General features: G+C 63.2%; 64 protein-coding genes and 1 tRNA gene (1 of these 65 cut by a window edge). 30 read left to right on the top strand and 35 right to left on the bottom strand.

Annotation, left to right across the window (positions count from 1 at the left end):
• The 5 genes in view from def (OE747_RS13585) to OE747_RS13565 are tightly spaced (at most 13 nt apart) and all read left to right on the top strand, a layout consistent with a single transcriptional unit that may run on beyond the window.
• Positions 1-188 carry the 3' portion of a peptide deformylase gene (def, locus tag OE747_RS13585; RefSeq protein ID WP_263829127.1) on the top strand. Its footprint begins 310 nt before the window's first position, so only the last 188 of its 498 coding nucleotides appear in the window; its start codon lies off the left edge, out of view; its stop codon occupies positions 186-188.
• Positions 185-682, top strand: a complete 498-nt coding sequence (def, locus tag OE747_RS13580) for a peptide deformylase (protein WP_263829126.1) — start codon at positions 185-187, stop codon at positions 680-682. Before def (OE747_RS13585) ends, def (OE747_RS13580) begins: the two co-directional genes overlap by 4 nt.
• Positions 683-686: 4 nt before the next feature.
• Positions 687-1592, top strand: coding sequence for a methionyl-tRNA formyltransferase (fmt, locus tag OE747_RS13575; RefSeq protein WP_263829125.1), 906 nt, complete (start codon positions 687-689; stop codon positions 1590-1592).
• Positions 1593-1605: 13 nt separating this feature from the next.
• Positions 1606-1842 carry a hypothetical protein gene (locus tag OE747_RS13570; RefSeq protein ID WP_234139851.1) on the top strand — a complete coding sequence of 79 codons (237 nt, stop codon included), beginning with the start codon at positions 1606-1608 and terminating at the stop codon, positions 1840-1842.
• Between the two features lies 1 nt (position 1843).
• Positions 1844-2083 (top strand): GlsB/YeaQ/YmgE family stress response membrane protein, encoded by a 240-nt coding sequence (locus tag OE747_RS13565; RefSeq protein WP_011048904.1) that lies wholly within the window; start codon positions 1844-1846, stop codon positions 2081-2083.
• Between the two features lie 65 nt (positions 2084-2148).
• Here OE747_RS13565 and OE747_RS13560 read toward each other — a convergent pair whose 3' ends face one another.
• The 8 genes from OE747_RS13560 to OE747_RS13525 all read right to left on the bottom strand — a co-directional run bounded on the left by OE747_RS13560 (position 2149) and on the right by OE747_RS13525 (position 7307).
• Positions 2149-2778, bottom strand: a complete 630-nt coding sequence (locus OE747_RS13560) for a trimeric intracellular cation channel family protein (protein WP_234220614.1) — start codon at positions 2776-2778, stop codon at positions 2149-2151.
• Positions 2775-3242, bottom strand: coding sequence for a ribonuclease HI (gene rnhA, locus OE747_RS13555; protein WP_263829124.1), 468 nt, complete (start codon positions 3240-3242; stop codon positions 2775-2777). Before rnhA ends, OE747_RS13560 begins: the two co-directional genes overlap by 4 nt.
• Positions 3235-3828 carry a class I SAM-dependent DNA methyltransferase gene (locus tag OE747_RS13550; RefSeq protein ID WP_263829123.1) on the bottom strand — a complete coding sequence of 198 codons (594 nt, stop codon included), beginning with the start codon at positions 3826-3828 and terminating at the stop codon, positions 3235-3237. The genes rnhA and OE747_RS13550 overlap by 8 nt, the downstream gene beginning before the upstream one ends.
• On the bottom strand, positions 3825-4277 hold the full coding sequence (locus OE747_RS13545; RefSeq protein WP_263829122.1) for a DUF3429 domain-containing protein: 453 nt from the start codon (positions 4275-4277) through the stop codon (positions 3825-3827). The genes OE747_RS13550 and OE747_RS13545 overlap by 4 nt, the downstream gene beginning before the upstream one ends.
• Entirely contained in the window at positions 4274-4888 is a 615-nt protein-coding gene (locus tag OE747_RS13540) for a LysE family translocator (protein WP_263829121.1), read from the bottom strand. The genes OE747_RS13545 and OE747_RS13540 overlap by 4 nt, the downstream gene beginning before the upstream one ends.
• A gap of 67 nt (positions 4889-4955) precedes the next feature.
• Complete coding sequence (locus OE747_RS13535) at positions 4956-5585, bottom strand: glutathione S-transferase family protein (RefSeq protein ID WP_263829120.1); 630 nt, start codon at positions 5583-5585, stop codon at positions 4956-4958.
• On the bottom strand, positions 5582-6532 hold the full coding sequence (ispH, locus tag OE747_RS13530) for a 4-hydroxy-3-methylbut-2-enyl diphosphate reductase (protein ID WP_263829119.1): 951 nt from the start codon (positions 6530-6532) through the stop codon (positions 5582-5584). Before ispH ends, OE747_RS13535 begins: the two co-directional genes overlap by 4 nt.
• Positions 6533-6734: 202 nt before the next feature.
• A complete protein-coding gene (locus OE747_RS13525) occupies positions 6735-7307 on the bottom strand; it encodes a LabA-like NYN domain-containing protein (protein WP_263829118.1) in 573 nt (190 codons plus the stop codon).
• A gap of 134 nt (positions 7308-7441) precedes the next feature.
• On the opposite strand from OE747_RS13525, the gene folK reads away from it, so the two are divergent.
• The 10 genes from folK to OE747_RS13475 all read left to right on the top strand — a co-directional run bounded on the left by folK (position 7442) and on the right by OE747_RS13475 (position 15318).
• Positions 7442-8017 carry a 2-amino-4-hydroxy-6-hydroxymethyldihydropteridine diphosphokinase gene (gene folK, locus OE747_RS13520; protein WP_263829117.1) on the top strand — a complete coding sequence of 192 codons (576 nt, stop codon included), beginning with the start codon at positions 7442-7444 and terminating at the stop codon, positions 8015-8017.
• Positions 8018-8102: 85 nt separating this feature from the next.
• Positions 8103-8456 carry a DNA-directed RNA polymerase subunit omega gene (gene rpoZ, locus OE747_RS13515; protein ID WP_263829116.1) on the top strand — a complete coding sequence of 118 codons (354 nt, stop codon included), beginning with the start codon at positions 8103-8105 and terminating at the stop codon, positions 8454-8456.
• 28 nt (positions 8457-8484) lie between these two features.
• Positions 8485-10617 (top strand): RelA/SpoT family protein, encoded by a 2133-nt coding sequence (locus OE747_RS13510; protein WP_263829115.1) that lies wholly within the window; start codon positions 8485-8487, stop codon positions 10615-10617.
• 31 nt (positions 10618-10648) lie between these two features.
• The gene (locus tag OE747_RS13505; protein WP_263829114.1) at positions 10649-11305 is read left to right on the top strand and encodes a DUF2062 domain-containing protein; all 657 of its coding nucleotides are present in this window, start codon (positions 10649-10651) and stop codon (positions 11303-11305) included.
• A 35-nt stretch (positions 11306-11340) separates the two neighbouring features.
• A complete protein-coding gene (locus tag OE747_RS13500) occupies positions 11341-12087 on the top strand; it encodes a pyridoxine 5'-phosphate synthase (protein WP_263829113.1) in 747 nt (248 codons plus the stop codon).
• The gene (locus tag OE747_RS13495; RefSeq protein WP_263829112.1) at positions 12084-12926 is read left to right on the top strand and encodes a hypothetical protein; all 843 of its coding nucleotides are present in this window, start codon (positions 12084-12086) and stop codon (positions 12924-12926) included. Before OE747_RS13500 ends, OE747_RS13495 begins: the two co-directional genes overlap by 4 nt.
• Positions 12923-13369: a holo-ACP synthase gene (gene acpS / locus OE747_RS13490; protein ID WP_263829111.1), complete on the top strand. Its 447-nt coding sequence runs from the start codon at positions 12923-12925 to the stop codon at positions 13367-13369. Before OE747_RS13495 ends, acpS begins: the two co-directional genes overlap by 4 nt.
• Before the next feature lie 34 nt (positions 13370-13403).
• Positions 13404-14240, top strand: coding sequence for a signal peptidase I (gene lepB / locus OE747_RS13485; RefSeq protein WP_263829110.1), 837 nt, complete (start codon positions 13404-13406; stop codon positions 14238-14240).
• A complete protein-coding gene (gene rnc, locus OE747_RS13480) occupies positions 14237-14926 on the top strand; it encodes a ribonuclease III (protein ID WP_263829109.1) in 690 nt (229 codons plus the stop codon). The genes lepB and rnc overlap by 4 nt, the downstream gene beginning before the upstream one ends.
• A complete protein-coding gene (locus OE747_RS13475) occupies positions 14926-15318 on the top strand; it encodes an META domain-containing protein (RefSeq protein ID WP_263829108.1) in 393 nt (130 codons plus the stop codon). The genes rnc and OE747_RS13475 overlap by 1 nt, the downstream gene beginning before the upstream one ends.
• Here OE747_RS13475 and recO read toward each other — a convergent pair.
• Genes recO through era form a run of 3 tightly spaced genes read right to left on the bottom strand, consistent with a single transcriptional unit; the run spans position 15302 to position 17346 of the window.
• On the bottom strand, positions 15302-16027 hold the full coding sequence (gene recO, locus OE747_RS13470) for a DNA repair protein RecO (protein WP_263829107.1): 726 nt from the start codon (positions 16025-16027) through the stop codon (positions 15302-15304). The two genes, OE747_RS13475 and recO, sit on opposite strands and share 17 nt — an antisense overlap.
• Positions 16028-16086: 59 nt before the next feature.
• Positions 16087-16416, bottom strand: coding sequence for a DUF1491 family protein (locus tag OE747_RS13465; protein WP_263829106.1), 330 nt, complete (start codon positions 16414-16416; stop codon positions 16087-16089).
• A 24-nt stretch (positions 16417-16440) separates the two neighbouring features.
• Positions 16441-17346: a GTPase Era gene (gene era / locus OE747_RS13460; RefSeq protein ID WP_263829105.1), complete on the bottom strand. Its 906-nt coding sequence runs from the start codon at positions 17344-17346 to the stop codon at positions 16441-16443.
• 181 nt (positions 17347-17527) lie between these two features.
• Between era and OE747_RS13455 the strand changes: the two genes are divergently transcribed.
• A complete protein-coding gene (locus OE747_RS13455; RefSeq protein WP_263829104.1) occupies positions 17528-18913 on the top strand; it encodes a multicopper oxidase family protein in 1386 nt (461 codons plus the stop codon).
• Positions 18914-18966: 53 nt separating this feature from the next.
• On the opposite strand, the gene OE747_RS13450 is transcribed toward OE747_RS13455, so the two are convergent.
• Positions 18967-20661, bottom strand: a complete 1695-nt coding sequence (locus tag OE747_RS13450) for an acyl-CoA dehydrogenase family protein (protein ID WP_263829103.1) — start codon at positions 20659-20661, stop codon at positions 18967-18969.
• A gap of 143 nt (positions 20662-20804) precedes the next feature.
• Between OE747_RS13450 and OE747_RS13445 the strand changes: the two genes are divergently transcribed.
• The gene (locus OE747_RS13445) at positions 20805-21572 is read left to right on the top strand and encodes a sulfite exporter TauE/SafE family protein (RefSeq protein ID WP_404818318.1); all 768 of its coding nucleotides are present in this window, start codon (positions 20805-20807) and stop codon (positions 21570-21572) included.
• Positions 21573-21631: 59 nt separating this feature from the next.
• Here the strand turns inward: OE747_RS13445 and OE747_RS13440 are convergent, their stop codons facing one another.
• The 15 genes from OE747_RS13440 to OE747_RS13370 form a co-directional block, all read right to left on the bottom strand.
• On the bottom strand, positions 21632-22195 hold the full coding sequence (locus tag OE747_RS13440) for a hypothetical protein (RefSeq protein WP_263829101.1): 564 nt from the start codon (positions 22193-22195) through the stop codon (positions 21632-21634).
• Positions 22196-22202: 7 nt separating this feature from the next.
• On the bottom strand, positions 22203-22496 hold the full coding sequence (locus OE747_RS13435) for a hypothetical protein (protein ID WP_263829100.1): 294 nt from the start codon (positions 22494-22496) through the stop codon (positions 22203-22205).
• Between the two features lie 248 nt (positions 22497-22744).
• Positions 22745-23479: a sulfite exporter TauE/SafE family protein gene (locus OE747_RS13430; RefSeq protein ID WP_263829099.1), complete on the bottom strand. Its 735-nt coding sequence runs from the start codon at positions 23477-23479 to the stop codon at positions 22745-22747.
• 310 nt (positions 23480-23789) lie between these two features.
• Positions 23790-23865 (bottom strand) — tRNA-Val (locus OE747_RS13425).
• Between the two features lie 75 nt (positions 23866-23940).
• A complete protein-coding gene (modC, locus tag OE747_RS13420; protein WP_263829098.1) occupies positions 23941-25023 on the bottom strand; it encodes a molybdenum ABC transporter ATP-binding protein in 1083 nt (360 codons plus the stop codon).
• Positions 25020-25712 (bottom strand): molybdate ABC transporter permease subunit, encoded by a 693-nt coding sequence (gene modB / locus OE747_RS13415; protein ID WP_263829097.1) that lies wholly within the window; start codon positions 25710-25712, stop codon positions 25020-25022. Before modB ends, modC begins: the two co-directional genes overlap by 4 nt.
• A gap of 3 nt (positions 25713-25715) precedes the next feature.
• Entirely contained in the window at positions 25716-26468 is a 753-nt protein-coding gene (modA, locus tag OE747_RS13410; protein WP_263829096.1) for a molybdate ABC transporter substrate-binding protein, read from the bottom strand.
• A gap of 66 nt (positions 26469-26534) precedes the next feature.
• The gene (locus OE747_RS13405; protein WP_263829095.1) at positions 26535-26906 is read right to left on the bottom strand and encodes a winged helix-turn-helix domain-containing protein; all 372 of its coding nucleotides are present in this window, start codon (positions 26904-26906) and stop codon (positions 26535-26537) included.
• A 50-nt stretch (positions 26907-26956) separates the two neighbouring features.
• The gene (gene gap, locus OE747_RS13400) at positions 26957-27982 is read right to left on the bottom strand and encodes a type I glyceraldehyde-3-phosphate dehydrogenase (RefSeq protein ID WP_263829094.1); all 1026 of its coding nucleotides are present in this window, start codon (positions 27980-27982) and stop codon (positions 26957-26959) included.
• 146 nt (positions 27983-28128) lie between these two features.
• Positions 28129-29115: an ABC transporter ATP-binding protein gene (locus OE747_RS13395; protein ID WP_263829093.1), complete on the bottom strand. Its 987-nt coding sequence runs from the start codon at positions 29113-29115 to the stop codon at positions 28129-28131.
• A complete protein-coding gene (locus OE747_RS13390) occupies positions 29112-30107 on the bottom strand; it encodes an ABC transporter ATP-binding protein (protein ID WP_263829092.1) in 996 nt (331 codons plus the stop codon). The genes OE747_RS13395 and OE747_RS13390 overlap by 4 nt, the downstream gene beginning before the upstream one ends.
• Positions 30104-31228, bottom strand: a complete 1125-nt coding sequence (locus OE747_RS13385) for an ABC transporter permease (protein WP_263829091.1) — start codon at positions 31226-31228, stop codon at positions 30104-30106. The genes OE747_RS13390 and OE747_RS13385 overlap by 4 nt, the downstream gene beginning before the upstream one ends.
• Before the next feature lie 4 nt (positions 31229-31232).
• Positions 31233-32237 carry an ABC transporter permease gene (locus OE747_RS13380; protein ID WP_263829090.1) on the bottom strand — a complete coding sequence of 335 codons (1005 nt, stop codon included), beginning with the start codon at positions 32235-32237 and terminating at the stop codon, positions 31233-31235.
• Between the two features lie 60 nt (positions 32238-32297).
• Positions 32298-34337, bottom strand: a complete 2040-nt coding sequence (locus OE747_RS13375; RefSeq protein WP_263829089.1) for an ABC transporter substrate-binding protein — start codon at positions 34335-34337, stop codon at positions 32298-32300.
• A 37-nt stretch (positions 34338-34374) separates the two neighbouring features.
• Entirely contained in the window at positions 34375-35208 is an 834-nt protein-coding gene (locus tag OE747_RS13370) for a DeoR/GlpR family DNA-binding transcription regulator (RefSeq protein ID WP_263829088.1), read from the bottom strand.
• A gap of 220 nt (positions 35209-35428) precedes the next feature.
• Here OE747_RS13370 and OE747_RS13365 point away from each other — a divergent pair, with 220 nt between their 5' ends.
• Positions 35429-36796 (top strand): FAD-dependent oxidoreductase, encoded by a 1368-nt coding sequence (locus tag OE747_RS13365; RefSeq protein ID WP_263829087.1) that lies wholly within the window; start codon positions 35429-35431, stop codon positions 36794-36796.
• A 51-nt stretch (positions 36797-36847) separates the two neighbouring features.
• Here OE747_RS13365 and OE747_RS13360 read toward each other — a convergent pair whose 3' ends face one another.
• Positions 36848-38446 carry a phosphoenolpyruvate carboxykinase gene (locus tag OE747_RS13360; protein ID WP_263829086.1) on the bottom strand — a complete coding sequence of 533 codons (1599 nt, stop codon included), beginning with the start codon at positions 38444-38446 and terminating at the stop codon, positions 36848-36850.
• Between the two features lie 338 nt (positions 38447-38784).
• Here OE747_RS13360 and OE747_RS13355 point away from each other — a divergent pair, with 338 nt between their 5' ends.
• From OE747_RS13355 to OE747_RS13325, 7 genes are read left to right on the top strand one after another with little or no spacing between them, the layout of a single operon-like run.
• Positions 38785-39486, top strand: a complete 702-nt coding sequence (locus OE747_RS13355; RefSeq protein WP_263388635.1) for a response regulator transcription factor — start codon at positions 38785-38787, stop codon at positions 39484-39486.
• A gap of 32 nt (positions 39487-39518) precedes the next feature.
• Positions 39519-41228 (top strand): sensor histidine kinase, encoded by a 1710-nt coding sequence (locus tag OE747_RS13350; RefSeq protein WP_263829085.1) that lies wholly within the window; start codon positions 39519-39521, stop codon positions 41226-41228.
• A gap of 3 nt (positions 41229-41231) precedes the next feature.
• The gene (locus tag OE747_RS13345; RefSeq protein WP_263829084.1) at positions 41232-41702 is read left to right on the top strand and encodes an HPr kinase/phosphorylase; all 471 of its coding nucleotides are present in this window, start codon (positions 41232-41234) and stop codon (positions 41700-41702) included.
• Positions 41699-42580: an RNase adapter RapZ gene (gene rapZ, locus OE747_RS13340; protein ID WP_263829083.1), complete on the top strand. Its 882-nt coding sequence runs from the start codon at positions 41699-41701 to the stop codon at positions 42578-42580. Before OE747_RS13345 ends, rapZ begins: the two co-directional genes overlap by 4 nt.
• On the top strand, positions 42577-42969 hold the full coding sequence (locus tag OE747_RS13335; protein ID WP_263829082.1) for a PTS sugar transporter subunit IIA: 393 nt from the start codon (positions 42577-42579) through the stop codon (positions 42967-42969). The genes rapZ and OE747_RS13335 overlap by 4 nt, the downstream gene beginning before the upstream one ends.
• 16 nt (positions 42970-42985) lie before the next feature.
• Positions 42986-43255: an HPr family phosphocarrier protein gene (locus OE747_RS13330; RefSeq protein WP_164131213.1), complete on the top strand. Its 270-nt coding sequence runs from the start codon at positions 42986-42988 to the stop codon at positions 43253-43255.
• Positions 43256-43295: 40 nt separating this feature from the next.
• Positions 43296-44189: a lysophospholipid acyltransferase family protein gene (locus OE747_RS13325; protein ID WP_263829081.1), complete on the top strand. Its 894-nt coding sequence runs from the start codon at positions 43296-43298 to the stop codon at positions 44187-44189.
• Between the two features lie 69 nt (positions 44190-44258).
• On the opposite strand, the gene OE747_RS13320 is transcribed toward OE747_RS13325, so the two are convergent.
• Positions 44259-45134: a 3-hydroxybutyryl-CoA dehydrogenase gene (locus OE747_RS13320; RefSeq protein WP_263829080.1), complete on the bottom strand. Its 876-nt coding sequence runs from the start codon at positions 45132-45134 to the stop codon at positions 44259-44261.
• A 165-nt stretch (positions 45135-45299) separates the two neighbouring features.
• Between OE747_RS13320 and OE747_RS13315 the strand changes: the two genes are divergently transcribed.
• On the top strand, positions 45300-46130 hold the full coding sequence (locus OE747_RS13315) for a DUF6473 family protein (RefSeq protein ID WP_263829079.1): 831 nt from the start codon (positions 45300-45302) through the stop codon (positions 46128-46130).
• A 64-nt stretch (positions 46131-46194) separates the two neighbouring features.
• Here the strand turns inward: OE747_RS13315 and OE747_RS13310 are convergent, their stop codons facing one another.
• Both OE747_RS13310 and OE747_RS13305 read right to left on the bottom strand, forming a co-directional pair.
• Entirely contained in the window at positions 46195-47124 is a 930-nt protein-coding gene (locus OE747_RS13310) for an electron transfer flavoprotein subunit alpha/FixB family protein (RefSeq protein ID WP_263829078.1), read from the bottom strand.
• Positions 47124-47882, bottom strand: coding sequence for an electron transfer flavoprotein subunit beta/FixA family protein (locus OE747_RS13305; RefSeq protein WP_263829077.1), 759 nt, complete (start codon positions 47880-47882; stop codon positions 47124-47126). The genes OE747_RS13310 and OE747_RS13305 overlap by 1 nt, the downstream gene beginning before the upstream one ends.
• A 198-nt stretch (positions 47883-48080) precedes the next feature.
• On the opposite strand from OE747_RS13305, the gene OE747_RS24585 reads away from it, so the two are divergent.
• Both OE747_RS24585 and OE747_RS24580 read left to right on the top strand, forming a co-directional pair.
• A complete protein-coding gene (locus tag OE747_RS24585) occupies positions 48081-48260 on the top strand; it encodes a hypothetical protein (protein WP_318527314.1) in 180 nt (59 codons plus the stop codon).
• A gap of 24 nt (positions 48261-48284) precedes the next feature.
• Positions 48285-48446 (top strand): VOC family protein, encoded by a 162-nt coding sequence (locus OE747_RS24580; RefSeq protein WP_318527313.1) that lies wholly within the window; start codon positions 48285-48287, stop codon positions 48444-48446.
• Positions 48447-48793: 347 nt separating this feature from the next.
• Here the strand turns inward: OE747_RS24580 and OE747_RS13295 are convergent, their stop codons facing one another.
• The 4 genes from OE747_RS13295 to OE747_RS13280 all read right to left on the bottom strand — a co-directional run bounded on the left by OE747_RS13295 (position 48794) and on the right by OE747_RS13280 (position 51196).
• On the bottom strand, positions 48794-49366 hold the full coding sequence (locus OE747_RS13295; protein ID WP_263829076.1) for a cob(I)yrinic acid a,c-diamide adenosyltransferase: 573 nt from the start codon (positions 49364-49366) through the stop codon (positions 48794-48796).
• Positions 49367-49369: 3 nt separating this feature from the next.
• Entirely contained in the window at positions 49370-49570 is a 201-nt protein-coding gene (locus OE747_RS13290) for a twin transmembrane helix small protein (RefSeq protein ID WP_263388624.1), read from the bottom strand.
• 78 nt (positions 49571-49648) lie between these two features.
• Positions 49649-50476: an SDR family NAD(P)-dependent oxidoreductase gene (locus tag OE747_RS13285; protein WP_263829075.1), complete on the bottom strand. Its 828-nt coding sequence runs from the start codon at positions 50474-50476 to the stop codon at positions 49649-49651.
• 75 nt (positions 50477-50551) lie between these two features.
• On the bottom strand, positions 50552-51196 hold the full coding sequence (locus tag OE747_RS13280; protein WP_263829074.1) for an SH3 domain-containing protein: 645 nt from the start codon (positions 51194-51196) through the stop codon (positions 50552-50554).
• A 215-nt stretch (positions 51197-51411) separates the two neighbouring features.
• On the opposite strand from OE747_RS13280, the gene OE747_RS13275 reads away from it, so the two are divergent.
• Together OE747_RS13275 and OE747_RS13270 are read left to right on the top strand one after the other, a co-directional pair.
• Positions 51412-53760 (top strand): DNA topoisomerase IV subunit A, encoded by a 2349-nt coding sequence (locus OE747_RS13275; protein WP_263829073.1) that lies wholly within the window; start codon positions 51412-51414, stop codon positions 53758-53760.
• A 100-nt stretch (positions 53761-53860) separates the two neighbouring features.
• Positions 53861-54460 carry a hypothetical protein gene (locus OE747_RS13270; protein WP_263829072.1) on the top strand — a complete coding sequence of 200 codons (600 nt, stop codon included), beginning with the start codon at positions 53861-53863 and terminating at the stop codon, positions 54458-54460.
• Positions 54461-54643 lie beyond the last annotated feature (183 nt).

Raw genomic sequence — 54643 nt, 5'->3', positions numbered from 1 at the left:
GGCCCAAGGCGGTAACCGTGCAATGGACCGCGCCCGAGGGCGACATTCACATGGCCGATTTCGACGGGTTCGAGGCGCGCTGCATCCAGCACGAATTCGACCATCTGAACGGGGTCGTCACGCTGGATCATCTGGACCCGCAAGCGCGTGCTGCCATGCTGTCCGAATATGAGGGAAACCGTCCATGACCGTCCGTCGTTGTCTGCCCTGGCCCGACAAGCACCTGCGCAGCCGCGCCGCCGAGGTGAGCGAGATCACCGACGAGATCCGCGCCATCTGGAACGACATGATCGACACGATGGAGGCGATGCCGGGCGTGGGCCTGGCCGCGCCACAGATCGGGGTGATGCTGCGATTGGCGGTGGTCGATGGCTCGTCCGAGCGGGGCCGTGCGGTTCGGATGGCCAACCCCGAGATCCTGCATGCCTCGGTCGAGCTGCGCGAACATGACGAGGCGAGCCCCAACCTGCCCGGCGTCTCGGCAAAGCTGAAGCGCCCGCGTGCGGTGACGGTGCGGTTCCTGAACGAACAGGGGCAGGTCGACCGGCGCGATTTTGTCGGCATCGAGGCGACCAGCGTGCAACACCAGATTGATCACCTGAACGGGCGGATGTATTTCGACAATCTCAGCAAGGTCAAACGCGACATGCTGCTGCGCAAGGCGCGCAAGCTGGGGGGCTGAGGTCATGCGCGTCGTGTTCATGGGAACCCCCGATTTCTCGGTTCCGGTGCTGGAGGCGCTGGTCGCGGCCGGGCACGAGATCGCCGCCGTCTATTGCCAGCCGCCGCGCCCGGCGGGGCGCGGCAAAAAGGACCGCCCCACGCCCGTCCATGCCCGCGCGCTGGAACTGGGGCTGGAGGTGCGCCACCCGGTCTCGCTGAAAGGGGCCAAGGCGCAGGCGGATTTCGCGGCGCTGGGCGCCGATGTGGCGGTGGTGGTGGCCTATGGGCTGATCCTGCCGCAAGCGGTGCTGGACGCGCCGCGCCACGGATGCCTCAATATCCACGCCAGCCTGTTGCCGCGCTGGCGCGGCGCGGCGCCCATTCACCGGGCGATCATGGCGGGAGATGCTGAAACGGGCATTTGCATCATGCAGATGGAGGCGGGGCTGGATACCGGTCCGGTGCTGCTGCGCGCTGCGACACCCATCGCAGGGGAGGAAACCACCGGCGCCCTGCACGATCGGCTGTCGATGATGGGCGCCGACCTGATTGTCGAGGCGCTGGCACGCCTGCCCGAACTGACGCCCGAGCCGCAACCCGAGGATGGCGTCACCTATGCCGCCAAGATCGACAAGGCAGAGGCGCGGGTGGACTGGACCCGCCCGGCGGTCGAGATCGACCGGCAGATTCGTGGCCTCTCGCCGTTTCCCGGCGCCTGGACCGAGATCGCGGGCGAACGGGTGAAACTGCTCGCCTCACGCCTGGACGAGGGGCAGGGCACCCCGGGTGAGGTGCTGGACGATGCCCTGACCATCGCCTGTGGCACCGGCGCTGTCTCACTCACCCGCTTGCAACGGGCGGGCAAAGGGGCGCAGGATGCCGACATCTTCCTGCGCGGCTGGCCCGTGCCAAAGGGAACCCGCCTGTAGAAGGGGATCGCGTATGTTCATGGTTCTGATGGGAACGGTGGTGATCGCCGGGATCGTCGGCTACATCTCCGAGAAATCGGGGTTCACCCATAACGGCTATCTGCAATCCATCATCATCTGCGTCGGCGGGGCCTTCCTGTTCTATTTCTTGCGGATCATGTTCGGGATCGGTTTCGGATCTCCGGGGATGAATGCCATTCTTTCGTCTATCGGCGCGCTGATCATCGTCCCCTTCCATTGGAGGAAATGAGATGCATATCGTTGTCCTGATCATCATCGGTGCCGCTGCCGGTTTCCTGGCCACCCGGCTGATGCGGGTCGAGGCGGATATTCCCACCACCATGCTGATCGGCATCGTGGGCGCGCTGATCGGCGGGCTGATCCTGCGGGCGCTGTTGACGATGATGGGATGGCTGTCGGGTTTTGTCGGCGCGGTGCTGGGGGCGCTTCTGGTGGTCTGGCTCTGGCAGACCTATCTGCGGCGGCGCTGAGACGTGCGGGCGAATGCGAGGCTCTGCCTCGCGCTCCGGAGTATTTTGGGCGAAATGAAGGGGGGTCAGCCGCGCGTGCGCGGCGGGCGGCTTTTGTAGACCGGCAGGCGCCAGCCAAAGATCAGCGAGCCGGCGCGCAGACCCCAGCAGACAAGCGCGCAGAGGCCCAGCGCGGGCAGGGTGGCCAGCCCCAGCCCGGTGGCGATCACGGCCGCCACCGCTCCCGCCAGAGCGCAAGAGACATAGAGTTCGCCTTGTTTCAGGACCAGCGGCACCTCGTTACAGACCACATCGCGCATCAGCCCGCCGAGACAGCCGGTCATCATCCCCATCAGCACCACGATCACCGGCGGTTGCCCCTGCGCCAGTGCGACCCCGGTGCCTGCCGCCACTGCAATGGACAGTGCGAAACTGTCCAGCCAGATCAGCAACCGATAGCGGCTTTCGACCAGATGCGCGGTGAAGAAGACCAGCGCCGCGGCGCCCGAAGCGATCAGGATATAGGCGGGCTGGCCCACCCAGAACACCGGGTCGCGGCCCAAAAGCAGGTCGCGCATGGTGCCGCCGCCCACCGCTGTCAGGCAGGCGACAAAGGCAAACCCAACCAGGTCGAGCTGCGCCCGGCTGGCCACCAGCGCGCCGGTCAGGGCAAAGACCAGGACCGAGGCGTAATCGAGCAGGGCCAGCAGGCTCATGTCTGGGCCTTTGTCGGTTTGAAGGGTTTCATGCCTGCGCGCGCCAACTCGTCGGCGCGTTCGTTTTCCGGGTGCCCTGCATGGCCCTTGACCCATTCCCAGGTCACGTCATGGCGTGACTGTGCCGCATCCAGCCGTTGCCACAGTTCGACATTCTTGACCGGTTTCTTGCCAGCGGTCTTCCAGCCGTTGCGCTTCCAGCCGAAGATCCAGCCGGTCACGCCGTTCTTTACATAGGCGCTGTCGGTGACCACGGTGATTTTCGAGGGCCGCTCCAGCGTTTCCAGCGCGTTGATCGCGGCCAGCAACTCCATCCGGTTGTTGGTGGTCTCCGCCTCGCCGCCGCACAGCTCGCGTTCCTTCAGTACGGTCTCGCCCTCGATGGCGCGCAACAGTACGCCCCAGCCGCCGGGGCCGGGATTGCCGGAACAGGCGCCGTCGGTATAGGCAAAGATCTCAGGCATGGGCGCGCATCGCGATCCAGTCCTCGACCTTGCCGCTGAGGCCCGGCCCGGCGCCGAATGTGCGGTCGGTGATGGTGAAACCGGCCTGCTGCAACAGATGCTCCAACGCGTCCTCCTGATGGTAGCTGTAGAACCGGCCGAGGCTGTCGCGCCCTTCGCCGGTTCCGAGTTTGAGGGCGATATGGAAAATCCCGCCGGGTTTCAAGGCCCGAAACAGGCGCGCGAGATGGCCGGGAAACTCGGCATGGGGGGCATGCAACAGGCTGAAATTGGCCCAGATGCCGTCATAGGCGGCGGTATCCTCGATCTCGTCGAACCGGGCTAGCCGGGCTGCGACGCCCGGCTGCCGGGCAGCCAGCGCCACCATTTCGGCCGAGGCATCGACGGCAACGACCGCAAGTCCTGCCCGCGCCATTTGGGCCGCGGAGGTGCCCGGGCCGCACCCGAGATCCAGTACCCGGCCGCCGCTTGGCAGCATGGCGACAAAGGCCTGCAGCATGGGGTCGGCGGCGTTGTGATCCTCGGTCAGCGCGGCATAGTCGCTGGCGCGGTCGTCATAGATCCGGATCGTTTCCGGGTCGCTCACAAGAAGGCCCCCACCGCCAGGCACAGGGTAACGACCGCCGTCAGCAAGAGGCGAAGCCGCATCCACCAGATCGGCGCCAGCCCCCAGCTGGCAAAGGCCGCATCCAGCATCAACAGGCCCAGAAAGCCGAAGATCAGGTTGATCGCCGCGCCGGTCGGGCCGCCCCCGGTCATGAAAAAGGCCCAGAGCGCGGGCAGCACCGCAAGCGCATAGCCGGTCGCGGCGCGGCGGCCATCGGCCTTGGTGGCAAAGCCCCAGAGCACGCCGGACATGAAGGCCAGGATGATCTGGCCATAGGCGATCTGCACATATGGCCCCACAAAACGCGGGCCGAGGGCAGCGGCGCCCCAGGCCTGCAAGGCGGGACTCAGATAGGTGAGGGCGCCCCAGAGGAACGGGATCAGCCCGGCAAGGCCCAGGATCAGCGGTGCGCGGGGAATGGCGGTCATGCGCGCTCCATCGCCAGGCGGGCGGCAAGCCCGGCAAAGACCAGGGCAAAGCCGCGCCCCATCCAGCGCAGCGCGCGCTCGCTCTGCATCAGATAGGTGCGTGCCGCCGAGGCGAAGGCGCCATAAATCAGGAACACGGCAAAGGTCATCGCCATGAAGACGAGTCCCAACAGGCCCATCTCGGTCGTGGCGCTGGCCGGATTACCGGACAGGAACGGCGGCAGCAGCGCCAGGAAAAAGACAGAAAGCTTGGGGTTCAGGATGTTGATCAGCGCCCCGCGCCAGGCGATCCGCCAGCCGGGCTGGTAGCTGTGCTCGGACCGGATCGCCAGCGCGCCGTCACTGCGCAGCGCCTGCCAGGCGAGGTAGAGCAGATAGGCGACGCCCGCGGCCTTGACCAGCTGGAACAAAAGCGCCGAGCTGTGCAGGATCGCGGCTAGCCCCAGAATGGCCGCCGCCAGATGCGGCAGAATGCCAAGCGTACAGCCCAGCGCCGTCCAGGCCGCCGCAGTGCGTCCGCGCCCCAGACCGATCGCGAGCGTATAGATCACACCGGTACCGGGAGCCAGGATAACGACAAAGGCGGTGATGAGAAATTGCAATGAAATCATGAATCTAACCCTTTATCTGTCGCCGGTCCGCTGCCGGTTGCCATGCAGCCTAGCGGTGAACCTGTGGTTAGGGAAGCGGGGTTTCGGTGAGGCGCAGGCTGTCCCGCCCGGCCATATCCAGCCACCAGTTCGTTAACGCGGGATAGCGGCGCAGCAGGTCCGCCGCCTGTGGCGCCTGTACAAAGGCTGCGATCATCGGCGCCAGATGGCAATCGGCGCGGGTCATCTGTCCGGACAGGACCAGCCCTTCGGCCGCGATCTCGTCAAGCGTGGCCAGAACCGTCGGGGCACGCTCCATCCCCTCGCGCAGGCTCTGCTGCGATGCGGGTTCGCCCATCGCCGGGCGAAACACCGCGTGGGAATAGACCTGCCGGACCAGGGGCCAATAGGCATAGGCGTCCACGATCGAGATCACCTGCACCACACGCGCCACCGCTGCGGGGTGTTCAGGCATCAGTGCGGGGCCGGGAAAGGCCAGATCGACATAGGCGGTGATCGCGGCGGTTTCATAGAACCGCGCGCCTGCGTGATGCAGCACCGGTACCCGGCCGAACGGGTGCTGTCCCTGCGCGCCGGGGGCAAAGGGGTCGTGTTCGTGATAGTCGTATGCGACCGCCTTTTCGATCAGCGCCAGCCGCGCCGCCCGCGTATAGACGCTGTAGCGATAGCCGGTCAGGGTCGGCCGATGCGGGGTCACGCCGGTTGCCGCAGCACGCGCGGCACCTTGAACTCTACATGTTCAACGGCGGTTTCCACCACCTCGAGCGTTACTTCGAAGCGCGCGCGAAAGGCGTCGATCACCTCGTTCACCAGCAATTCGGGGGCCGAGGCACCAGCAGAGACGGCGACGGTTGCGATACCGTCCAACGCGCGCCAGTCGATGTCTTCGGCACGTTGTACCAGCTGCGCATAGGAACAGCCCGCCTTGGCGGCGACCTCGACCAGGCGGCGTGAATTCGACGAGTTGGGCGCCCCAACGACCAGGAGCGCGTCCGATTTTGGCGCCACCGCCTTGACCGCCTCTTGCCGGTTGGTGGTGGCGTAGCAGATGTCTTCCTTGTGCGGGCCGACGATCTGCGGGAACCGCGCCTGAAGTGCTGCCACGATATCACGGGTGTCGTCCACCGACAGGGTGGTCTGGGTGACAAACGCAAGGCGTTTGGGGTTACGCACCGCGATGCGGGCCACATCCGCGACCGTTTCGACCAGAAGCACCTCGCCCTCGGGCAATTGTCCCATGGTGCCGATGGTCTCGGGGTGGCCGCGATGACCGATCATGATGATTTGCAGCCCGCGTTCCGCGTGCCGCTCGGCCTCGATATGGACCTTGGACACCAGCGGGCAGGTGGCATCGACATAGACCATCTGGCGCCGCTCGGCCTCGGCCGGAATCGCTTTGGGAACCCCGTGGGCGGAAAAGATCACCGGCCGGTCACCGGGGCATTCATCCAGTTCCTCGACAAACACGGCCCCCTTGGCGCGCAGCCCGTCGACCACGAACTTGTTATGCACGATCTCGTGACGGACATAGACCGGCGCGCCCCATTTCTCGATCGCCATCTCCACGATCTTGATGGCGCGATCGACGCCAGCGCAGAACCCGCGCGGAGCGGCCAGGTACAGGGTCAGGGGCGGTTTGGTCATGGCTGCATCTCCTTGCCCGGAACAGGTAAGGCTTTGGCTGGCGAAGGTCCAGCCCGGGTCAGGGCTTCACAGAACCGTCACGAGAGGTTGCTAGGAAGAGGGTGTTGATCACAATTCATTTCAGAACGCAGAACGGCCGGGTGATCATTCGCCCGGCCGTCCTATACTCACTGTTCGAACCATGCGCCATGGTGCGCTAGGTTCACTGCGCGTTGGCTGCGATTGATCGCGGTTCCATCGGCATGTCGCGCGGGGGGCGACCGATCACGTCACGCAATTCCTCGAGTTCGATGAAATTGTCAGCCTGGCGACGCAACTCGTCCGAAATCATCGGTGGCTGGCTGCGAATCGTCGACACGACCGAGACCCGAACCCCCTGACGCTGGAGACTGGCCACGAGCGGCCGGAAATCGCCATCGCCCGAGAACAGCACGATATGATCGACGCGTGGCGCCAGTTCCATGGCATCTACGGTCAGCTCGATATCCATGTTCCCCTTGACCTTACGACGCCCCATGCTGTCGGTGTATTCCTTCGCGGGTTTGGTCACCATGGTGAAGCCATTGTAGTGCAACCAATCGACAAGGGGACGGATCGGCGAGTATTCGTCATTCTCCAGCAGCGCTGTGTAGTAGAAGGCTCTCAACATCTTGCCGCGCCGCATGAACTCTTGGCGCAGCAGCTTGTAGTCGATGTCAAAACCAAGAGCCTTTGCCGCTGCATAAAGATTCGAACCGTCGATGAACAGCGCAAGCCGTTCGTCTTTATAAAACATAATTGTTCCTTCCGGTATGAACCGTTTCGCCTGTGTCCGTGAGTGAGTGATAAAAAAACGGCGAAATGGTCTTTCCAATGTAAGTGAAACGCCATTTATGGCAAGGGTGCACTTGACGTGAACGGAAGCATGCGATGATCAAAAAACAACGAGAATCCGTTATCGCCTTGGGCGCAAATCTAAGTTTTGATCAAACTCCCCCTGCCTTGACGTTGCGGCATGCTATCCGGGAACTGGCGGGACAAGGCTTGTCTGTTGGCGCCGAAAGCCGATTCTATGTGACGCCCTGCTTTCCACCCGGAGCGGGACCAGACTACGTCAATGCGGCGATCACCATCAATGGAAATCTATCAGAGGTTGCCATCCTTGCGGTGCTGCACCGGGTCGAAGAGATGTTTGGCCGCAGGCGCGAGCAACGCTGGGGCATGCGCACGCTGGATCTCGACCTGATCTGTCATGGCGATCGCATTGTCCCGACGCTCGAAGAATACGAGAAATGGCGCCGCCTTCCGCCTGAGATTCAGGCGAAAGCCGCGCCCTCAGAGCTGATCCTCCCGCACCCGCGTGTGCAGGACCGGGCCTTCGTCCTTGTACCGATGGCTGACGTGGCGCCGGATTGGCGCCATCCGGTTCTGGGCAAGACCGTGGTTGAGCTGCTGGCAGATCTGCCGCCCGAGGACGTGGCCGGAGTTAAGCCGTTATTGCCGTGAAACAGGGGATTTCCTGCTTGTCAAGCGCGGGAAACGCGCCTAGATACGTCCTTTCTGGACAAGGTTGCACTTTGGAGAGTCGCTTATGGCCCGCGTGACGGTAGAAGACTGCGTAGACAAGGTTCCGAACCGGTTCGAGCTGGTATTGCTCGCCGCTCACCGCGCGCGCGAAATCTCTGCAGGCGCGCCGATCACCGTGGATCGGGACAACGACAAGAACCCGGTCGTTTCGCTCCGCGAGATCGCCGACGAAACACAGAGCGCCGATGGCCTGCGGGAGCGCCTGATCGAGGCCAACCAGACTCAGATTGAAGTCGACGAGCCCGAAGACGACCAGATGGCGCTGCTGATGGGGGCCGAATCGGACCGCCCAGCCGAAGACGACATGTCGGAGGAACGCCTGCTACGTGCCCTGATGGAGGCGCAGGGGCAGGGCTGAGCGCGCCGCGCGAAAGGATGCGGACAGGATGATTTCTGTTGACGATCTGATTGCGCTGGTCCGCAACTACAACCCCAAGACCAATGTCGAGCGCATTACCCGGGCTTATGAGTTCGGGCGCAGAATGCATGACGGCCAGTTCCGACATTCTGGCGAGCCGTACTTCACCCATCCCGTCGCCGTCGCCGCCATTCTGACCGAACAGCGGTTGGACGATGCCACCATCATCACCGCGCTGCTGCACGACACGATCGAGGACACCAAGGCCAACTATGGTCAGGTGTCCGAGTTGTTCGGCGAAGAGGTGGCGATGCTGGTCGATGGTGTGACTAAGCTGACCAATCTGCAACTCTCGTCGCGCGAGACCAAGCAGGCCGAGAACTTCCGCAAACTTTTTATGGCCATGTCCAAGGACCTGCGGGTGATCCTGGTCAAGCTGGCCGACCGTCTGCACAACATGCGCACGATCAAGGCGATGCGCCCGGAAAAGCAGGTGATCAAGGCGCGCGAGACCATGGATATCTATGCCCCGCTTGCCGGCCGCATGGGCATGCAGTGGATGCGCGAAGAGCTGGAGGATCTGGCTTTTCGCGTGCTCAACCCCGAGGGGCGCCAGTCGATCATCCGCCGTTTCATCACGCTGCAACGCGAAACCGGCGACGTGATCCATCGGATCACCGGCGACATGCGGCACGAACTGGAAAAGGCGGGGATCGAGGCAGAGGTGTTCGGGCGCGCCAAGAAGCCCTATTCGATCTGGCGCAAGATGCAGGAAAAGGATCAGGGCTTCTCGCGCCTGTCCGACATTTACGGGTTCCGCATCATCACCGGGTCCGAAGAGGATTGTTACCGCACGCTGGGCGCCATCCATCAGCGCTGGCGCGCGGTGCCGGGCCGGTTCAAGGACTATATCAGCCAGCCGAAATCGAACGGTTACCGGTCGATCCACACCACCGTGTCCGGGCGTGACGGCAAGCGGGTCGAGGTGCAGATTCGGACCCGCCAGATGCATGACGTGGCCGAAACCGGGGTTGCGGCGCATTGGTCCTATCGCGATGGGGTGCGCACCCAGAACCCGTTTGCCGTCGACCCGGCGAAGTGGATCGCGGGCCTGACCGAGCAGTTCGACAACGAGGAAGATCACGAGGATTTCCTCGAAGCGGTCAAGCTCGAGATGTACTCCGACCAGGTGTTCTGCTTCTCGCCCAAGGGCGATGTGGTCAAGCTGCCGCGTGGAGCGACCCCGATCGACTATGCCTATGCGATCCACACCCGGATCGGCCACGCCTGTGTGGGCGCCAAGGTGGACGGCATCCGGGTGCCGCTGTGGACCCGGCTCAAGAACGGCCAGTCGGTCGAGATTATCACCGCCGAAGGCCAGACCCCGCAAGTGAGTTGGCTTGAAATTGCCGTCACCGGCAAGGCCAAGACCGCGATCCGGCGCGCGCTGCGCGAGGTGGACCGCGAGCGGTTCATCAAGCTCGGGCATGAGCTGGCGCGTTCCGCATTTGAACATGTAGGGCGCAAGGCCACCGACAAGGCGCTGGACACGGCGGCCAAGCACCTGAGGCTCAAGAACCGGGATGAGTTGCTGGCCCGGCTTGGGTCGGCCGAATTGACGGCGCATGATGTGGTGCAGGCGGTCTATCCGGAGCTTGCGCCCGACCATGGCGATGCCATTCCGCCAAGGCGGGCCGTGATCGGCCTGGAACCGGGGCAAAGCTTTGACCGCGCGCCCTGTTGTCAACCGTTGCCTGGCGAACGCATTGTCGGGATTACCTATCGCGGCAAAGGGGTGGTGGTGCACGCCATAGATTGCGAGAAGCTGAGCGAGTTCGAGGACCAGCCGGGGCGCTGGGTCGATCTCCATTGGCACTCGGGTACGCATCCGGCGGTCTATGGTGCGACCCTGGAACTGACCATTGGCAACGATGCGGGTGTTCTGGGGCGTATTTGCACATTGATCGGCGAGAAGAAGGCGAATATCTCCAACCTGGAATTTATTGACCGCAAGCCGGATTTCTACCGGTTGATGATCAGTGTCGAATTGCGTGATGTCGAACAGTTGCACTCATTGATGCTGACGCTTGAAGCGGAAAGCGATGTGGCCTCGGTCGAACGCTACAGGGAAAAGGCCAAGGCAGGCGCCGCGGTGAACTAAGGGTCAGAGGGTACGGAAAGGACGTCCACGCGTGGTTTTCAAGCGCCGAGATCGCCGGTCCCTGCTGCAGGTGCTGTGGGAACTGATCTGGCCGCGCGGCGGTTGGACCCGGGCTTTTCACTACGTCAAACACAGGGTCCGCCGGTTGCCGGACCGGCCCGAGCGCATAGCCCGTGGCGTGGGGGCTGGAGTCTTTGCCTCGTTTACCCCATTCTACGGGATGCACTTCGTCATCGCGATCGTCTTGGCGCGGCTGATCAACGGCAACATCCTGGCTAGCCTCAGCGGGACGTTCTTCGGCAATCCGCTGACCTATGTGCCGATTGGCGTCATCTCGCTGCAAACCGGGCATTTCATTCTCGGAACCCATTTCGAGGAAGGCTCGGAACACGGTCTCATGGGCAAGTTCGCCAGTGCGGCGGGCGATCTCAAGAACAACTCCATTGCCCTGTTCACCGATCAGACCGCCGACTGGCACGCCTTGAAGCTCTTCTATGACGAGGTGTTCTACCCCTACATGATCGGCGGGATTCTCCCCGGAATCGTCGCCGCCGTGGTCTGTTACTACCTTAGCCTGCCATTGATCCGCACGTACCAGCAGCGTCGGCGTGCCAAGATCAAGGCCAAGTTCCAGGCGATCAAGAAAAAGGCCGAGGCCGCCCTGCCAAACCCCAGGAAACCCGGCTAGGGTCGGCCACAAGCGAGTCGGAAAGGAACCCCCTGATGTCTGCTGAACAACTGCGTCTTGGCGTGAACATTGACCATGTGGCGACGGTGCGAAATGCGCGTGGCGGCGCCTATCCCGACCCGATCCGCGCCGCCAAAATCGCCGAACAGGCGGGCGCGGATGGCATCACCGCGCATCTGCGCGAGGATCGCCGCCATATCACCGATGCCGATATCGACGGGTTGATGGCGGCGCTGAGCGTGCCGCTGAACTTCGAGATGGCCGCCACTGACGAGATGCAGAAGATCGCGCTCCGCCACAAGCCGCACGCGGTCTGCATCGTGCCGGAAAAGCGCGAGGAACGCACCACCGAAGGCGGGCTTGAGGTTGCGCGCGAGGAAAACCGGCTGGCCCATTTCATCGCCCCCCTGCGCGAGGTCGGCTGCCGTGTCTCGATTTTCATCGCCGCCGACCAACGGCAGATCGAGGCCGCGCACCGGATCGGCGCGCAGGTGATCGAACTGCATACCGGCGCCTATTGCGACGCCCATGCCGAGGGCGACTATGCCGCGCGCGACCGCGAGTTGGAGGCCCTGCGCGAGATGTCGGCCTTTGCCCATTCGCTGGGTCTTGAGGTGCACGCGGGCCACGGGCTGACCTATGAAACGGTGCAGCCGATCGCGGCCTTTCCCGAGGTGCGCGAACTCAACATTGGGCATTTCCTGATCGGTGAGGCGATCTTTATGGGCCTTGAACCGGCGGTTCGCCAGATGCGCCGCCTGATGGACGAGGCGCGCGCGTGAGCCGTCAACGGTCGCCATTGCTGGCGATACTGGGCTTTCCGGTTCGCGTGGTGAGAAGCCTGCCGCGCACCCTGCTGGCCCTGCTGGTGATTGGCGGATTGGTGTTCAACATTCTGACGTTAACCGTTTCCGGCGCATTTACTGCCGCGTCCGGGATCCTGTCGGCGGCGGGTTTGTCAACCGTTGCCGCCCGAGAATCCGCCGAGGCGGCGCTGCGCCGGGAAGCAGCGGACAAGGCCAACCGCGAAGCACTTGAGCGCGCCACGCGAGAGGCATCGGAAAAAGCTGCGCGCGAGGCACGCGAGACGGCGCTGCGCGAAGCGGCTGAACGTCGTCTCGCGGTGAACCGTGTTGCGGCCTCGACTCGGGACGCAATCGGCGACCGCCTCGCAAGGCAGGCCGCACGCAACTCGGCATCGGTGTTTGCCGAGGCGATCCCCGTCGTCGGTGTGGGCGTCATCGCTGCTGCGCTTGTGCTGGAAGTCAAGGACAGCTGCGACACGGCCCGCGACATGACTGCGCTTGTTGCGGCCATCGAGACTGAGGGCGACGCCCAAGCGGCGCGAGAGGCGGCAGCAGCGGCATTCGACTGCGCGGACCTGATTCCGAACTATGATGACCTGCCCACGAAAGATCAAATATGGGGCGAAGTCAGTTCGGCGCCGGAGAAGGCCTGGGACAAAGCAACCGGTTACTATGACACACTGGCAGGTGCGGACTGGTCGGCAGTCGTGGGCAATGTCGGCACATATGCCGTTAGCTGGGGCGAAAATGCTGCCTCTGTCCTTAACAACTGGGTTGAATACTGGTTCAACAGCGCGTCGGAGGTTCAGGAATGATCCTTGGCATCGGCACCGATCTGGCCAATATCGAGCGGATCGAGCGCACGCTCGACCGCTTTGGCGACCGCTTCCGCAACCGGGTCTTTACCGAGACCGAACAGCGCAAGGCCGAGCGCCGCTCTGACACCGCCGGCACCTATGCCAAGCGCTGGGCCGCGAAAGAGGCCTGTTCCAAGGCTCTGGGCACCGGCCTGCGTATGGGTATCAGCTGGCGCGACATGGCGGTCACAAATCTGCGCAGCGGCCAGCCGGTCATGCATGTCACCGGCTGGGCGGCGAAGCGCCTGCGCGAGATGACACCTGACGGGCATGAGGCGATCATCCACGTTACCCTGACCGACGATCATCCCTGGGCACAGGCCTTTGTCGTGATCGAGGCGCGCCCCAGCGCCGATCAGGGTGGGGCAAGCTTGACTTACCCGACCCCGCCACGCATGTAGCCCCACGAAACGCCCGCTGAAACTGGAGAGCCGAATGGCCAGCAAAGCCAAGTCAGGAAATTCCTTTGTCGAGACGATCAAGACGATTGTTTACGCGCTGCTGATCGCCGGTGTCTTCCGCACCCTGTTCTTCCAGCCATTCTGGATCCCCTCGGGCTCGATGAAGGAAACACTGCTGATCGGCGATTTCCTGTTCGTCAACAAGATGGCCTATGGCTATTCCTATGCCTCGTGTCCCAGCCTGATCATCCCGCGCTTCGGTATCGACATCGACGCCGAAGACGTGTGCGGCTGGATGAAGGGCGACAATACACGCATCCTGGGCGGTACGCCGGAACGGGGTGACGTCGTGGTGTTTCGCCACCCGGTTTCGGGGCGCGATTTCATCAAGCGGCTGATCGGCCTGCCGGGGGACCGAATCCAGGTCAAGGATGGCGTGCTGCATATCAATGACACCGCGGTCCAGCTTGAGGATAACGGGGTTTTCGAGGAAACCGCCGAGGCACAGGGGCCACAGCGCCTGCGGCCACGCTGCGAGAACGGACCGGTGGGCGACGGTGGCGTCTGCCAGAAATCCCGCCAGATCGAGACCTTGCCAAACGGCGTCAGCCACAAAATCCTGAACATCGGTAATCAGGCGTCCGATCACACCGGTGTCTATACGGTGCCCGAGGGATACTATTTCTTCATGGGGGATAACCGCGACAACTCCAGCGACAGCCGTCTGCCGCAGTCAGCCGGTGGGGTCGGTTATGTGCCCTATGAGAATCTGATCGGTCGGGCCGACCGCATCATGTTCTCCTCCGCTGGCCGCTCGATGCTGTTTTTCTGGACCTGGCGCAGCGACCGCTTCTTCAAGGGGGTCGAGTGAAACTGTCAGCTGACATGTCTGCCTTTCAGGATCGGCTTGGCTATGAGTTTGCCCGGCCGGAACTGCTGGTGCGTGCATTGACGCATGGTTCGATATCCTCGTCCACACGCGCCGATAATCAGCGGTTGGAGTTTCTGGGCGACCGGGTGCTGGGGCTGGTGATGGCCTCGGCCTTGCTTGAGGCAGACAAAGCCGCAACCGAAGGCCAGCTTGCGCCACGTTTCAACGCGCTGGTGCGCAAGGAGACTTGCGCCGATGTGGCGCGGCAGATCGATCTGGGCGCGGTGCTGAAGCTCGGCCGGTCCGAGATGATGTCGGGCGGCCGACGCAAACAGGCTCTCCTGGGCGACGCGATGGAGGCGGTGATTGCCGCGATCTACCGCGACGGCGGGTTCGAGGCCGCGCAAGAGGTCATTCTGCGGCTTTGGGGTGCGCGTATCCATCAGGTCGAAGCCGATGCCCGGGACGCCAAGACCGCACTTCAGGAATGGGCGCAGGCACGCGGGCAGAAACCGCCCGCTTACGACCTCGTGTCCCGCTCGGGACCCGACCACGCGCCGGTGTTCACCATCGTGGTGCGTCTGACTGATGGCGGTGAGGCAAAGGCAACTGCCGGGTCGAAACGCCAGGCCGAACAATCCGCCGCGCGGGCCCTGCTGGACCGTCTCGAAGGCGAGGCGGGCTGATGCTTCGCGCGGCGCTGTTGCTGCCGGTGGTGTCGCTCATTCAATGCGGGCAGGATGAGACCGTGGCCGCTTATGGTGCTGGCGGGCGGGAGTGGGTCCTGCGCAGTATCGACGGTACTGAGTTCCCCGCTTTCGCCGCGCTTGAATTCCCGGAGGCCGGGCGTGTCGCGGGGCAGGGGCCTTGCAACGGGTATTCCGCCACGCTGGACGTCCCTTACCCCTGGTTCGAACTCCGCGATCTTGCGGCCACACGCGCGGCCTGTCCCGATCTGGAGGCCGAAGGCACCTTCTTTGCTGCCTTGATGGCGATGGAGCAGTCCGAGGTTTCCGGCGGTATTCTGATCCTGCGGAACGAGGCCGGACACGAAATGCTGTTCAACGCGGTCGACTGACAAGATCGACAAACCGCCTCCGCGCCTCGGGCAGGGGGCGGTCGCCCAACGAGGGAGCCAGCCGGTTCTCCATGAAATATCCGGTGGTGCCCAAAGCTTCGGCAATCTCGGTATCGGGGGCCGGACCCTGCCCGCGCAGACAGGGGGGCAGCGGCAGCAAGCGGTCGGCCCATACCCCCGCCGCCGCAGCGCTCACCGCGCGCCCGGTGCGCGGTGAAACGAACACCAGATCTTCGGTTGTACCGGTCACCGCGCAGGCCCTCAGATCAAGGCCGAAGCCAAGCTCCTCCAGCAGACCAAGTTCCCAGCGCAGATAGGCCAGGGGCCAGATCTCGTCCTGTCCCAGCAGGTCGAGCAGTCGCTCGCTCTGCCGATAGAGATTTGGATGCGGCTCCCGTTCGGGCAGGCAAAAGGACAAAAGCGCGGTCACCGCATTGAGACCCGCCAGCGCCATCTGCCCGGACATGGCCGCAGCCGCCCGCGACCGTAGCGGTTCGACCGTGAAACTGCCGATGTGATCCTCCAGCCGGGCCCGCCAGGATACATCCAGTTGCGCGCCCGGTTGCAGGATCGGCGCAATCTTGCGGCTGGTTCCACCGCGCACCACCCCTGCGTGACGGCCATGTTCCTGTGTAAAGACCTCGATGATCGCCGAGGTCTCTCCGTGGCGGCGCACAGCCAGCAATATACCCTGATCGCGCCAGTCCACTTGGCCCCCCTGAACATGCCGACAGAATGACCGCAGGCGGCAGTCGGCTGCAAGGGTGGTTATCCCAACCCGTCTTCGTCCAACAGGTGGCGGCCCTGCCGGTCCTCGACTTCGATCACCCAAAGGTCAGGGTCGAAACCCCGTTGCCGGGCGATGGCGGCATCCACATCCGCCTCGCCGCCCGCGGCCAATTCCGTCCATTTGCGGGCCCCGGTCATCAGGTCGTATTCCCGGTGCAGCGCGACTGCGCGCCCATCGAGCGTGTTCAGCTTGACCAGGACGGCACCGGCGGTGTTGTCGCCATGGGCGGTGACAAAGGCCGGGATATCGTTGAACCTGAGCCGGGCAATATATGCGTGCACCCAGAATTCCGCCGTCAGTCGTGCCATGCGCTGCCCTTCGGCCCAATGCCGTCAGTTGCCGTCCTTGAAATCGAGGCCCATCTCGGAATAGCGCTCGGCCTCTTCCAGCCAGTTGGGGCGCACCTTGACCTGAAGGAAGAGGTGGATCTTGCGGTCCAGGAACTCTTCCAGTTCGGCCCGCGCCGCCTGGCCCACTGCCTTGACGGTTTCGCCGCGCTTGCCCAGCACTATACCCTTGTGGCCGTCGCGCATGACATAGATCACCTGGTCGATCCGGGCCGAGCCATCCTTGCGCTCTTCCCAGTTCTCGGTCTCGACGGTCAGTTGATAGGGCAGCTCCTGATGCAGGCGCAGGGTCAGCTTCTCGCGGGTGATCTCGGCTGCGATCATCCGCATCGGCAGATCGGCGATCTGATCCTCGGGATAGAGCCAGGGGCTTTCGGGCAGTTCCGCCGCCAGCCATTTGCGCAGGTCCGCGACCCCGTGGCCACGCTCGGCCGAGATCATGAAAGTGCGCGCAAATTCAAAACGCGCGTTCAGCGCCTCGGAAAGGCTCAACAGCTTTTCCGCAGGCACCCGGTCGATCTTGTTGATGGCCAGCGCCACGGTGCGGCCCTTGGCGATCTCGGTCAGACCTTCGAGGATGCGCTCGACCCCTTCGGTGATGCCGCGATGCGCCTCGACCATCAGAACCACGATATCGGCATCCGCAGCACCCCCCCAGGCTGCGGCGACCATGGCGCGGTCAAGCCGCCGACGCGGCTGGAACAGGCCCGGCGTGTCGACAAAGACGATCTGCGCCTCGCCCTCCATCGCGACGCCGCGAATGCGGGTGCGCGTGGTCTGCACCTTGTGAGTGACGATCGAGACCTTGGCCCCGACCATGCGGTTCAACAGGGTCGATTTGCCCGCGTTGGGCTCTCCGATCAGGGCGACAAATCCGGCACGTGTGGTCATGGGCGGGTCCTGGTTGCAAGTCGCACCCTCTACAAGGTTTTGCCGGGTCTCGCCAGAGGCAAAAGCCATGTCAGCGACCAGAGGGCGCATTGCGGATGTCGGCCGCCCATGCCAGCCTGTGGCTCAGGTCCAGCCAACTGACAGCCCGGCCTCTTTCCCAATTGCAGAAATGAGGTGTCGCATGTTTCGTCGCGATCTGTTGTTTGGAGGCGCCGCCCTGTTGGGGGCCGCCGGCTTGGCGCATCTGGGATCCGCCATGGCCCCACACGGGATGCAGGAGTTGGTGGTTCAGCAAGCTACCTACCAGCTACGCCACCAGCAGACGGCGGGCATGGTCAGCCTGTCGTCCGATGCGCCGCCGCCGGTTCTGTACGGGCGGCAGGGGCAAGAGATGCGGTTCACTGTCCGCAACACGCTGGACGACTACACCGCGATGCATTGGCACGGGCTGCGGATCGCCAATGCGATGGACGGGGTGCCCTATCTGACCCAGATGCCGATCGGCCCGGGAGAGGGGTTCGCATATGCCTTCACCCCGCCCGATGCGGGTACGTATTGGTATCACCCTCATTGCATGACGATGGAGCAGATGGCCCATGGCCTGACCGGGGTGATAGTCATCGCCGATGCCGAGGATCCGGGGTTTGACAGCGAAGAGGTCATAAATCTGCGCGATTTCCGGCTGGATGCGGCGGATGCCTTCCTGCCTGCCTATACAGCGCGCGGCGCGGCGCGCGGGGGCACCATGGGCAATGTCCAGACTGCCAACTGGCGGCAGGGGCCGGTCTATGACCATGGCGCCGGGTCGCTGGTGCGGCTGCGGGTGGTCAATACCGACACGACCCGCATCTACAGACTCTATCTCGATGGTGGCACGGCGCGGATCATCGCCTGGGATGGGCACCCGGTCAGCGTCGAGTTGCCGGTACCGCGCATGGGCGCGCCGCTGCTGCTGGCGCCCGGTCAACGGGTCGACCTCGCGGTGGTCATGCCGGTGGAGGAGGGGCAGCAGGTCGACCTCATGGCCGATCTACCCGGCCAGCCGCCCCGGCTGATGGCGGGGCTGCGCGCGGTGGGGTCTGGCCCCAAGCGCGCTTTGGCCGAGTTGAAGTCGCTGGCCCAGAACCCGCTGTCGCAACCTGATCTCGACCGCGCCGAGCTGCACGAATTCGTCTTTGGCTGGACCCCAGAGGGGAACGCGCCCAATGACGGGTTCTGCGGCACGATGGGCTATTCGTTCTGGTCGATCAATCGCGCAGCCTGGGCTGGTGATGCGGCGACGGGCACGGCGCCGCTGGCGGTGCTGGAACGCGGCAAGAGCTATGTTCTGCGGCTGCGCAACGAATCGCCCAACCTTCATCCGATCCACCTGCACGGGCTGGCCTTCGTGCCGATCGCGTCGAACCGGCGCAGCCTGCCGCCGCTCTGGACCGATACGATGCTGCTGTTGAAGGACGAGGTGATCGACATCGCGCTGGTGGCCGACAATCCGGGCGACTGGGCGTTCCATTGCCATGTGATCGAGCATCAGAAGACCGGGCTGACCGGGTTCCTGCGGGTAACCTGAGGCAACGAAAAAGCCCGGCACCGGGCCGGGCTTTTCAAACCATTGAGGATGGATCAGCCCAGCAGGCGGCGGGCGATCACCTGGGCCTGAATCTCGGCGGCCCCTTCAAAGATGTTCAGGATGCGCGCATCGCAGAGCACGCGGCTGATCTTGTACTCCAGCGCAAAGCCATTGCCGCCATGGATCTGCAAGCCGTTGTCGGCCGCGGCCCAGGCCACGCGGGCGCCCAGCAGCTTGGCCATCCCGGCCTCGAGATCGCAGCGGTGGCCGTGATCCTTTTCCCAGGCGCTGAAATAGGTCAGCTGGCGCGCGATCATGATCTCGACCGCCATCATCGCCAGCTTGCTGGAGACGCGGGGAAACGCGATCAGGGCGCGGCCGAACTGCTTGCGGTCCTGCGCATATTGCATCGCGATATCCAGCGCCGATTGCGCCACGCCGATGGCGCGGGCGGCGGTCTGGATGCGGGCGCTTTCAAAGGTCTCCATCAGCTGTTTGAAGCCCTTGCCCTCTTCACCGCCCAGCAGGTTCTCGCCCTTGACGTGGAACCCGTCAAAGCCAAGCTCGTATTCCTTCATGCCGCGATAACCCAGAACCTCGATCTCGCCACCGGTCATGCCAGGGGTGGGGAAGGGCTCGGCATCGGTGCCCGGCGTCTTTTCCGCCAGGAACATGGAAAGGCCACGGTAATCGGTGGTGTTGGGGTCGGTGCGCGCCAACAGCGTCATCACATGGGTGCGCGCGGCATGGGTGATCCAGGTCTTGTTGCCGGTGACCTTGTAATCGCCGTTCTCGTCCTTGACCGCGCGGGTGCGCAGACTGCCAAGGTCCGAACCGGTGTTCGGCTCGGTAAACACGGCGGTGGGCAGGATCTCGGCGCTGGCGATGCGGGGCAGCCAGCTGGCCTTCTGCTCGTCGGTGCCGCCTGCGATGATCAGTTCGGCGGCAATCTCGGAGCGGGTGCCCAGCGAGCCGACGCCGATATAGCCACGGCTGAGTTCCTCGGACACCACCACCATCGACGCTTTCGACAGGCCAAAGCCGCCGAATTCCTCTGGGATGGTCAGGCCGAACACACCCATCTCGGCCAGTTCCTCGATGACTTCCATCGGGATCAGCTCGTCCTTGAGGTGCCAGTCATGGGCAAAGGGTTCTACCTTTTCCACCGCGTAGCGGCGGAACTGGTCGCGGATCATCTCCAACTCTTCGTCCAGACCCGAGGCACCGTACATGGTGGCGCCGGCCTGATCCTGCATCAGCTCGACCAGACGGGTGCGGGCGGCCTGTGTATTGGCCTGCGCCATCAGGGTCTGCACTTCGGCGGCCTGGAAGCCCGACAGCGCGTCCCAACCCAGGCCCAGGTCCTGAAGCCGGACCACCTCGCCCTGGTTCATCGGTATGCCACCGGCCATCTGGTGCAGGTACTCGCCAAAACCGATCTGGTGGATCAGCTTTTCGATCTCGCCGAACTTGCCCTCGGCCTGCAACGCCTCGGCCCAGCGCTGCATCTGGCGCAGCGATTGCTGATAGGTGGCCAGCCAGGACAGGCCATGCGCGGCGGTCTGGTTGGCGTCGATCAGGGCCCCGGACACGCGGCCGCCTTCGCTCACCATCTCGCGCACGGAGTCGCGGGCGCGCTCGAACAGCGCATCCACCGGGGCAAGCGCCGCGCCGGTCAGGCGCAGAAGGTCGGGCAATAGAACGGTTTGCGTGGTCATCGTCATCGGGTCCTGTCCGTCATGGGCCATGAATCACATCCTCTCGTGGTCCGTCCGGTCATATCATTTTGCACATGCAGCGCAACAAAAATGCGCAATTTACCCTTAAAACGTTTCAATGTTGCGTTTGAAATTTTGCAGTGCAGCGCCGGTTCAGAGTGCTATGAGGGGGTATGATGAGCATTCTCGACCTGCTTTCGCTTCAAGACTGGGTCCTTGCCGTTGTGATCGTGCTGCTGGCCGGTTGCATCAAGGGCATGGTCGGTTTTGCCATGCCGATGATCTCGATTTCGGGGCTCAGCATGGTGCTGCCGCCAGACTGGGCTCTGGCGGGTTTGATCATGCCGACCCTTGTGACCAACGGCATGCAGGCCTTGCGACAGGGTACATCGGCGGCAATGGCTTCCGTGAAACGCTTTCGCGTGTTCCTGATTGTGGGCTTCGTATTCCTTTTGGTCAGTGCTCAATTGGTCACCCAGGTCGCGCCAGAAACCTTCCTGCTGATGATCGCGGTTCCGGTGGTTCTGTTTGCAGGGATGCAACTGCTTGGGCTGGGCTTCACCCTGTCGCGGCAATCGCTTCCGGTGGAAGCTTGCGTGGGGGCCGTGGCCGGGGCTGTTGGCGGCATGTCCGGTGTCTGGGGGCCGCCCACGGTCGCTTATCTGACCGCGTTGAACACGGAAAAGCGGGATCAGATGCGGATCCAGGGCGTCATATACGGTCTGGGTGCGCTGGGTTTGGTTGGCGCTCATCTGGTATCCGGAATTCTGCGGGCCGAAACGATACTGTTTTCGTGTTTTCTGGTGGTTCCCGCAGTCTTTGGCATGTGGCTTGGCGGGCTGGCCCAGGACCGGATCGATCAGGTCATGTTCCGCAAGATCACCTTGCTGGTGCTTCTGGTTGCGGGCCTCAACCTTTTGCGGCGGGCATTGGTCGGCTAGCCAGCAGGCTGACAACGCCCGTACCCGAACGGCCATCGGGTCAGGACCGTGACATACGCTCAGCGCGGGCGATCGACAAACCGGAACAGGTAGATCAGCGCCAGCAACCCGAAAAACAGGCCGGACATATCGCCGATCAGATAGGCCACGAATTCAACCGCGCTGGTTCCGAAGGCAAGGTTGGTCAGGGCGGACGTCAGAACGGATGTTATTGCACCGACCACCAGAATGCAGATCCAGCAGGGGGATCGCCCGGCCGCGGGAAACAGGTTCCAGCCTGCGGCTCGCAGGGCAAAGAAGGTAACGGGGGCGACGCTCACCGCCACAACCATTGCTGCCAGTCGACTGGGCAGGAATGCGTCCCATCCCGCCACATAGACAAATGCGGCGATCACGCCCGGCAGCAGGGCCGGAATTGCCCGCCATCCCATCAGCCACGCGCTTAATACCCGTACGCCATGCGGCAGGAAAAGCAGGCTGGCGCGGCTGGGATACTCGGGGAACAGAATGTTCTGCACCGGGATCACGATCAGAAAGGTGAACGCCACAGTAAGGAAATACACCGAAGAGGCAATCGTCGTTTCCAGAAGGAACTCGTGCATGCGACCCGTGCGTACCGGCATGAGGCATTCAGAACTTGGGCTGGTTCACGACATAGCACCCTCGGTTCGCCGACGCGCATTGCGACAGGTAGCCCTTGCTCACAAGAGATCTCAGCGCCCGGAAGAATGTCGGGCGCGAAACGTCCGTCAGCAGGGAATGCTCGATCAGGCCAACGGTGCGGACTTGCCTATCATCTTCGAAAAGCTCGCTTGCCGCATAATACAGATCCCGTTCCACCGGGCTTAGATCCTGCAATCCAAGAGACCGCTCCATGCCGTGCACAAGTTTGCGGAGTTCCGCCAGTTTGGAGATCTTATACATGTAATGTCAGTTTTCAGGTTCTGAAGAGGTTTCAATTTTGCCTGTCTTTTGAATACCAAGGTTGAAGTTTTATGCAACCTCGCGCGCCTCGCGTTGTCGGCAGCTGTTTGATGGTATCATGTTGACACCCGCAGCCAATCTCTTACAATCTTAGTACGATATGGCTGCGATTAAATTGTGAGTGGTGGCAGCTGAAAAGCGTTTTCAGATTCTAACGCCCGGTGCCAGCGATGGTGCCGGGCTTTTCTTCAGAAGGCTTCGACCAAGAGACGCAAGGCCACCACTGTCAACAACACCAGCACAATTCGGTCAAAGCTGCGCCGATCGACGAATCGCGCCAGCCACGCGCCAACCGGCATTGCCCCGAACAGGGGTAAACACGCGACCGCGCTGATGGCGAGCCTCTGGGGGGTTAGAATGCCCAGTGTCCAAAGGGTCGGAAGTTGCAGCACGGACATCGACAGGAAAAAGGCCGATATGGTGGCGATGAAAGCGGTGCGTTCCAACCCCAATGAACTGACAAAGGTCAACGAAAGCGGCGCCGAGATGCCCGCGGCCCCCTGCAACACGCCCGAGGCCAGAGCCACTGGACCAACGGCCTTTTCGGCGGTTTGCCAGGGCAGATGCCATGAGGGTCGTGCAAGACGAAAAACCACATACACCAGCGCCATCGCCGCGACGCATCCCATCAGCAATCGCGACGGCAGGCTGGCCAGAGCCAGGCTGCCGATTGCTGCACCTGTGGCGGCGGCAACCATCATGGTCAGCACAAAGCGGCGCGATGGCAAGTCTGCGCGATACCGCCAGAGCTGCCAGAGGTTGGACAGAAAGGCGGGCAATGCGAACACCGCGACAGCGAATGGGACGCCATAGTAAATCGACATGATGGGCACGGCGATTACCGGAGTGCCTGCTCCTATTGCCCCCTTCAACAAGCCACCGGCCGCAAAGGCGACAAAGGCCATTACCAGTCCTTCTTCCACGTACATGCCCCTTGTTCTCAGACAGATGTGCCATCACCTCACCGCCGCGGTTTTCGAGTTTCGAACGGAGTGTCTCGTCCCATGATCTCTGCCTTGCTTGTCTTGGCACGGTGTCATTCGACTTTGGCCCTGACCTCCGGATGAGCCTCCAACTTTTGCGCAGGCTCTTCAAGACTGACGAACCGGTCTGACATATAGAGGCGCTTCGGCATCAGAACACGCCACTGCATCGGTTGCCGGACATCTGCCACGCGCAGCTGGTTGAAAGGCCTACAGCCGACGGGTCCCAGGTGACTTCAAGGAGAGGACGTGGTGGGTGATGAGAGACTCGAACTCCCGACATCTTCGGTGTAAACGAAGCGCTCTACCAACTGAGCTAATCACCCCTGCGCAGCGGATTTAGCCAAGCCGGATCGCGGGCGCAAGGGGGCTTGGCCAAAAACTGTCTTTCGCAATCACCATCAGCCGCCGACGTCTTCAGGCGCGATGGCGACCGATTTGATGACGGCATGGCATTCCGTACCAACGTTCAGATCCAGCGCGGCGGCCGAGCGCCGTGTGATCCGTGCAAGAACTGTGCCGGCCTGAGTGCGGATCGACACCAAGGCGCCCGGACCCTCGCCTGAGCGGATCTGAACCACCGTACCGGGCAGGATGTTCAGCGCCGACAATCCCTCTGGCCTGGCCCGGGACAAGATAACCTCCTGCGCCGCGACCCGCAGGCGCAGGGCCGTGCCCACGGGATGCACGCTGCCGGGCAGGAACAGGCGGACGCCTCCGGCGTCCAACTCGCAAAGACCATCCTCGTGATGGGCCACCACGGTGCCCAGCAAGACGGCACCGGCCGCACGCGCGCCCAATGGGGTGACGGACGGGTCGCTCAGAACCTCGGCCGCCGTGCCTTGCCGGACAACCCGGCCGTCCTGCAACACCACAACAGTGGTCGCCAGGCGGGCCACTTCGGCTGCGGAATGTGTGACATAGAGAATTGGGATCGCAACCTCGTCACGCAGGCGCTCGAAATAGGGCAGGATCTCGGCCTTGCGGGCCTCGTCCAGCGCGGCCAGCGGCTCATCGGCCAGAATGGCGCGGGGCGCGGACAACAGCGCCCGGCCCAAGGCCACCCTTTGCCGTTCCCCGCCCGAGAGCGCGCCCGGACGGCGCTGCAGCAGCGGGCCGATGCCCAGCATCTCGATCACGCGCTCTTCGGGTTCGATGGCGCTGCCTCGGGGCGCGAAACGGCGGCCATAGACAAGGTTCTGGTGCACGCTCAGATGCGGAAACAGGCGGGCATCCTGAAACACGTACCCCAGGCGGCGCCGATGTGGCGGCAACCAGAGGCCCTGGTCGCTATCCTGCAATGTTAGATCGCCCAGTGATATCCGCCCCCTGACGGGCTTCATCAGGCCCGCGACGGCATTCACCACCGTGGTTTTTCCGCTGCCGGACCGACCAAACAGGACGGTCACACCGGGCGGGGCCGAAAACGCCAGGTCCAGCGTCAGGGCGTCGAGGGGTTGGTACATTTCAACCGTCAGTTTCATTGTCCACCCACCCGCCGTGCGGCCCGGCGTGCCACGCTTTCCGACAAGAGCAGCGCGCCCAGCGCCAGCACGATGGAGATTGCAACAAGACGTGCAGCGGTGGTTTCGCCGCCTGGAACCTGAAGAAATGCATAGATGGCCGAGGGGATGGTCTGCGTCTGACCCGGAATATTGGAGACAAAGGTGATGGTTGCGCCGAACTCCCCCATCGCTTTGGCAAAGCCCAGGATCGCCCCGGCGATCAGGCCGGGCAGGATCAGCGGCAGGGTGACGGTGACAAAGACCCAGACCCGCGATGCGCCCAATGTTGCGGCGGCCTGTTCCAGCCGGGGATCGACCGCCTCGATCGACAGGCGGATGGCGCGCACCATCAGGGGAAAGCCCATCACCGCCGCCGCCAGTGCCGCCCCGGTCCAGTTGAAGGCCAGCGTCAGGCCAAGCGATTGCAGTAGGCGTCCTGCGGCCCCCGCCGGACCAAAGACCATCAACAGCACATAACCGGTAACCACCGGCGGCATGATCAGCGGCAGATGCACCAGCCCGTTCAGCAGCGCCCGTCCGGGAAACCGCCAGCGGGCCAGGGCATGCGCAGCCAGCATGGCCAACGGCAACGACAGAAGGGTTGCCCAGGCGGAGACCTTCAAAGACAGGGTTACGGCCTGCCATTCATCTGGGCCAAGCATCGCCATTCGCTAGTTTCCGACCGGCAGGAACCCGTGCCGGGAAAAAACCGCCTGCGCCTCGGGGCCGAAGAGATAGGTGAGAAAGTCCCGTGCCGGATCGGTGACACGCCCGGTAACCAGCGCCGCCGGATAGCGGATTGGCGGGTGACTGTCCTCGGGAAAGGTGGCGATGATGCTCACTTGCGGCTCGGCCAGCGCATCCGTGGCATAGACGATACCCAGCGGCGTTGCACCGGTAGCCACCAGCGCAAGCGCGGCCCGGACATTGTCGGTCTGTGCAACCCGGGGCTCCACGAGACTCCAAAGGCCCAGATTGCCGAGCGCGGCCTTGCCATAGATGCCAGCGGGCACCGCATCGACGAGCGCCATCGCGACTCGCCCGGTATCGCGCGCCAGCGCGGGCGCCAGTTCGGACGGTTTCTGACGGGGAGGCCCCACCAGCACCAACCGGTTCGAAAGCAGGTCGCGGCGCGACGTTGCGACGATATGGCCCTGCGCCTCCAGACTGTCCATCCACTCTGCGTTGGCCGAGATGAACAGATCCGCCGGTGCCCCCAGCCCGATCTGGCGGGCAAGCACCGAGGACCCCGCAAAGGAAACCACCACCTCATGGCCGGTTTCCGCTTCGAAACCGGCGCTCGCTTCGTCCAGCGCGGTTTTCAGGCTGGCGGCGGCAAAAACCGTGATCCGATCCGCAGCGGCAGGGCCAGCCAGCAGCAGGGCGCAAAGTGCGACCCGGATCAGAGGGGCAAAGGTGGGCAAGAACGGTCTCCTGCAAGCGATATGTCCGAGTGGAAATATCGCCCCGTGCCGGGGCGGGTGCAAGACCTAAACGCCCCTGTCCTTTGGTCGCAGGAGGGCGGTCAGCCGGTCGACATGGGGCTGGCCAGCACTGTGCGCGGCACTCTCATAGTCGCGATAGGCGGCCAGTACCGCCGTGCCGGTCTGGGTCAGGGTGGCGCTTCCGCCCTGCGCCCCACCGCGCGATCGGACAACCAGCGGCGCGCGAAACATCGCGTTCATCGTCTCGACCAGTTGCCAGGCGCGCTTGTAGCTCATCCCCATGGCCCGGCCCGCCGCGGCGATTGAGCCGGTGTCCCGGATATGCTCCAGCAACTCCGCCTTGCCGGGTCCGACCATCTCGCCCTCGTCGAAAACGATGCGCAGTTTCTGGACGGGCTGGGGGCGGGTATCGGTCATGCCCGAGAGTCTGCCGCTCTTTTGCGGCAGCGGCAAGGGCGGTCCTGTCCTTAACCGGCAAGCCTTTGAGGCGTTGCCATCAGCGCACCGATGCGGCGACCGGTATCCAGCATCCGGTTGGAAAAGCCCCATTCGTTGTCATACCAGCTGACCACCCGCACCAGCCCGTCGGCGGTGACGCTGGTCTGGGCGGCGGCAAAGCACGAGGAATGGCTGTCATGGTTGAAATCGACCGAGACAAGCGGATCCTCTTCATAGGCAAGGATACCGGCCAGCGGTCCCTCGGCGGCGGCGCGGATAGCTGCATTCACCGCCTCGCGGGTCGCCGGACGCTCGGGCACAAAGCTCAGATCGACCAGCGAGACATTCGGCGTCGGCACCCGGATCGCCGAGCCTTCGAGCCGGCCCTTGAGATGCGGCAGCACCTCGGAAATGGCGCGCGCCGCGCCGGTCGAGGTGGGGATCATCGACACCGATGCCGCCCGCGCGCGGTAAAGATCGCGATGGGCGGTGTCATGGGTCGGCTGGTCGCCAGTATAGGCGTGGATAGTGGTCATGTAGCCGGTCTTGATGCCAAAGGCGCGGTCCAGCACCATCGCCACCGGGGCCAGGCAGTTGGTGGTGCACGAGGCATTCGACACGATCAGATCATTGGCCGTCAGCGTATTGTCGTTGACACCAAAGACCACGGTACGGTCCGCTTCCTTGCCGGGGGCCGAGATCAGCACCCGTTTCGACCCGTTCTCCAGATGCCGCGCGGCCTGTTCGCGCACAGTGAACAACCCGGTGCATTCATAAGCAATATCGACATCGGACCAGGGCAGATCCTCGGGGTTGCGGATCGCTGTCAGGCGAATGCTGTTGCGGCCCACGATCATGCGATCACCCTCGACCAGCACCCGTGCCCGCAGGCGGCCATGTACGCTGTCATATTTCAGCAGATGCGCCAGGGTCTCGGGGCTGGCCAGATCGTTGATCGCAACCACCTCGATATCCTCGGCGCCGCTTTCGACCAGCGCCCTGAGCACCCCGCGCCCGATGCGTCCAAAGCCGTTGATTGCCACTTTCAGTGTCATGCCGTCCTCCATCCATGCGCGAGTTGGTTCTGTTGAGAATTTGTTAGCGCTAACAAATCGAAAAAGCAACCGCTTTCTGGGACAGTTAAAGGGGTCGTCTGACCCGGTCAGGCGATCCTACAGCTCAAAGATCGGAAAACCGCAGTCTAAAGAAGCTCTTGCCAGCGGTGGCAGGCAACCGCGTGGCCGCTCTCCGTTTGCAACACGGGTTCACGGGCCTTGCAAAGGTCGGTGGCATGCGGACAGCGGGTGTGAAACTTGCACCCAGGTGGCTGGTTGGTAGGCGAGGGAATCTCGCCTTCGAGCTTTTGCGCACGACCCCGGTCATCGGGGTCGAGCGACGGGATCGCCGAGAACAGCGCCTTGGTATAGGGGTGGCGTGGTGCGGCGAACAGTTTTCGCGTCGGCGCGCTTTCCACGATCCGGCCCAGATACATTACCGCCACATGGTCACAGCTATGGGCCACCACGCTCAGGTCGTGGCTGATGAACATATAAGTCAGGCCCAACTCGGACTGGAGGTTTTTCAACAGGTTCAGGATATCGGCCTGGATCGACACATCCAGCGCGGCGACGGATTCGTCGGCCACCACGAAACGCGGCCCCGAGACCAGCGCGCGCGCGATCGAGATCCGCTGCCGCTGCCCGCCCGAAAAAGCGTGTGGAAAGCGCCGCAGATGTTCCAGGTTCAACCGGCATTTCGCGGCAATCTCGCGCACGCGGGCATCGGTTTCCTCGCGCGAGGCGGTCAGCCCCATCACCTCAAGCGGTTCGGCGATGATGTCGCGCACCGTCATGCGCGGGCTGAGCGCGGCGTATGGGTCTTGAAAGATCAGCTGCGCACGTTTGCGGTAATCCTTCAACTCGGTGCCGGACAAGGTGGAGAGGTCGTAACGCACCTCGCCATCGTGATAGGTTGCATGCCCGCCGGTGATCGGCACCGCGTTGAGCAGCGCCCGGCCCAGCGTGGTCTTGCCCGAGCCGCTTTCGCCCACAACGCCAAAGAACGACCCGCGTGGAATACCAATGGAAATCCCGTCCACCGCCTTGAGCGTCTTCTTGTTGAAGAGACGCCCGCCGACGGGAAAGCCCACCGTCAGATCGCGGGTTTCGATCAGCAGTTCCTCGGTCATGCGGCGGTGTCCTGATGGCAGAGATGGCAGGCGGTGCGGTGATGCGGGCCGGTATCGGTCCAGCCGGGCACCGCCGTGCGGCAGATATCACCGATGATCCGGGTGCAGCGGGTGTGGAACACGCAGCCCTCGGGCCGTTCCAGCGGCGAGGGGATGTCGCCCGGCACCGGTTGCAAAGGTTTGTCCAGATCGTCCAGTTGCGGCAGTGCGTCGATCAGGCCCCGGGTATAGGGGTGTTGCGGGTTTCGGATCACCTCGCGCACCGGGCCCTGCTCGACCATGCGGCCCAGATACATCACCGCCACCTTGTCAGCGGTCTGCGCCACCACGCCCAGGTCATGGGTGATAAAAATGATGCCCATGCCGAATTCGGCCACCAGATCCTTCATCAGGTCGATCACCTGCGCCTGGATGGTCACATCGAGCGCCGTGGTCGGTTCATCCGCAATCAACAGTTTCGGCCGCGTCGACAGCGCCATGGCGATCATCGCGCGCTGGCGCATCCCACCCGACAGTTCGAACGCGTATTGGTTGAACCGGCTGGCCGCGTCTGAAATCCCGACCCGGTCGAGCATCTCGATCGACAGGTCGCGCGCGGCGCGCTTGCTCAGATCGGTATGGATCAGCAGTTGTTCCACCATCTGGCTGCCGATGGTCATCGCTGGCGCGAAACTGGCCATCGGTTCCTGAAAGATCATGCTGACAGCCCCGCCGCGCACGATCTCCATGTCACGTGGACGTTTCAGCGACATCACATCCACCGGTCCACCATCCAGATGCAGGGTGATCCGGGTGGCGGGGTCATAGACGGCATTGGCGGCGTTCAGCTTCATCAGCGCCTTGGCGGTCACCGACTTGCCCGAGCCGCTTTCGCCCACCAGCCCCATCACCTCGCCCGGGGCCAGCGAGAAGGACACATCCTCGACCGCGGTGATCAGCCCTTCGTCGGTGCGGAATTCCAGGGTCAGGTTCTCGACGTCGATCAGGCTCATTTGCGGCTCTCCGAATAGGGATCGGCCGCATCGCGCAGCCCGTCGCCGACAAAGACAAAGGCCATGACCAGCGCAATGAAGAACAGGACCGGGATGAAATACCACTGATAGTTCAGCAGAACATCGGCCTTGGTCACGTTCTGCAGCATCACGCCCAAGCTGTTGACCGGGTCCTTGAGGCCAAGCCCGATAAAGCTGAGCGCCGTTTCGCTGAGCACGACATAAGGAAACGAGATCACCAGATCGACGATGATGTAACTGGTGAAACTGGGCAGCAGGTGGCGCCGGATGATGTGGCTGGGCGAGGCGCCGCACAGCTGCGCAGCCAGCACGTATTCCTGATTGCGCTCGGTCAAGAGATGGGTGCGTACCCGCCGCGCCAGCGTCGGCCAGCCCACCAGGCCCAGGATCAGGGTGATGACAAAGAACCGCGTCTCGGCTGACCATTCCGGCGGGATGAATGCGGCGATGGCCATGAAGAGCGGGATCGAGGGTATGGTGCGCACCGCATCCGTCACCATCTGGATCACGCTGTCGATCATGCCGCCATAATAGCCCGCGATCCCCCCGATGGCGAGCGCCAGCACGAACGAGATCAGAACCCCCAATGTTCCAACCTGAAGCGAAGTCCAGACCGCGTGCAGGGTGCGGCTGAAGATATCCTTGCCGGCGCTGTCGGTGCCAAACAGGTGGACATAGCCCTGATCCATCCCGAACAGGTGGATGTTGCCGGGGATGAAGCCAAAGAGCTTGTAACTGTCGCCCTGAACGAAGAACTGCACATAGCGCCGTTCATCCTCGTTCACCTTTTCCACCCAGCGGAAATTGGTGGCAAGCGAGCGTTCACGGGTGACCGTGTGCAGGAATGGGCGCAGCGAACAGCCGTTCTTGTCGCAGAACTTCGGAACTTGCGGTGCGCCGTTCAGGTAATCCTTGTCGCGTCCCGCGACCGTGGGGTCATAGGGCGACAGAAAAGGCGCGAACAGGCCCGACAGGATCAACACCACCAGCACCGTTGCCGCCACCATGGCGGCGCGCTGTTTCTTGAACCTTGCCCAGATCAACTGCCGCTGCGAGGCGGTGAAATAGGCTTCCTTGGCGGTCTGGCTTGGGGCTGTCATCGGATCACCTCAGGATGCTCTTGCGCACGCGCGGGTCGATCACCGCCAGCAGGATGTCGGTGGCAAAGTTCAACGTCACGATCGAGGCGGTCAGAAGGAAAATGATGGCGCCCGCCAATTGCTGGTCGTTCGAGCGCGCCAGCGCCTCGAGCAGCAGCGACCCGGCCTCGGTCAGGGTCAGTATCAGCGCCACGATGGGCAGTTCGTTGAAGATGCGGTTGAGGTCGAAACCCAGCGAATTGACGATCGGCCCCAGCGCGTGCCGCGCCGGATAGCGCCACAACAAGCGCCGGCCATAAAGCCCCCGCGCGGCGGCGGCGGTGACGTATAGCTTGCCGATCTCGTCCGACATCAGCGCGCGCACGGTTTGCAGCGCAAACGCGGTGGCCGACCAGCCCAGGATAAATACGGGCAACCAGGCGTGTTTCAACAGGTCCAGCACCCGGTCCACCGACCAGGGCGCCTCCTTGTACTCGGGCGAGAACAGGCCCGTCAGCGTCTCGCCGAAATAGACGGTCGAGACCAGCATCACCATCAGCGCCAGCAGGAAATTCGGCATCGCCAGCCCCAGATAGCTGACCACGCGCAACGAGTTGTTCAGGTACGGATTGCGCGAGGCGGCCGAGATGATGCCGACCGGAATGGCGATCATATAGGCCAGGAACAACGCGCCCAGACAGATCCAGAGCGAAATCCAGAACTTGTCGCCCAAGAGTTGCGCGATATCGACGCGCAGGATGCAGCTATCGCCAAAATCGCCCCGGAACGCACCGGCCAGCCAGCTTGTCCATCGGGTCAGAAACGGTTGGTCCAGCCCCAGCCGGGCGCGCTCGGCCGCGATATCGGCCAGCGTGATGGCGGACCCTTGGGTATTCTTGTAGGCGAGGTAACGCTCGGCACAGTCGCCGGGCACCAGCTCCATCAGCGAAAAGACGATCAGCGACACGATCACCAGCGTGACCAATGCCATGACCGCCCGCGTGGCGGCAAATCGCGCGAAATGAAGCATGGAAACCTCGTCGAGGAGAAGGAGAAACGGGCAGCCGCGCCGCCCGTTTCCAGAGTGGTCTTATTCGCTCAGCCACCACTGGGCGGGGCGATAGGGATAGGTCCGGTAGAACTCGTAGGATTGCGTCTTGAACTCGGGGAAGTTCTTGAGCTTGTTCGAGTGATAGACCGGCGCCGGGGCGTTGATGGTGCCGATGAACAGGACCTGGCCGGTCATGATCTCGACCATCTTCTGCGCGGCGGCAATCGAGGCTTCGGTGCCCGGGGCGCTCGACTGGTAAGTGTCCAGCTCACCCTTCAGCTCGGCCACCCATGCGGGCGGTTCCACCCCGGCGGATCCGTTCGAGCTGATCCATTCGGCCCAGAGCATGCCGGTGCGCACATCGAAATAGCCGTCAAACGGCGGTACCCAGATTTCACCGTCACCCAGGATCGAACCGGCGGGCTGGCCCTTGCCCCACATCATCACATCCAGCGTATTGGCCGATTGCGACGCGCGGTATTCGTCCGAGGTGACTTCCTTGATGGTGGTGGTCACGCCCACATCGGTCCAGTTTTGCGCGATCAGTTCCACCAACTGCGAGGAGCTGGCTTGGGTCGAGAACTGCCAGTCCAGCACGAACGGGTCGCCATTGGGCAGATCGCGGTCACCGTCGCCATCCTTGTCGACAACGCCGATCTCGTCCAGCAGCGCGCGGGCGCGGTCGGGATCAAAGGCAATCTCGTGGTTCGACCATTTCTCGTCGATGAAATCGGGGCGCGGCGAGAAGCCGATATACTGGTTGGGCGTGCCCAGACCAAAGGCAACGACTTCGTTCAGCTGATCGCGGTCTATGGCCACCGACATGGCAGTACGGAACCGCACATCATTGAAGACGGCGCGCTTGCCCATGTCCTCGGAGGTGACGTTGAAGGTCAGCGTCGCGCTGGCGATGCCGGGTTTCACGTCGACAGTGTAGTTGCCCTTTTCCTGGCCTTCCAGCAGCACCGGCGCCTGGGTCAGGTTGACCGCCTGCGACTTGTAATCCACCTCGCCGTTCAACAGTTTCAGGGTGCGGACTTCCTCGTCGCCCACATAGGTCTCGTCCATTTCCGAGATATAGGGCAGCTGGTTGCCCGCCGTGTCCACCTGGAAGAAATAGGGGTTGGCGACATAGTGCCGACCCTCGGTGGTTTCCTTCACCAGGATATGGCTTTCCAGCGTCGGCATGGTGTCCTTGGGCAGTCCGGCCAGCTTGTCTCCCGCCGTCAGCATCGGCGAGGGCGTGTCCATCCAGTCCGAGTTGCCGTAATAGGCCTTGATCAGCTCATAGCCGTTTTCATAGCCAAGCGCCTGCGCATTGGCGTCCGCGTTGGCATCCAGCGCCGGGTGGAACTGTCCAAAGAAATGCTTGGGTTGGAAGGGCTGCACATAGGTGAACGAGAAGGTCTCGATCAGGCCCGGCTTGGGCGCTTCCAGCGTGAAGCGCACGGTGGTGTCATCGACAGCCTCGACCTTCATCGGCTTGCCACCGGCCAGGGCGTAATCCTTGGGCTCGGCCATGACATTGGTGTCCATCATCAGGTTGTCATACCAGAACACCACGTCGGCGGCGGTAAAGGGCGCGCCGTCCGACCATTTGTGACCGGCACGCAGATGCACCGTCAGCTGGGTGAAATCCTCGTTCCATTCCCAGGACTTGGCGACATTCGGCACCACGGTTTGCAGGTCGTCTGAATAGCGGAACAGGTTCACGTGACGCACCGAAAGGAAATCCGAAGTGCCGGATTCGGTGGCGTTCGACAGGGCGTCGAACACCCCGCCATACTGACCGATCCCGTCATAGGGGGCGACAACCAGCGGCTCGGAGGGTAGACGTTCAGCCAGCGGCGGCAGGTCCGGGTTTCCCTTGATCCGGGCGTTCAGATCACCAATCGCCGGGTTTTCTGAAAACTCCATCGTGCAGCCCGCAGCCGACTGGAACTCGGCCAGGTCGTATTGCTGCGGATTGGCGCCCGCTGCCACACCCATCGGGTCGGCGACAGTAACCGCCGGGCAATTGGCAAGTGCCGCGCCCGGCAGGGCGATGGCTGCAACACCACAAAGAAGAATGCGTTTCATGAGACCTCCCATCGGTAAAGAAAACGCTCAGTTCTGATTATTGCTCCGCCGCGTCGGGCAGAGGTGTCCGGGTCGTGATCCGGCCGGATTTCGAAGTAACATGCGTCCGCGCGCCTACCTGGTTCAGCGCTTCGACCAATGGGCCGGGCGGGTCACCATCGGTGACCAGATCGGTCACCTTGTCCATCGGACAGGCAATACAGGGCGCGGTCGCGGTGAATTTCCTGCAATCTGCGGCGACGATAACACGCCGTGCATGTCCCGTCAGGGCGCGTGTTAGTTCCGCCTCGCGCGGATTGTTGGCCAGAACACCCAGGTCCGGCGAAACCGCATCGGCGCCGATGATCAGCGCGTCATAAGAGAACTGTTTCGAGAACTCCTCGGTCGCGCGACCAAAGCTGCCGCGTTCGGCGCGCGAGACCTCGCCGCCCGCCAGAAACACACGGCTGCCATTGTGATCGGCCAGCGCCGCAACGACCGAGATCGAGTTGGTGACAACGATCAGGTCCTTGAGCTCGCGCAGCTGCTCGGCGACATAGGTGGTGGTGGAGCCGACATTCACAAAGATCGTCATGCCGTCCTGAATCAGGCTCATCACCCCTTTGGCGATGCGGGTCTTTTCCTTGGGCAATTGTTCCAGCGCACCCGAGTACATCGGCGCATCCTGCGATCCGCGCAGGTAGGTGCCGCCGTGTACCCGCTCGACCTTGCCCTGCTTGGCAAGGGTCTTGACCAACCGGCGAACGGTTTCTTCTGACACGTCCATGACCTGTGCGATCTGCCCGTTGCGTGCAGATCCACCAAGTCGGGCCAGCACATCCAGAAGCTCGTGCCCCCGGTGGGGAACTTTGGTGTCGGTATCCTTCATCATGCTAGCAAACACACAAATTTCGTCATAAATCCACAAAAAACAAAAATGGGTAACAGTTTAATGACCTTTCGAAGAAAGTTTCATCATCAGTGTGGATATTTCGGGCTGGGCGCAAATGACCTGTAGCAGGGTCAACGCTGCTGGCATCAAAACCGCCATTGCTCAGAACGCGTCTACGCGCAATAGCTGTGTAACCGCATGTCTGAGGGGGAGGCCAGGGATGGCAAGACAGATAACGGAACCTGCGCGCGAGATCGACGTTGTACACGAAACCGACGTGCTGGTGGTGGGCTCGGGGCCGGGCGGGCTGCCTGCCGCGCTGGCGGCGGCGCGGGCGGGGGCCGAGGTCACGCTGGTCGAACGGTTCGGCTGTTTTGGCGGCAACCTGACCGTCGTCGGGGTCGAGGGGATGCACTGGTATCGCCACGAGCAGACCATCGAATCGAACGGCATCGCCCGCGAATTCGAGGAAAAGGCCAAGGAAATGGGCGCCGCCGTGCCGGAAAGCCAGTCACTGAGCCACGAGATCGACAGCGAGGGGTTCAAGCTGGTCGCCGACCGGATGGTGCTGGACGAGCCTAATATCCGCCCCATGCTGCACCGTTTTTTCGTGGCGCCCCTGATGGAGGGCGACACGATCATCGGCATCGTCACCGAATCGAAGTCGGGGCGCGAGGCGATCCTGGCCAAGCGGGTGATTGATGCCACAGGCGATGCCGATGTTGTGGCCCGCGCCGGAGCGCCCGTTCACAAGACGCCTGCCGAACAGATGATGGCGGCCTCGGTCATGTTCCACCTTGCGGGCGTGGACAAGCAGCGGTTCATGGATGGGATCAAGGCTGATCCGCAGACCTACAAGGACTGGGGTGGCGGCGAGTGGAATATCGAGACCTCGGGGAAAGAGGATGACATGTTCTCGCCCTTCCTCAAGAAGCCGTTCCAGCAGGCGATCCGCGACGGGCTGATCCCGCCGCATCTGAACACCATCTCGGGCACCTGGGGCGCGGTGCATGACACCGGCGAACTCACCTACATGAACCTCATCCATCTCGATGGCTGCGACGGCACCGACCCCGACAGCCTGACCACTTATGAGATCGAGGGCCGCCGCCAGACCATGCTGGCCATCGAGGCGTTGCGGCGCTACACCCCCGGCTGCGAGAATATCCGGCTGCGCAACTTCGGCATGTCGATCGGTATCCGCGATACCCGCAAGGTCGATTGCTTTTACAACATGACCGAGACGGATGTGCGCGAACAGGGCCGGTTCGAGGATTCCATCGGCATCTTCCCCGAGTTCATCGACGGCTACGGCATCCTGATCCTGCCCACCACCGGACGCTATTTCCAGATGCCCTATCGCAACCTGCTGCCCCGCAAGGTGAGAAACCTGCTGGTCGCGGGCCGCATCACCGGTGGTGACCGGATCAGCCATGCCGCGACCCGCAACATGGCCTGCTGCGCGGTGACCGGGCAGGGGGCGGGTATCGCGGCGGCGCTATCGGTGAAATCGAACCGCCCGCTCGACGAGATCGACCCGCTGCTGATCCAGAAGGAGCTGGAGCGTCAGGGCGGGCGGCACCACTGAACGAAAAAGGCCCCGCCGGATGGCGGGGCCCTTGATCTGGTTTCGAACCGATCAGCCGATGGCGACGGCCTTCACGTCCTCGTCGATATAGGGGACGTATTGCTCGAAATTGTCGGCGAACATCTGCACCAGCTTGGCCGCCTGCTTGTCAAAGGCGCCCTGATCGTCCCAGGTGCGGCGCGGGTCCAGCAGAACCTCGGCCACGCCCGGCACCGATACTGGCACGTCAAAGCCGAAATTGCCGTCCTTGCGGAACTCGGCATTGTTGAGCGAGCCATTGAGCGCGGCGGTCAGCAGGGCGCGGGTGGCCTTGATCGGCATCCGGCTGCCAACGCCATAGGCGCCGCCGGTCCAGCCGGTGTTGACCAGCCAGCAGGTCGCGCCATGACGGGCGATCTTGTCGCGCAGCAGGTTGCCATAGACCTCGGGGCGGCGCGGCATGAAGGGCGCACCGAAACAGGTCGAGAAGGTCGGCTGCGGTTCGGTCACGCCCCTCTCGGTTCCCGCCACCTTCGAGGTGAAGCCCGACAGGAAGTGATACATCGCCTGCGCCGGGGTCAGCCGCGCGATCGGCGGCAGCACGCCAAAGGCGTCACAGGTCAGCATGATGATGTTCTTGGGATGCCCACCCAGCGCCGAGGCCGAGGCGTTCGAGATGTATTCCAGCGGATAGGCGCAACGCATGTTGGCCGTCAGGCTGTCATCGTCGAAATCCAGTTCCTTGGTTTCTTCATCGAACACCATGTTTTCGATCACGGTCGCGAACTTGGTGGTGGTGGCGTAGATTTCCGGCTCGGCCTCAGGGTTGAGGTTGATGGTCTTGGCATAGCAGCCGCCTTCGAAGTTGAAGGTGCCGCGATCCGACCAGCCATGCTCGTCATCGCCGATCAGCACACGCGCCGGGTCTGCCGACAACGTGGTCTTGCCGGTGCCGCTGAGGCCAAAGAACACCGCGGTGTCGACCGGGTTGCCGACCGCGTGGTTGGCCGAGCAATGCATCGGCATCACGCCTTTTTCCGGCAGCATGTAGTTCAGCAGGGTGAACACCGATTTCTTGTTCTCGCCCGCATATTCGGTGCCGCCGATCAGGATCAGCTTGCGGTCGAAATTCATCGCGATCACGGTCTCGCTGCGGCAGCCATGCTTGGCCGGATCGGCCTGGAAGCTGGGGCAGTTGATGACGGTGAAATCGGCGATGAAGTCGTTCAGATCCTCGCGCGCCGGACGGCGCAGAAGGTGGCGGATGAACAGATTGTGCCAGGCCAGTTCGGTGACCATGCGCACGTTGATCGAATAGGCAGGATCGGCGCCGCCGACCAGATCCTGTACGAAATAGTCCTTGCCCTTCATATGGGCCAGCATGTCGTCATAAAGCGCGTCAAACCCTTCGGGGCTCATCGCGGCGTTGTTGTCCCACCAGATGCTGTCGGCAACGCTGGCGGTCTTGACCACGTGCTTGTCCTTGGGCGAGCGGCCGGTGAACTTGCCGGTGGTGACCAGGAACGCCCCGCCATTGCCCAGCGTGCCTTCGCCCCGCTGCAGCGCCGCTTCGATCAGCGCCGGTTCCATGAAGTTGTAATAGACATTGCCCAGACCCTCGATGCCCTGATCTTCGAGGCGGAATTGCGGGTTAACCCGTCCAGATGTCATGCGTCATTCTCCGTGTGTCGGCGGCCCGGGGCCATTGCGGCACCATCGCGCCCTTTGGGCTTGGCTCCGGCAAAGGCCGGTGTGAGCGCCTCTTATCATGACGTTTTGGGGCATGAACAGGACGCTTTGGCGCAGTTAGCGCAACCAAGTTGCAGTTTAGCGCAACCATGAATTTCCGGCCTATTTCAAGAGCATGGATTCAGAACCGGTTAGGATTTTTTTGTCTCAATCCTCTACGACGGGCGTGCGAATCGCAGTTTCGGATTGATTCGCAACGCCAAAAGAGCGATGAATGTGGAAAAAATAATACAGATGCGAGCAGCATAGGGGCACTCACGATGTCAAAGATTGCTTTGGTTGATGACGACAGAAACATTCTGACGTCCGTTTCGATGACTCTCGAGGCCGAGGGTTTCGAAGTTGAAACTTATAACGATGGTCAGGCCGCCCTCGACGCGTTCAACAAGAAACTGCCGGATATGGCGGTTCTGGATATCAAGATGCCACGCATGGATGGCATGGATTTGTTGCAGCGCCTGCGGCAGAAGACCCAGATGCCGGTGATCTTCCTCACCTCCAAGGATGACGAGATCGACGAGGTTCTGGGCCTGCGCATGGGCGCCGACGACTATGTCAAGAAACCATTCTCGCAGCGTCTGCTGGTCGAGCGGATCCGGGCGCTGTTGCGGCGGCAAGAGGCCGTGGCGGGCGATGTGACCGGCACGACGCCTGAAACCAAGGTGATGGAGCGCGGGCACCTGCGGATGGACCCGCTGCGCCATGCGGTCAGCTGGAAAGGCTCGGACGTTTCGCTGACGGTGACCGAATTCCTGCTGTTGCAGGCGCTCGCGCAGCGGCCTGGTTTCGTCAAGAGCCGTGATCAGCTGATGGATGTCGCCTATGACGATCAGGTCTATGTCGACGACCGCACCATCGACAGCCACATCAAGCGCCTGCGCAAGAAGATGCGTTCGGCCGATCCGGATTTCGCGGCGATTGAGACGCTGTACGGGATCGGTTACAGATATAACGAAGAATAATCAGCCTGAACGGGCGGTACCGGGGGGATCGCGTGCGCGACACGGGCACCTCAGAGAATGTTCACAACGGTGATGTTGTGCTGGGCGACGACTGGGTCGCCCCCAAAAGCACTGTGTCGCAGGAACTGCGCGTCAAACGCGCACGGCGCAGCGTCTTTTCACTGCGCGGCTCACCGCTGACCCGCAAGATCATCACCTTCAACCTGATCGCGCTGATCATTCTGGTGGCTGGCATTCTCTATCTGAACGATGCCCGCGACGGGCTGGTGGTGCAGCGCGCCGGGGCGATGGTTGGCGAAACTCAGCTGATCGCCGATGTTTTCGAGGCACAGATCACCGATACCTCGCCCGTCAACCTTGCCACCGGTGACGGGTTCGATGTTGGCGCGACGCTCGAGGGTCTGACGCTGCGGCGCGGAGCCGAAGTATTTGTCTTCGACATGGCGCAAAACCTTGTCGGGCAGACCAAAGGGATCAGGATTCACCCCGAGCTCGAGGCGCTGAACCGCGATGTGGTGGGCACAACCATCATTACCGACACGCTTAGCGCGCTGTGGGGCGGGGTGTCGTCGGTGTTTGCCGGACGGCCGCAGGCCGCGGCCCCGCCGCTGGACCAGCAGATCGCCAAACTGGTGCCGGATGCTCTGCAAGGCGAAAGCCGGATCGAGACCGTTCTGAACACCGCGGGTGGCACGGTGATCGCCGCGGCGACGCCGATCCTGCAAGGTGGCCGCCCTATTGGCGCCGTGGCGATGGCCAGCCCGGCGGGCGAGATCGACGCGCTTGCGCGCCGGGATCGCGAAAGGGTGCTGCAAATGTTCGTCGTCGCTCTCCTGGTTTCGATCGGTCTCAGCCTCGTGCTTGCCTCGACCATCGCCAATCCTCTGGCTGATCTGGCCGAAGCGGCAGAGCTGGGGCGGGACCGAAACTCGCGCCAGATGAACCCGGGCCGCATCCGTATCCCCGACCTGTCAGCACGCCCCGACGAGATCGGTCGCCTCAGTCGCGCCCTGCGCGGGATGGTCTCGGCGCTTTACAACCGGATCGACGGCAACGAGCAGTTCGCCGCAGATGTCGCGCACGAAATCAAGAACCCGCTGGCCAGCCTGCAATCCGCCGTCGGCACCCTGCGCATGGTCAAGCGAGAGGATCAGCGCGACAAGCTTCTGTCGGTGATCGAACATGATGTGCGCCGTCTCGACCGTCTGGTCAGCGACATCTCCAACGCCTCGCGGCTGGATGCCGAACTGGTCAAGGAAGAAGAGAAATCCTTCAACCTGATCGCGATGCTCGACAATCTTAACCAGTACCTGGGCGAGGATGCGCATTCCAAAGGTATCGACTATATCACCGACATGCCGCCCGATCCGATCGTCATTCAGGGGCTCGAGGCGCGGCTGGCGCAGGTGTTTGTCAACCTGATCACCAACGCGATCTCCTTCTGCGAAGACGGCGACGCCATCCGCGTCTGGGCGCGGCGGCGTGCCAATCGTGTGCTGGTGGTGGTCGAGGATACCGGCCCCGGTATCCCGGACGAAGCGCTGGCCAAGATCTTCAAACGCTTCTACTCGCAGCGCCCCGAAGAGCATTTTGGCAACAATTCGGGTCTGGGGCTGGCCATCTCGAAACAGATCGTCGAGGCCCATGGCGGCGTGATCTGGGCCGAAAACATCCGCCCGACCGAGGCCGACGTTGCCTCGGACCCGCTCGGCGCCCGCTTTGTCGTGGGCTTGCCGGTCTGATCCATGACACCGCCGGCGTTGGCCAACTTTGACACCGGCGAAACAGCCATCGTTCACGCCTCCTGTGTCGCGCTTTCCGGGCGCGCGCTGCTGATCGTCGGGGCCTCGGGCAGCGGCAAGTCGGCATTGGCGCTCGATCTCATGGCGCTGGGTGCGGGGCTGATCTCCGATGACAGGGTGGCGCTGCGCCGCATGGTATCCTCGGTCATTGCCACCGCCGCGCCCGAGATCGGCGGCCTGATCGAGGCGCGCGGCCTGGGCCTGCTGCATGTGTCGGCCCAGGCTCCCACCCCGCTGGCCTGGGTGCTGGACCTTGATCGGCAAGAGCCACAGCGCTTGCCGCCACACCGGGAAATCCGCCTCCTGGGACATTCCGTTCCCTTGCTTTTCCGCCCACCTTTGCCCCATTTGGCTCCATCTCTGGCGCAACTGCTGAAAGCCGGGCGCGCCGCCCCTGATGGAACGGACCGATGACACAGGTATCGCAGCTCGTATTGGTGACCGGTCCCTCGGGCGCGGGGCGCTCGACCGCGATCCATGTGCTCGAAGATTTGGGCTTCGAGGCGATCGACAACCTGCCCATGGGCCTCTTGCTGCGGCTCCTGGACGGTCCTGCCCTCGATCGCCCGCTCGCGCTGGGCATCGACGTCCGCAATCGCGACTTCTCCAGCGACGGGTTTCTTGACCTGCTCAAGAAACTGGGCGCCATCGACGGGCTGAACGTCACCACGCTCTATCTGGATTGCAGTGTCGAGGTCCTGCTGCGCCGCTTCTCGGAAACACGCCGCCGCCACCCGATGGCGCAGGGCGCAAGCCCCGAGGCGGGCGTTGCCCGCGAACTGGACCTGCTGCAACCCATCCGCGGCGTCGCGGATACGCTGATCGACACATCGATGATGAACGTCCACCAGTTGCGCGCCGAGGTCGAGCGCTGGTTCGCCCCCTCCGAGGGGCGTCAACTGGCGGTTTCCATCGAAAGTTTCTCGTACAAGCGCGGCTTGCCGCGCAGCCTGGACATGGTGTTCGATTGCCGTTTCCTGGCCAACCCGCATTGGGAACCGGCGCTCCGCGCGGCGGACGGACGGGACCCGGCGGTCGCCGCTTTTGTCGGGGCCGACCCGCAATACGGGCCGTTCTTTGACCGGGTCACGGACATGCTGATTTCCCTGCTGCCGGCGTTCCGCAGCGAGGGAAAGGCGCATCTCAGCGTCGGGTTTGGTTGTACCGGCGGGCAACACCGTTCGGTCACGCTCGCCGAAGCGGTCGCAAAGACCCTTGCAGAGGCGGGCCAGCAAGTGTCAATTAGGCACCGCGAGATGGAACGCCGCAGAATGGATGTGAGGCCGGATTGATCGGGATTGTGATCGTTGCACATGGTGGACTGGCCAAGGAGTATCTGGCCGCGATGCAGCATGTGGTCGGCCAGCAACCCGGACTGGCGGCCATCACCATCGAGGCCGATCATGATCGGGAGGCCAAGCAGCAGGAAATCATCGCGGCTGCTGACGCGGTCGATACCGGTAGCGGTGTGGTCGTGGTGACCGACCTCTTTGGCGGCTCTCCGTCAAATCTCAGCCTCCGGGCCTGTGCCCCGGCGAACCGGCGCATTCTTTATGGTGCCAACCTGCCGATGCTGATCAAGCTGGCCAAGAGCCGCCATCTGCCGGTGGGCGATGCGGTGCGCGCCGCGATGGAGGCGGGCCGCAAGTACATCAACACTCAAAACGTTTCCTTCGATTGACCCTGGACGGATTTGCATGGCGCGACGCAGTTTGAAAATCATCAATGAAAAGGGCCTGCACGCCCGGGCCTCGGCCAAGCTGGTCGAGGTTGTCGAAGGGTTTGACGCCACCGCCGAGGTTTCGCGCGACGGGCTTTCGGCCTCGGGCGACAGCATCATGGGCCTTTTGATGTTGGCAGCATCGCGCGGAACCACTATTGACGTCGAAACGGACGGGCCCGATGCCGATGCCCTGGCGGATGCGCTGGAGGCTCTGGTCAACGACAGGTTCGGCGAAGGCCACTGACCACTCCGCGCAAGCGGTGCGAAGAACGGAAAAACACGCATTGGCGGAAACCGCGCATAACGACAAGTCGACCGGATCGGTGGACCAACCCGCACCGGAGGGCGAGATCTATGACCGCCGGACGCTGACCTATGCCAATTCCTTCGATGATCCCTGGACCAGCTTCGCAATTCGCGCCATCGAATGGTTTACCGGCAAGCTGACGATCCTGCGGATGGTCAGCCGGTTCGAGAAGCAGAACGAGAAGTATCGCGGCCAAAAATTCTGGGGCGGCGCGCTTGGCATCATGGGTATCGACCTGCTGACCCCCGCCGAGCAGATCGCCCGCATCCCGCGCGAGGGGCCGGTGGTGGTGGTGGCCAACCATCCCCATGGCATGGTCGACGGCATGATCCTGGCCGAGCTCATCGGCCGCGTCCGGCAGGATTACCGCATCCTCACCCGTTCGGTGTTGACCGGGCTGGACGAGGCCGCGACCAGTTTCATGATCCCGGTGCCGTTCCCGCACGACCCCGAGGCGCAGCGCAAGATGGTCGAGATGCGCGCCAGGGCGATGGAGCATCTCAAGGCCGGCGGGGTGGTGGCGCTGTTCCCCTCAGGCGTGGTAATGTCCTCGGACAGCTGGTGGGGCAAACCGATCGAGCGCGAATGGAACGTGTTCACCGCGCAGATGATCCGCCGCTCCGGCGCCCGGGTGGTGCCGATCTACTTCCCCGGCCGCAATTCGCGCGCCTATCAGATCGCCTGTCAGGTTTCGCCGATCCTGCGCCAGGGTCTGCTGCTGCACGAGATCGTGCGCTCCTGCAAGAAACCGCAGGCACCGGTGATCGGCGAACCGGTCTCTGAAGCCGATATGGAGCTGCTGGGCCGCGATCCGCGCGGTTTCATGGCATGGCTGCGCCGCCACACGCTGTCTCTCGGCGACAAGTCCTGACCCCAGGCTTCATTTCGCTAAAAATACTCCGGGGGAGCCGCCCGGAACGGGCGGCGGGGCAGCGCCCCCTCAGCGCGTCGGAACCGGCACCTCGCCGCGATAGTCGTAGAACCCGCGCTGGGTCTTGCGGCCCAGCCAGCCCGCCTCAACATATTTGGTCAGCAAGGGGCAGGGGCGGTACTTGGTATCGGCCAGCCCGTCATGCAGCACGTTCATGATCGCCAGACAGGTATCCAGCCCGATGAAATCGGCCAGTTCCAGCGGTCCCATCGGGTGATTGGCGCCCAGCTTCATCGACTCGTCGATGGAGCGCACGTTGCCTACCCCTTCATAGAGCGTATAGACCGCCTCGTTGATCATCGGCATCAGGATGCGGTTGACGATGAAGGCCGGGAAGTCCTCGGCGCTGGCTGCGGTCTTGCCCAACTTGTCGACCACCGCCTTGCAGGCGGCAAAGGTCTCCTCGTCGGTGGCGATGCCGCGGATCAGCTCCACCAGCTGCATCACCGGCACCGGGTTCATGAAATGGAACCCCATGAACCGCTCGGGCCGGTCGGTCCGGCTGGCCAGCCGGGTGATCGAGATCGAGGAGGTGTTCGACGTCAGGATCGTATGCGGCAGCAGATGCGGTTGCAGATCCTCAAAGATCGCCTGCTTGATGGTCTCGCGCTCTGTAGCGGCTTCGATCACCAGATCGGTCTTGCCGATATCGGCCAGCGTCAGCGTGGTCGAGATCCGCGCCAGCGCGGCCTCCATCTCGTCTTCGCCGATCTTGCCGCGGCTGGCCTGGCGCGCCATGTTGCCGCGAACAATGGTCAGAGCATTGTCCAGCGCCTGCTGGCTGACATCACTGAGCAGCACGTCATAGCCCGCAAGGGCCATCACATGAGCAATCCCGTTGCCCATCTGCCCCGCCCCGATCACCCCGACCTTCTGAATGTCCATCGCTGTTCTGCCCCTGCTTGCGTTGCCGCGACCATATCGGCAGGCCGGGGGCGGCGGCAAGGGGGCGCGACCCGATCAATTCGCTTCAAATCCGCGCATTAGGCGAATCGCAACGGTTGGGGCGGCAAGGTGACCATCGGGTGAAAATTAGGAATGGTGGGAGCCATGAGTTATGAATTGCCGGGCGCGGGGGCGCCCGATGCCGTAACCTGTCGGTATGGCGTGTCCAAGCTGCGCTTTCGCGGCCCGTGCCGCGATCTTGCGGCCCCCTATCTGGCCTGTATCGGTGGCAGCGAAACCTATGGCCGCTTTGTTGCCGCCCCCTATTCGGCGCTGTTGGAGGCACGCCTGGGCGAGGCCTGCGTCAACCTCGGCAGTGTCAACAGCGGGCTCGATGCTCTGTTGCACGACCCCGAGCTGTCGCGCATCGCCACGGGGGCCGAGGCCTGCATCCTGCAACTGCCTGCCGCGCACAACCTGTCGAACCGGCTCTACCGGGTGCATCCGCGCCGCAACGACCGGTTCCTCCAGGCCTCGCCGCTGCTGGCGCGCCTGTATGACGAGGTGGATTTCACCGAGTTTCATTTCAATAAGCACATGCTGGGTCGGCTCCACACGGTGTCGCCGGACCGTTTCGCAACCGTCCGGACCGAGCTGCAACAGGCCTGGTCGGCGCGAATGCGCAGCCTGATCGACGCTTTTGGTGGTCGCGTGATCCTGCTCTGGCTGCGTTACAAACACATGCGCCCCGACGATCCGGCCGAGGCGCTGGGCACCGAACCGCTGATGGTCACGCCCGAGATGGTCGCGGCCCTGTCGCCTGCGGCGTTGGACACCGTCGAGGTCCGGGTGCAGATGGCGGGCCAATCGGACGAGCTGGACGACATGATCTTCGGAATGCTGCAAGAACCCGCCGCCGAACACATGATCGGCCCGGCGACGCATCGCCTCATCGCGGACAGGCTGTTTCGGGCCTTGCAGGATCTCGACACTTGAAACGCGAAAGGCCCGCCATGTGGCGGGCCTTTGCAAGTTCTTGCCGAAAAATCTGGTCCCGGTCTCAACCGAGCTTTTCGGTCAGTTCCGGTACCGCCTGGAACAGGTCGGCCACGAGGCCGAAGTCCGCGACCTGGAAGATCGGCGCTTCTTCGTCCTTGTTGATGGCGACGATGATCTTGGAGTCCTTCATGCCGGCCAGGTGCTGGATCGCACCCGAGATGCCAACCGCGACGTAGAGCTGCGGCGCCACGACCTTGCCGGTCTGGCCCACCTGCCAGTCGTTCGGGGCATAGCCCGAATCGACCGCCGCGCGGGATGCGCCAACAGCGGCGCCCAGCTTGTCTGCCAGGCCTTCGATCAGCTTGAAGTCCGCTTCCGAACCCACGCCACGACCGCCCGAAACGACGATCCCGGCCGAGGTCAGTTCGGGGCGGTCAGAGGCGGCAACCTTATCCTCGACCCACTCGCTCAGGCCCGGGTTGGCGCCGACCGAGATGGTCTCGACCGGGGCGGACCCGCCCTGACCTGCGGCATCGAAGGTCGAGGTGCGGAAGGTGATGACCTTCTTGGCATCCTTCGACTTGACGGTCTGCACCGCGTTGCCGGCATAGATCGGACGCTCGAAGGTCGAACCGTCGACCACGCCGGACACGTCCGAGATCACCATCGCGTCCAGCAGCGCGGCCACGCGCGGCATCACGTTCTTGGCATCGGTGGTGGCGGGGGCAGCGATATGCTCGTAGCCATCGGCGAGGCTCACGATCAGCGCGGCGGTTGCTTCGGCCAGGCGATGGCCCAGCGAGGCATCCTCGGCGACCAGCACCTTCGACACGCCGTCGATTTTAGCGGCGGCTTCACCGGCGGCTGCGGCGGATGCGCCTGCGGCCAGAACGGTCACATCACCCAGCGCCTTGGCGGCGCTCACCGCCTTGGCGGTTGCGTCGACCGACAGTTCGCCACCGGTCACTTCGGCAAGGAGAAGAACAGCCATTACACAGCCCCCGCTTCTTTCAGTTTCGCAACCAGCTCGTCGACCGAGCCGACGATGATGCCCGCGGCGCGCGCCGGCGGCTCTGCGGTCTTGACGATTTCCAGGCGCGGGGTGACATCGACGCCGTAATCGGCGGCGGTTTTCTCATCCAGCGGCTTTTTCTTCGCCTTCATGATGTTGGGCAGCGACGCATAGCGCGGCTCGTTCAGGCGCAGGTCAACGGTGATGATAGCGGGCATCTTGACCTTGATGGTCTGCAGGCCGCCATCCACCTCGCGGGTGACCAGCGCGTGATCGCCCTCGACGCTCAGTTCCGAGGCAAAGGTGCCCTGGGACCAGCCCAAGAGAGCCGACAGCATCTGTCCGGTGGCGTTCATGTCGTTGTCGATCGCCTGTTTACCAGCCAGAACGAGGCCCGGCTGCTCTTCCTCGACCACCTTGGCCAGGATCTTGGCCACAGCCAGCGGCTCGATATCGGTGTGCACGTCATCGGCAGCCACCACCAGGATGGCGCGGTCGGCGCCCATGGCCAGCGCGGTGCGCAGGGTTTCCTGCGCCTGCTTGACGCCGATCGAGACCACGACGATCTCATCGGCCTTGCCTGCTTCCTTCAGGCGGATGGCCTCTTCGACGGCAATCTCGTCGAACGGGTTCATCGACATCTTCACATTGGCGAGATCGACACCCGATCCGTCCGCTTTGACGCGAACCTTCACGTTGTAGTCGATCACGCGCTTGACGGGTACCAGGACCTTCATCTCTGCGTTTTCTCCTTCAAAAACGGCAAGCCGCCATGCGACTCCCAATGCTCTCGCCGCGTTTGATAGCGACTTGACGCGCGCCGGGACAGGGCAAAATCGTCACGTCATGTGCAATCGACGTCGCGTTTTCGCCAATTCTCGTGCCGCATGGGAAATTTTGTTACCCTCCCGACAGGGCAATGCCGGGGGGAGAGGATGGAAAAGGTCGACGGGTTCGGGGGCTTCTTTTTCAGGGCGAAAGACCCAAAGGCGCTGGCCGACTGGTACCAGCGGCATCTGGGGATCGACCCGGCTCCGGGCGGTTACTCAGGGCGCTGTTGGGAACAGGCGCCGGGTGCGACAATTTTCGCCCCCTTTGCCCAGGATACCGAATAATTTGGTGATCCGGACAAGAGCTTCATGCTGAACTTCCGGGTCGGTGACCTGGAAGCGATGATCGCGCAGTTGCGCGCGGCCGGGATCGAGGTGCAACCAGATCCGGGTTCACCTTATCCAAACGGCCATTTCGCCCGGCTCACCGATGCCGAGGGCAATCCGACCGCACTCTGGCAGCCGGCCTGACACGGGCGGACCCAAAAAGTTCGAATTTTTTGGCAAAAATTCTTCCTCAAGAATTTTCTCGCTGCTCCGAGGTTACGAAAAGGTTTCGGGGCCAAGGCGCCGCTCGGCGGTTCGCCCTTCCCGTCGCCGGGCCGTCCACCGGGCGCCCCGCCGCTTCGCTATGCTCAGCGGTTCGCCCTTCCCGTCGCCGGGTCGTCCACCGGACGTCCCGCCGCCTCGCTATGCTCAGCGGTTCGCGCTTCCCGTCGCCGGGCCGTCCACCGGACGTCCCGCCGCCTCGCTATGCTCAGCGGTTCGCCCTTCCCGTCGCCGGGCCGTCCACCGGGCGCCCCGCCGCTTCGCTATGCTCAGCGGTTCGCTCCGGGAACCCACAAGACATCGTCCTTGCCGCCGTTGTTGGCGGTGCGGGCGGCGACGAAGAACCAGTCGCTCAGGCGGTTGAGATAGGTGATGGCCTCGGGGTTCACCGTCTCGCTTCCCGCCAGTTCCACCGCCAGCCGTTCGGCGCGCCGGGCCACGGTGCGACAGACATGCAGATGCGCGGCCAGCGCCGCCCCACCCGGCAGGATGAAACTGCGCAGCGGGTCGAGAGCGGCGTTCATTGCGTCGATCTCCGCTTCCAGCCGGGCCACCTGGCTGGCGGCCATGCGCAGCGGCGGGTACTCCGCCTGCGCATCCTTCTCCATATCCGGGCGGCACAGGTCCGCGCCCAGGTCGAAGAGATCGTTCTGGATATGCGACAGCGCCTTGTCCATCTCTCCCTCGGCCGCCAGCCGCGCCACGCCCACAAAGCTGTTCAGCTCGTCTACCGTGCCATAGGCGGTCACCCGGTCCGAGTATTTGGCGACCCGATCGCCATTGCCCAGGGCGGTCTGCCCCTTGTCGCCAGTGCGGGTGTAGATCTTGTTCAGGACCACCATGGATCAGTTCCCCGTGCCGCGCAGATAGACATAGAGCACAATCAGAACGACCGCGATGAACTGCATCAACAGGCGCAGCTGCATCATCTTGTTGCCGTACTTGGCGTTGAACGCGCCGCCTTTGGCAAATCCGCCCAGCCCGATCATCAGAACAACAACGACCGAAGCCATTGCCATCAGCAGCACGATCATCAACAGGTCCATCTGGCGCCTCGCCTTTTCAGTTTCATCGTTGCCGGTGATCTAGCCGGGCGCGGCGCAAAAGCGAACCGCTTTTTCGGCTCAGACGCGCCCCAGCACCAGATCGCTCAGCCGCGTGGGCAGGATTCGGCGCAGGATTCCGGCGATATAGGTCGGCGTGGTGACATAATAGCGCGCCGCCGGCCGCCGCGCCTCCAGCGCCCGGATCAGTTTGGCCGTCACCGCCGAGGGCGGCAGTTCGAACCGGTCCGGCCCGCGATCCTCATACAGCCGTTTCAGCAACCCGCCCTCGTACTTGTCCCGCAGAGCCGAGTTCTGCCAGTCGATGAACCGCTCGAAATGGGGTATCGCCTTTTCCCGCAGTTTCGAGGTGATCGGCCCCGGCTCGATCAGCACTACGTGAATGCCGGTGCCCTTCAGTTCCAGCCGCAGCGTGTCGCTCAACCCTTCCAGCGCGAATTTGGTCGCCGTATAGGCGCCGCGCCAGGGATAGGCCACCAGCCCCAGAACCGACGAGCATTGCACGATCCGCCCATGCCCCTGTGCCCGCATCACCGGGATCACCAGGCGCGTCAACTCGTGCCAGCCAAAGAAGTTTGCCTCGAAGATATGCCGCAGTCCTTCGGTCGGCACGTCCTCGACCGCGCCGGGCATGCCAAACGCCCCGTTGTTGAACAGCGCGTCCAGCGTGCCGCCGGTTGCGGCCAGAACCTCGCTCAGCCCGGCAGAGATGCTGTCGGCATCGGCATAGTCGATCCGTGGGCTTTCGAACCCCTGCGCCCGTAGCCGGTCACAGTCGCGCTGCTGCCGACAAGAGGCAAAGACCCGCCAGCCCTGCGCCCGCAAACCATGCGCGGCCGCCAGACCGATGCCCGACGAACAGCCGGTAATAAGAATGGATTTTGACATTGTGAATGACCGCACCGCCCCAAGTTTTGCCCAGTGCTAGGCGCTGGGCTGGCTCACGGCAATGCTTCCGGTGCCTCAATTCGACTTTTTGCTGACAAGTGATGCGGCGATCCAGCCGATCTGTTGTTCCGGCAACACACGCAGCCGCAACCAGCCGGTGCCGGTGTCGTCCAGCACCTCGACCTTGTGGCCGATGGTCAGCCGGGCGACAACCGGATAAATGGTGCCGGGACCGTCACGCATGTTCACCCGCGCCGCCGCCACCTCGCGCAGGTCCGGGGCAGGGGCTGCGATCACATCCGGCTGGGCCTCGTCCTGTTCGGGGCCGGGCTCGGTCGGTTCCACGCGGAACGACAGCGCGCCCTGTTCCAGCGAGGCCAGCGTGATCGTCTTGCCCGGATCGACTTCGAACAGGGACAACCCCTTGCCCAGGCTCGCGCGCGAACGGGCCAGCACCGCCAGCCGCTCCTCCGAGGTCAGCTCGCTCATCGCGGCTGTCTCTTCCTGCACCGCCGGTTCCGGCTTGCGAGGCGTCAGCTTGACCTTGGCCACCAATGTCGCGGCTTCGGTCCTGACCAGCGGCGCGGCGGGTTTTTCCGGAACAGCGGCAGCCTGTTCCACCTTGGGTGCGCGGATACCGCGCGGCTCGAAATCCTCGCCCCCGCTGAGCTCCCAGAAAGCCCAGCCGAGAAACAGAAATGAAATGATGACAAAGCGCATTGCACGCGCCTCCCGGAACTCCAGCGAACAAAATCCGATGACAAAAACCGGCCGCAGACTGACCGGGTGAATCTTAGCATAGCCGTCAGGATGAGTCTAAAAAGGGATAAAACCTTTGGGTTTTCCCCGCGACTGTCCAGAAACCCCGACTTGTCCCCAGCAAATTCCGCGCCTGTTGCTTTACCAGAAACGACAGAGCGCGTATCACATCATCTATGAGCGAAACGATCGACGACCCCAACATGAAGGAAGACGGCGGTGGGCACGAGGTGGCCGAACCGCTGCGCCGCGCCATTGGCGAGCGGTATCTGACCTATGCGCTGAGCACGATCATGCACCGGGCACTGCCCGATGCGCGCGACGGGCTGAAGCCGGTACACCGCCGGATTCTCTATGCCATGCGCGAATTGCGACTCAGTTCCGGGGGCGGGTTCCGCAAGTCGGCCAAGATCTCGGGCGACGTGATGGGTAACTATCACCCGCATGGGGATGCCGCGATCTATGATGCGATGGCGCGTCTGGCGCAGGATTTCAACGTCCGCTACCCGCTGGTCGACGGGCAGGGCAATTTCGGCAATATAGACGGCGACAACCCGGCCGCCAGCCGATACACCGAAGCGCGGATGACCATCGTGGCCGAAGCGCTGCTGGATGGTCTGAACGAGGATGCGGTCGATTTCCGTGACAACTATGATGGCACCCTTTCCGAACCGGTGGTGTTGCCCGCGCAGTTTCCGAACCTCTTGGCCAATGGCAGCAGCGGCATCGCCGTGGGGATGGCCACCAACATTCCGCCCCATAACATCGCCGAGCTGTGCGACGCCTGCCTGCATCTGATCAAGACGCCCGATGCGCGTGACGACACGCTGTTGAACTATGTGCCCGGCCCCGATTTCCCCACCGGCGGCATCATCGTCGAACCGGCCGAAAGCATCGCCCAGGCCTATCGCACCGGGCGCGGTTCCTTCCGCCTGCGCTGCAAATACGAGGTCGAGGATCTGGGCCGCGGCCAGTGGCAGATCGTGGTCACCGAAATCCCTTATCAGGTCCAGAAATCGAAGCTGATCGAGAAACTGGCCGAGGTCATCCAGACCAAGAAAGTGCCGATCCTCGCCGATGTCCGCGACGAGAGCGCCGACGACATCCGCGTCGTGCTGGAGCCGCGCACCAAGAACGTGGATCCCGAGGTGCTGATGGGGATGCTCTACCGCAACTCGGATCTCGAGGTGCGGTTCAGTCTGAACATGAACGTGCTGATCGACGGGGTCACGCCCAAGGTCTGCTCGATGAAGGAGGTGCTGCGCGCCTTTCTGGATCACCGGCAAGAGGTGCTCCTGCGTCGCTCGCGCCACCGGCTGGGCAAGATCGACCACCGGCTCGAAGTGCTCGAAGGCTTCATCATCGCCTTCCTCAATCTCGACCGGGTGATCGACATCATCCGCTACGACGAGGATCCCAAGGCCGCGTTGATGCGCGAGGAATGGGGCATCGACCACCCCCGTGCGCTGAACGAGGGTGATTATGTCTCGCCCGCGCCGGGCGAGGGCGAGCTGAGCGAGGTGCAGGCCGAGGCGATCCTCAACATGCGCCTGCGCAGCCTGCGCCGACTGGAAGAGATTGAACTGATCCGCGAGCGCGACGCCCTGATGGCCGAGCGCGCCGAGATCGAGGACCTGCTGGCCGATCCCGCCCTGCAATGGGCGCGCATCTCGGAGCAGTTGAAAGAGACGAGAAAGACCTTCGGCAAGGACTTTCCCGGCGGCGCCCGCCGCACCCGCTTTGCCGAGGCGGGCGAAGTCGAAGAAGTGCCGCTGGAGGCGATGATCGAACGCGAGCCGATCACCGTGGTCTGTTCGCAGATGGGCTGGATCCGCGCCATGACCGGCCATATCGACCTGACCCGCGAGTTGAAGTTCAAGGATGGCGACGGCCCGCGCTTCATCTTCCACGCCGAAACCACCGACAAGCTCCTGGTCTTTGCCTCGAACGGGCGGTTCTACACCGTCGGCGCCTCGAACCTGCCCGGCGGGCGTGGCATGGGCGAACCCCTGCGCCTGATGGTCGATCTGCCCAACGAGGCCGAGATCGTCGATATCCTGATCCACCGTCCGGGCCGCAAGCTGATCGTCGCCTCGAACGCCGGTAATGGCTTCCTCGTGCCCGAAGAGGACGTGCTGGCCCAGACCCGCACCGGCAAGCAGGTGCTCAATGTCGGCGCCGACGAGCGCGCGCTGATCTGCCACCCGGTCCAGGGCGACCATGTGGCCGTGGTGTCGCAGAACGGCAAGTTCCTGGTCTTCCCCATCGCCGAACTGCCCGAGATGGGCCGCGGCAAGGGTGTCCGCCTGCAAAAGTACAACATGGCGCGCGGTCGCCAGGGCACGCTCGAACTCGACGGCGGCCTGTCGGACGTGACCACGTTCAACTGGGACGAGGGGCTGAAATGGTCGATGGGCGGCGACAAGACCCGTCACGAGACCGATCTGGGCCAATGGCTGTCGAAACGCGCCAGCGTCGGCAAGAAACCGCCATACGGCTTCCCCCGCACCTATAGATTCACGTGATCAAAAGGGCGCGATTGGTGAAATCCGGGCGATGCCGCTTGGCATCAGGGGCATCGCTGCGTTACATCCCCTCAAACCCGAGGCCTGTCGAGACCTGCTCATGATCCGTATTCTTGCCCTGTTGACCGGGATGGCCCTGCTGGCCGCCTGCACCGCCGCGACCCCCGAAGAGCCGCTCGAGGATCTCGGCGAATTCAAGCTGGGCCATTATGTGGTCTTTGCCGGCAAGGCGCAAAAGGGCCCGATCTCGCGCGATGCCACCGCCGAGGAATGGGAGGCCGCGCTGAAGACCGCCGTTGGCGAACGGTTCCCGCAATACCAGGGCTCGCAATTCTACCATCTCGGCATCAGCGTCGAGGGCTACATGCTGGCGCCCCCGGGCGTGCCGGTGGTCTACAGCCCGAAATCGGCGCTGATCATCAACGTCACCGTGTGGGACGACGCCACCCAGAGCAAGCTGAACCCCGAGGTCGAACAATTCACCGTGTTCGAGGCCACCACCGGCGAATCCTGGCTGATCGGATCGGGCAATGCCCGCACCCGCGAGGAACAGTTGCTGGGACTGTCGCGCAACGCGGTCGGCGAGATCGAGGACTGGCTGGTCGAGATGCAAAAGGAAAAGGGCTGGTTCAACAAGCGGCCAGAGGCCGCGCCCGCCTCTGACGCGGCGGCCGGGCTGCTGAAACCGCTGGAAGGTTGATAATCGGTCACGATTGGCTTGATTTTCTCCTTTGAACCAAATATCCCGCGCGCGCAGATGCAACCCGGGACCAAGGGTCCCCCAAACCGCAAAAGGGCGCCTGAGGAATGGCAAAGGAAAAGTTCGCGCGTACGAAACCGCACGTCAACATCGGCACGATTGGGCACGTTGACCACGGCAAGA

It is taken from the genome of Ruegeria aquimaris (assembly GCF_025751555.1).
GTDB lineage: Bacteria > Pseudomonadota > Alphaproteobacteria > Rhodobacterales > Rhodobacteraceae > Ruegeria_B > Ruegeria_B aquimaris.
Note: the sequence above shows the minus strand (reverse complement) of the source record. Positions and strands in the feature narration are given on the sequence as shown.

Coding starts and splice junctions, on each gene's coding strand:
- OE747_RS13365 (WP_263829087.1), top strand. CDS start 35,429: ATGGCAAGACAGATAACGGAACCTGCGCGCGAGATCGACGTTGTACAC.
- OE747_RS13305 (WP_263829077.1), bottom strand. CDS start 47,882: ATGAAGGTCCTGGTACCCGTCAAGCGCGTGATCGACTACAACGTGAAG.
- modC (WP_263829098.1), bottom strand. CDS start 25,023: ATGAAACTGACGGTTGAAATGTACCAACCCCTCGACGCCCTGACGCTG.
- OE747_RS13290 (WP_263388624.1), bottom strand. CDS start 49,570: ATGGACCTGTTGATGATCGTGCTGCTGATGGCAATGGCTTCGGTCGTT.
- OE747_RS13280 (WP_263829074.1), bottom strand. CDS start 51,196: ATGCGCTTTGTCATCATTTCATTTCTGTTTCTCGGCTGGGCTTTCTGG.
- OE747_RS13385 (WP_263829091.1), bottom strand. CDS start 31,228: ATGACAGCCCCAAGCCAGACCGCCAAGGAAGCCTATTTCACCGCCTCG.
- OE747_RS13355 (WP_263388635.1), top strand. CDS start 38,785: ATGTCAAAGATTGCTTTGGTTGATGACGACAGAAACATTCTGACGTCC.
- OE747_RS13320 (WP_263829080.1), bottom strand. CDS start 45,134: ATGGACATTCAGAAGGTCGGGGTGATCGGGGCGGGGCAGATGGGCAAC.
- OE747_RS13445 (WP_404818318.1), top strand. CDS start 20,805: ATGATGAGCATTCTCGACCTGCTTTCGCTTCAAGACTGGGTCCTTGCC.
- OE747_RS13275 (WP_263829073.1), top strand. CDS start 51,412: ATGAGCGAAACGATCGACGACCCCAACATGAAGGAAGACGGCGGTGGG.
- OE747_RS13435 (WP_263829100.1), bottom strand. CDS start 22,496: ATGTATAAGATCTCCAAACTGGCGGAACTCCGCAAACTTGTGCACGGC.
- acpS (WP_263829111.1), top strand. CDS start 12,923: ATGATCCTTGGCATCGGCACCGATCTGGCCAATATCGAGCGGATCGAG.
- rnhA (WP_263829124.1), bottom strand. CDS start 3,242: ATGCCTGAGATCTTTGCCTATACCGACGGCGCCTGTTCCGGCAATCCC.
- OE747_RS13525 (WP_263829118.1), bottom strand. CDS start 7,307: ATGTTTTATAAAGACGAACGGCTTGCGCTGTTCATCGACGGTTCGAAT.
- rapZ (WP_263829083.1), top strand. CDS start 41,699: ATGACACAGGTATCGCAGCTCGTATTGGTGACCGGTCCCTCGGGCGCG.
- OE747_RS13285 (WP_263829075.1), bottom strand. CDS start 50,476: ATGTCAAAATCCATTCTTATTACCGGCTGTTCGTCGGGCATCGGTCTG.
- OE747_RS13375 (WP_263829089.1), bottom strand. CDS start 34,337: ATGAAACGCATTCTTCTTTGTGGTGTTGCAGCCATCGCCCTGCCGGGC.
- OE747_RS13500 (WP_263829113.1), top strand. CDS start 11,341: ATGTCTGCTGAACAACTGCGTCTTGGCGTGAACATTGACCATGTGGCG.
- OE747_RS13565 (WP_011048904.1), top strand. CDS start 1,844: ATGCATATCGTTGTCCTGATCATCATCGGTGCCGCTGCCGGTTTCCTG.
- OE747_RS13510 (WP_263829115.1), top strand. CDS start 8,485: ATGATTTCTGTTGACGATCTGATTGCGCTGGTCCGCAACTACAACCCC.
- OE747_RS13310 (WP_263829078.1), bottom strand. CDS start 47,124: ATGGCTGTTCTTCTCCTTGCCGAAGTGACCGGTGGCGAACTGTCGGTC.
- OE747_RS13405 (WP_263829095.1), bottom strand. CDS start 26,906: ATGACCGATACCCGCCCCCAGCCCGTCCAGAAACTGCGCATCGTTTTC.
- fmt (WP_263829125.1), top strand. CDS start 687: ATGCGCGTCGTGTTCATGGGAACCCCCGATTTCTCGGTTCCGGTGCTG.
- lepB (WP_263829110.1), top strand. CDS start 13,404: ATGGCCAGCAAAGCCAAGTCAGGAAATTCCTTTGTCGAGACGATCAAG.
- folK (WP_263829117.1), top strand. CDS start 7,442: ATGATCAAAAAACAACGAGAATCCGTTATCGCCTTGGGCGCAAATCTA.
- OE747_RS13465 (WP_263829106.1), bottom strand. CDS start 16,416: ATGGCACGACTGACGGCGGAATTCTGGGTGCACGCATATATTGCCCGG.
- ispH (WP_263829119.1), bottom strand. CDS start 6,532: ATGACCAAACCGCCCCTGACCCTGTACCTGGCCGCTCCGCGCGGGTTC.
- OE747_RS13450 (WP_263829103.1), bottom strand. CDS start 20,661: ATGGCCCATGACGGACAGGACCCGATGACGATGACCACGCAAACCGTT.
- OE747_RS13345 (WP_263829084.1), top strand. CDS start 41,232: ATGACACCGCCGGCGTTGGCCAACTTTGACACCGGCGAAACAGCCATC.
- OE747_RS13475 (WP_263829108.1), top strand. CDS start 14,926: ATGCTTCGCGCGGCGCTGTTGCTGCCGGTGGTGTCGCTCATTCAATGC.
- OE747_RS13455 (WP_263829104.1), top strand. CDS start 17,528: ATGTTTCGTCGCGATCTGTTGTTTGGAGGCGCCGCCCTGTTGGGGGCC.
- OE747_RS13560 (WP_234220614.1), bottom strand. CDS start 2,778: ATGAGCCTGCTGGCCCTGCTCGATTACGCCTCGGTCCTGGTCTTTGCC.
- OE747_RS13360 (WP_263829086.1), bottom strand. CDS start 38,446: ATGACATCTGGACGGGTTAACCCGCAATTCCGCCTCGAAGATCAGGGC.
- OE747_RS13440 (WP_263829101.1), bottom strand. CDS start 22,195: ATGCCGGTACGCACGGGTCGCATGCACGAGTTCCTTCTGGAAACGACG.
- rpoZ (WP_263829116.1), top strand. CDS start 8,103: ATGGCCCGCGTGACGGTAGAAGACTGCGTAGACAAGGTTCCGAACCGG.
- def (WP_263829126.1), top strand. CDS start 185: ATGACCGTCCGTCGTTGTCTGCCCTGGCCCGACAAGCACCTGCGCAGC.
- OE747_RS13540 (WP_263829121.1), bottom strand. CDS start 4,888: ATGATTTCATTGCAATTTCTCATCACCGCCTTTGTCGTTATCCTGGCT.
- OE747_RS13315 (WP_263829079.1), top strand. CDS start 45,300: ATGAGTTATGAATTGCCGGGCGCGGGGGCGCCCGATGCCGTAACCTGT.
- OE747_RS13380 (WP_263829090.1), bottom strand. CDS start 32,237: ATGCTTCATTTCGCGCGATTTGCCGCCACGCGGGCGGTCATGGCATTG.
- OE747_RS24585 (WP_318527314.1), top strand. CDS start 48,081: ATGGAAAAGGTCGACGGGTTCGGGGGCTTCTTTTTCAGGGCGAAAGAC.
- OE747_RS13330 (WP_164131213.1), top strand. CDS start 42,986: ATGGCGCGACGCAGTTTGAAAATCATCAATGAAAAGGGCCTGCACGCC.
- era (WP_263829105.1), bottom strand. CDS start 17,346: ATGACCACACGTGCCGGATTTGTCGCCCTGATCGGAGAGCCCAACGCG.
- OE747_RS13370 (WP_263829088.1), bottom strand. CDS start 35,208: ATGATGAAGGATACCGACACCAAAGTTCCCCACCGGGGGCACGAGCTT.
- OE747_RS13545 (WP_263829122.1), bottom strand. CDS start 4,277: ATGACCGCCATTCCCCGCGCACCGCTGATCCTGGGCCTTGCCGGGCTG.
- gap (WP_263829094.1), bottom strand. CDS start 27,982: ATGACACTGAAAGTGGCAATCAACGGCTTTGGACGCATCGGGCGCGGG.
- OE747_RS13295 (WP_263829076.1), bottom strand. CDS start 49,366: ATGGTGGTCCTGAACAAGATCTACACCCGCACTGGCGACAAGGGGCAG.
- OE747_RS24580 (WP_318527313.1), top strand. CDS start 48,285: ATGCTGAACTTCCGGGTCGGTGACCTGGAAGCGATGATCGCGCAGTTG.
- OE747_RS13570 (WP_234139851.1), top strand. CDS start 1,606: ATGTTCATGGTTCTGATGGGAACGGTGGTGATCGCCGGGATCGTCGGC.
- modB (WP_263829097.1), bottom strand. CDS start 25,712: ATGGCGATGCTTGGCCCAGATGAATGGCAGGCCGTAACCCTGTCTTTG.
- OE747_RS13270 (WP_263829072.1), top strand. CDS start 53,861: ATGATCCGTATTCTTGCCCTGTTGACCGGGATGGCCCTGCTGGCCGCC.
- OE747_RS13390 (WP_263829092.1), bottom strand. CDS start 30,107: ATGAGCCTGATCGACGTCGAGAACCTGACCCTGGAATTCCGCACCGAC.
- OE747_RS13395 (WP_263829093.1), bottom strand. CDS start 29,115: ATGACCGAGGAACTGCTGATCGAAACCCGCGATCTGACGGTGGGCTTT.